We start from the raw sequence: 57671 nt of genomic DNA on the forward strand, positions 1-57671 counted from the left end.
GAGGACCACTGGTTCTCCCACGTGCTGTCCGGCCATGACCGCTCGGCCCCGTTCGACGCGGTCGACTGGACGGCCACGCCGGACTGGGACTGGGAATCCGCGGCGGACGACCCGCCGGAGGCGCTGCACGAACTCTGGGAGGAAGCGGTCGCCCGGTCCCGCGAGCTCCTCGAGCGGGCGCTGGCGGACGGCGACCTGTCCCAGCGCGCCCGGCGCCCGCGGCGGGACGGCAGCAGGCCGAGCCTGCGCTGGATCCTGGTCCACATGGTCGAGGAGTACAGCCGGCACAACGGCCACGCGGACCTGATCCGCGAGTCGATCGACGGCAGCACGGGCGAGTAGGTCAGCCGCCGCGCTGGGCGATCTGGAAGACGTTGCCGAACGGGTCGCGGACCATCGCGCGCCGGTCGCCGTAGGGCATCCTCGCCGGTTCCTCCAGGCTCGCCGCGCCGCAGTCGAGGGCGCGGCGGTACGTCGCGTCCGCGTCGGCCACGTAGACGTGCAGGAACGCCGGGAACAGCGGGCGCTCGCCTTCGGCCGACACCATGACCAGTGAGTCGCCGATGCGGAGCTCGGCCGGCCGTCCGCTCTCGACCTCGCCGGTCGCGCCGAAGACCGTGCGCAGGAACGCGACGGCGGCGACGAGGTCGGTCACCACCATCCGCGGGACCACCGTCGGGAAACCCGGGTTCATACCGGGACACCCAAGCCGGTTCCGGCCCGGCGCACAAGTCAGGACCGCAGGCCCACCAGCTTGACCAGGAACCGGTCGAGCTGCTCGACGGCGGGCGGCCACGGCAGGTCGGGCTCGTTGATGCGCTGGGCCAGCATGCCGTTGACGGCGGTCCGCAGGTCGATGGCGACGGTCACGGCGTCGTCGGCCGGGGCCAGGCCCGCGTCCATGCACCGCTGGACCGCCTCGGTGGTGCGGGCGACCATGACCTCCTTGAACGGCATCCCGTGCCGCCGGTGGACCGTGCTCTCGTGCAGCACCTTGTAGAGCCCGGGGTGCTCGCGCGCCCACGCGGCCTGCGCCAGGATCCGGGCGCGCAGCGCGGCCGCCGGGTCCGGGGCGGCCTCGGCCGCCGCGTCGCCGGTGCTGACGAGTTCTTCGTGGCAGCGCTGCATCGCGGCCAGGACCAGCGCGTCACGGTCCGGGAAGTGCAGGTAGACCGACGTCGCGGCGATCGACACCGCGCGGGCGACGGCCCGCAGGGACAGCGCCTCGTCGTCGGCGAGCTCGTCGAGCATCCGCACGGCGGCCGTGACGATCTCTTCCCGCAGCAGCTCGCCCTGGCCACGGGCGTTCCGCCGGCGTCTGGTCTCTTCCATCGCCGCCCAGTGTAGCTGGACACCCATTGCGCTACAGGTGTAGCGTCAGTTGCACTACAGCTGTAGCGCTACGAATGTTCAGACAACTGAGGGAGCACCCACGTGACCACCACCGAAACCCCCACGAGCCTCGACCGGCTCGCCGCGCTCGACCCGGTGTTCGCCCAGATGGTCGGGGCCACCGCGAGGCACCTCCGGGCGATCCCGGAACTGACCGACCGGGAGAAGACGTTCCTGTGCGTCACGGCCGACGTCTGTCAGGCGAGTCTGGGCCTGGCCTTCGCCGCGCACGTGCGGGCCGGCCTGGCCGCCGGGGTGTCCACCGCGGACGTCCGGGAGCTGCTGCGGTTCGTCTCGTACGACTGCGGCTACCACGCGGCGGCCGCCGGCATCGAGCGGATCGCCGAGCTGGAGGCGGAACTCGGCCTGCCGCGGCCGGCCGCCGAACCGCTGGCCGCCGAACTGCTCTCGACCGGGCCCGGCGCCGCGCCCAGCCCGCTGCCGGAGGAGGTCCGGGCCCGGCTGACCGAACTGGACCCGCACTTCACCGGCTACTTCGACCTGCAGTCGCGGATGCGCACCGGGCACGGGCCGGGCACGCTCAGCGAACGCGAGCGCGGCCTGGTCAGCCTCAGCGTCGACGTCCACTACCAGACGCTGGCCGACACGTTCCGCACGCACGTCGGGCGGGCCTTGCGGGGCGGCGCGTCGCCGGAGGACGTGCGTGCGGCCCTGCGGTTCAACGCCCAGTTCGGCGTCACGCGGGCGTGGCACGCCTGGGAAGCACTGAACGAAATCCTGGACTAGCCGAGGACCTCGTCCGCGAGCCGGCTCAAGTAGCCGGCGAAGCGTTCGCGGTCCTCCGCCGCCCAGTGGCCCACCAGTCCTTCGAACGCCTGGCGCTGGTGGGCCCGCGAAGCGTCGAGGAACGCCTTCGCCGCTTCGGTGAGGGTCAGGACCGCCCGGCGTGCGTCGCGGGCCGACGTCGAGCGCACGACGAAGCCGTCTCGCGTGGCTTCGGCGACCATCCGGCTGGCCACCGAACGGTCGATCCCCAGCTGGCGGGCGACGTCCGCGACCGTCACCTCGTCGCCGGTGGCGCCGTCGATCGCCTGGATGACGAAGAGGTTCGGCACGGTCCACGACGGCGGGGCGCCGGCGGCGAAGCGCTCGACGACGTCCGGTGCCCACTGGCGGGCCCAGTGCCGGACCAGCCGGAAGAGCGCCGGGCCGCCCTCACTTGATGCGTGCATAAGGCACACTATAATGTGTGCTTTATGCACGCATATCGGAACCTCGCCTACGCCGGTCTCCTGCTCGGGATGGCCATGGCGCAGCTCGACGGCCTGGTCCTCACCGCGGCTCTGCCGTCGATCGGCGCCGGGCTGCACGCCCGCACCGGGCTGGTCGCGGTCACCGCCGCCGGCCTGCTGACCCTCACCGTCGCCACGCCCCTGCACGGCAGGCTGGGCGATCTCCACGGCCGCCGCAGGTCCTTCGCCGCCTCGGTCCTCGTGTTCGCCGTCGGCTCCGCCTGGTGCGCCGCCGCCCCCGACATCGGCTCGCTGATCGCCGCCCGTGCCCTGCAGGGGCTCGGCGGCAGCGGCCTGATCGTCACGGCGATGAGCGCGCTCGGCGAGCTGTTCGACCGCGACGAACTGCTGCGCCGCCAGGGCTGGCAGACGGCCGTTTCCGCGGCCGCCACCCTGGGCGGGCCCCCGCTGGGCGGCCTGCTCGCGGCGGGTCCCGGCTGGCGGTGGATCTTCCTGGTCAACCTGCCCCTGTGCGTGCCCGCCCTGGTCCTCGGGCTGCGTGGGCTCCCCGCGAAACCGCGGCCCACGACGGAGAAGTTCGACGCCGGAAGCGGCGTCCTGCTGGTGGTCGCGGGGTCGGCGGTCGTCGCCCTCGGCACGTTCGCGGCTCGGAGTCCACTGTGGACACCGGTGCTGGTCGCCACGGCCGCGCTCACCGCCTTCCTGTTCGTGCGCCGGCAGCGCCGCGTGCCGAGCCCGCTGATCTCGCCGGAGGTCGTCGCCGACGCCGTCTTGGCGCGCGCGGTGCTCGTCAACGGCCTGGCGGGCGCCGCGCTCTACGGCACCTTCACCTACGTCGCGCTGGTCGCGGCCTTGCGCACGAACGCCGCCGGCACCGGCCTGCTGCTCGTCGCCATGACCGCCGGGCAGCTCGGGCTGTCCGCGTCCTTTGCCGCACTCGCCCGGAAACACCCGGAAATGCCGGCGTGGGGCCGGTTCGGCTGCCTGCTCGGCACGGCCGGGCTCGCCGCGGTCGCCGTCGCGGCCTCGCTGGGCGGCACGCCCTGGCTCCTCGCGCCAGGGCTCTTCGCGATCGGTGCGGCTTTCGCGGTCTGTACGTCTGCGTACACCGTTCTGGGCCAGACCCGCGCGAAGCGTGAGCTGCTGGGCGTCACGCTGGGGTCCCTGACCTTCGCCCGGCAGGCCGGCGGCCTCGCCGGGGCCGCCGTGTTCGGCTGGCTCGCCCTGGCCACGACCGGTGCGCTCGCCGCGCCGGGCCTCGCCGTCGTGTTCGCCGCGGCGGCCGTGGCGATGCTGGTGGCCTGGCTCACCGCACCTCGTGTCACGTCCCCGGACGCCGTCTCGTCCCCGCGGTAGGACCGAGACGAAGGAGACCGCAATGCCGCGCATCACCGCGAAGAAGACCAGGGAAGCCGGACCGGTCGTCAAGCTGTTCTACCGGATCGCCGGCCGCCGCTACGGTGCCGTGCCGGAGCCGATGGCCGTCGTCGCGCACCACCCCGGCCTGCTCCGGGCGAACATCGCGCACGAACTGCTGGTGGAACGCGCCTCGAAGAAGCTCCCGGCGAACGTCCGCGAGCTCGCCGTCTACCGGGTCGCGACGCGGATCGGCTGCTCGTGGTGCGTCGACTTCGGCACCATGCTGCAGAAGCACGACGGCCTGGACATCGACCGGCTCGAGCAGATCGACGCCTACGCGACCTCACCCGCGTTCAGCCGCCAGGAGCGGCTCGCGATCGCCTACGCCGACGCGATGTCGGCCGACCACGTGACGGTGACCGACGAGCAGGTCGCCGAACTCGAGCGCGAGTTCGGCCGCGCCGGCGTGATCGAGCTGACCTACCAGATCGCGCTGGAGAACTCCCGCGCCCGGATGAACAGCGCGCTCGGCGTCGTGGACCAGGGGTTCACCTCCGGCGACGCCTGCCGGGTCCCGCTCCCGTAGGACCCCGCGAACCCGACCCCGGTGGGACGCGCCGGCGGGGTCCGCCGCGGGACCGTTCTGCGCATGCACCTCGTCGCCAGTGAACGGATCAAGCTCTTCAGCATCACCACGCCCTGGGTGTGCGGCGTCTTCACGGTGGCCGCGCTGGTCTTCCCGGCCGCCATCACCGCGCTCACCGCGTCCGAATCGCACCTGCCGCCCACCGTCGCGAGCACGCAGTTCGGCTACCAGCTCGCGCTGGTGGCCGTGCTCGTGCTGGCGGCGCTCGCGGTGACCGGCGAGTACCACTCCGGCACGATCCACGGCACCTTCCAGGCCGTGCCCCGCCGGACCCCGGTGCTGCTGGCCAAGGCCGCGCTCGTCGCCGGCTACGCCTTCCTGCTCGGCGAAGCCGGCGCCTTCTCGGCTTGGCTGGTGGCCAGGATCCTCGCCCCGGACGCCGACCTGGCCCTGGACAGCGCCGCCGACTGGCGGATCGTCGCCGGCACCGGGCCGGTGTTCGCCCTGGCCGCGGTCTGCGGAGTCGCCGTGGGGCTGCTCCTGCGGCACACCGCGGGCGCGGTCGCGCTGGTCGTCGGCTACCCGCTGATGGCGGAGAACCTCGTCCAGCTGATCCCGCGGGCCGGGCAGGCGATCCACCGCTGGCTCCCGCTGAACACCGTCACGAAGTTCCTCAGCGGAACCGGCGAAGCGAACGCGGGCCGGGACGGCGGCAACGCCACCGTCCTGTCCGACTCGCCGCTGAGCCCGGGCTGGGCCCTGGCCTACTTCGCGGCCTTCGCCGCCGTCCTGCTGGCCGCGGCGATCACGACGGTGCGTCGCCGGGACGCGTGATCCGGGCCAGCTTGTCGGGGTTCACGACGTCGTAGATCGCCACGATCTTCCCGTCGCGGACGGTCATCGCCTGCACGTGCTCGTCGAGGTCGAAGAAGCCGTCCTGGCCCGGCTGCGGCGCGAGGTGCATGCCCAGGTCGCCGTTGACCAGCACCGGCGTGCCGCTGGCGAGCGTTCCGGGCGCGTACTTCCTCGTGAGGCCCAGGAAGAACCGGGCGATCTTGTCCGCGCCGACGATGAGCTGGCGCGTGGTCCGGCCCTTGCCGTTCGAGTCGCCGATGAGCACGACGTCCGGGGCCAGCAGCTCGGTCATCGCCCGGATGTCGCCCTGCTGCAGGGCGATCACGAACTTCTCGAGGATCTTCGCCTGGTCGTCGAGCGGGACGCGCGGCGCCGGGTCGGCGTCGGCGAGGGCCTTGCGGCCGCGGGAGGCGTACTGGCGCGCAGCGTCGACCGAGACGCCGAGGGCGTCCGCGATCTCCGCGAACGGCACCGAGAAGGCGTCGTGCAGCACGAAGGCGACGCGCTGCTCCGGCGTCAGCTTGTCGAGGACGACGAGCGCGGCCATCCGCAGCCCGTCGTCGCGGACGGCGACGTCCAAGGGGTCTTCGCTGACCGGCCGCCCGAACGGCGTCACCACCGGCTCCGGCAGCCAGTTGCCGACGTACTTCTCGCGCTGGGCGGCGGCCGACTTGAGCCGGTCGAGGCAGATCCGGCCGACCACCGTGGTCAGCCAGCCCCGCAGGTCGCGGATCGCCGCGCGGCCGGCGTCGTCCAGTCCGGCCAGGCGGAACCAGGACTCCTGGACCGCGTCCTCGGCGTCGGCGCGGGTGCCGGTCAGCCGGTACGCCACCCCGATCAGGTGACTGCGGTGTTCGGCGAACTGCGCGGCGAGGGTGTCCTGGGCGGTGGTCGTGGAGGCCATGCCCCGAGTGTGCCGCAAACCGCAGGATAGAGTGGGTGGCGTGGCAGGACGGATTCGGGAGAGCGACATCGCGGAGGTGCGCGAGCGGAACCGGATCGACGAGGTCGTCGGGGAGTACGTGGCGCTGCGCCGCGCCGGTGGGGGCAGCCTGAAGGGCCTCTGCCCGTTCCACAACGAGAAGACCCCGTCGTTCAACGTCCGCCCGACGCACGGCACCTTCCACTGCTTCGGCTGTGGCGAGGGCGGCGACGTGATCAAGTTCATCCAGAAGATCGACCTGATCTCGTTCGTCGAAGCCGTCGAGCGGCTGGCCGACCGCGTCGGCCTCCGGCTCACCTACGAGGGCGGCGGCGCGACGATCCAGCGCGACCGCGGCAGCCGCACCCGGCTGGTCGAAGCCCACCGCCTGGCCCAGGAGTTCTACGCCGAGCAGCTGGTCACCGACGAGGCCCGCCCGGCGCGGGACTTCCTGTCCGAGCGCGGGTTCGACGCCGCCATGGCGAAGACGTTCGGCTGCGGGTACGCACCCGGCGGCTGGGACAAGCTGACGAAGTTCCTGCTCAACCGGGGTTTCGAGGTCAAGGAGCTGCTGACGGCCGGATTGTCCAAGGAGGGCCAGCGCGGCCCGATGGACCGGTTCCACCGGCGGCTGGTCTGGCCGATCCGCGACGTCGGCAACGACGTCGTCGGCTTCGGCGCGCGGCGGCTGTTCGACGACGACCGGATCTCGGCGAAGTACCTCAACACCGCCGAGTCGCCGATCTACAAGAAGTCCCAGGTCATGTTCGGCCTCGACCTGGCCAAGCGCGAGATCGCGAAGCGGCACCAGGTGGTCGTGGTCGAGGGCTACACCGACGTGATGGCGATGCACGCTGCGGGCGTGCCGACGGCGGTGGCGTCGTCGGGCACGGCGTTCGGCGAGGACCACATGAAGGTGCTTCGCCGGCTGATGATGGACGACGACGCCTTCCGCGGCGAAGTCGTCTTCACCTTCGACGGCGACGAAGCGGGCCAGAAGGCCGCGCTGAAGGCGTTCGAAGGCGACCAGACGTTCGCCGGCCAGACGTACATCGCGGTCGCGCCGGACGGCATGGACCCGTGCGAGCTGCGGCTGGCCAAGGGCGACAGCGCGGTGAAGGACCTGGTCGCGCGGCGGACGCCGCTGTTCGAATTCGTCATCCGCAGCACGCTGAAGAACTACGACCTCGACTCGGTCGACGGTCAGGTCGCGGCGCTGCAGAAGACCGTCCCGATGGTGGCGTCGATCAAGGACCGCGCGGCCCGCGACGGCTACGCGTCGAAGCTCGCCTGGTGGGTGGGCTGGCAGGACGTGGCGCAGGTGGTCAACCGGGTCCGCGGCGCGGCCGGAGCGACCGACAAGCGCGGCGGGGCGCCCGTCCGGCAGCCGGGGCGGGCCCAGACGGCCCCGGCCGCGCCCGCGCAGGACGTCGCCCGCCCGGCCCCGAAGGACCCGCGGTTCGCCGTGCAGCGCGAGGCGCTGAAGGCCGCGCTGCAGCAGCCCGCGATCGCCGGGCCGGAGTACGACGCGCTGCCGCTGGAAGCCTTCACGCACCCGGTGTACGTGGCCGTGCACGAGGCCGTGCTGAAGGCCGGTGGCGCGGGTTCGGGCCTGACCGGCCCGGCGCTGCTGGACGCGGCGGCCCCGCACTGTCCGGAAGGGACGGTCCGCCGGGTGCTCTCGGAGCTGGCCGTGGAACCGTTGCAGGCCAAGGACGAGGTCGACTCCCGGTACATCTCGTCGATCCTCGCGCGGCTCCAGGAGGGCCTGGTCGGGCGGCAGATCGCGGAGATCAAGGGGAAGCTGCAGCGGCTGTCGCCGGTGGAGGCGCCGGACGACTACCGCGCGCTGTTCGGCGACCTCGTCGCGCTGGAGCAGTACAAGAAGTCGCTGGGCGAGCAGGCGGCCGCCGGCGCGTGGAGCTGAGATGGGCCTCCTGCGCCGGTTGCTGGGCGACCGCACACCCGAGGGGTTCACCGGATCCCTTTCCCCGGGCGAAGAGGTGGTGGACAGCGCCCCGGTCGAGGGCGGCGGCCACCTGGTCGTGACGGCGCTGGGCCTGTGGATCCCGGCCGAGGACGGGGCCCGGCGGGTCGGCTGGCACCTGATCGGCAAGGCCGCCTGGGCGGACGGCGTCTTCACGCTGACGGAGTCGTCGGAGGTGGGTGCCGCGGGTTCGGCGGTCGTGCTCGCCGACCGGCCGCCGGTGCGGTTCCGGCTGCCGGCCCCGGGCAAGGTCCCGCGCGAGGCGTACCAGCGCGTCGAGGGCTCGATCCGCTCGCGGCACCGGCAGGAGATCGGCGACGGCGGGGCGTGGTTCGTCCAGCGCAAGATCCCCGGCCGCGACGGCACGGTCCTGCAGGTCCGGCCGGACCCGGGCACCGACGTCACGCTGGTCGAGGCCATCGCCGAGCAGGTCGCCGCGAAGCTGGTCAACCCGGCGGAGTAGCAGTACGCTCGTACTCAGTACAGGCGTACTGCCACCTGGGAGGCGGCCGTGTGGGATCCGGGCAAGTATCTCGACTACGCCGACCTGCGGGCCCGGCCGTTCCACGACCTGGTCTCGCGCATCGGAGCTGCGTCCCCGCGGCGCGTCGTCGACCTGGGCTGCGGCCCGGGCAACCTGACGGCGTCCCTGCGCGAGCGCTGGCCTTCGGCGGTCCTCGAATGCAGCGACAGTTCACCCGAAATGGTGGCGGCGGCCCGGGAGCGCGGCCTCGACGCGGCGGTCCTCGACGTCCGAGACTGGACACCGGCGCCGGACACCGACGTGGTGGTGTCGAACGCGGTCCTGCAGTGGGTCCCGGACCACGACGCCCTGCTGCGCCGCTGGGCAGCCGCGTTGCCTGCGGGGGCGTGGCTGGCGGTGCAGGTGCCGGGCAACTTCGACGCGCCCTCGCACGTGCTCACGCGCGAACTGGCGGCGTCCCCGGCGTGGGCGTCCCGCCTGGCCGAGGTGGTGCTGCGCGAGGACGACGCGGTGTCGGCCCCGCTGGAGTACGCCGGCCTCCTGGCCGACGCGGGCTGCACGGTCGACGCCTGGGAGACGACGTACGTGCAGCCCCTGACCGGACCTTCACCGGTGCTGGAGTGGATCAGCGGAACGGCGCTGCGCCCGATCCGCGCCGCCCTGCCGGACGCGGAGTGGGAGCAGTTCCGCGCCGCCCTGGCGCCCATGCTGGACGAGGCCTACCCGGCGCGCGCCGACGGCGTCACCTGGTTCGAGTTCCGCCGGGTGTTCTTCGTCGCCCGCGTCAGCGCTTGAGCTTCTCCCCGATCTTGGCCCGCGCCACCCCGGCGGCCCCCTGAACCATGGGGTGGTCGACGACCCGGCGGTAGGTGCGCACGAGCTGCTCGTACCGCCCCCGGCCTGCCTTGGCGCCCAGTACGTACCCCAGGCCTGCCCCCAGCAGGAACTTCTTCATCCGCGTCCACGCCTTCCGTCGTTAGGTCGTCCGACTGTCCATTGTCCAGGAAAACCGGCAGCCGGGGGGCGGTTGCGCCAAGTGGGGGGTGGTGTGAAGGGGCTTGGAGGCATGGGCTAAAGTTTCTCTTGTCGGTCGGAGAGACCGGCACCGGAAGTGAGCGACATTCCCCTGTAGCTCAACTGGCAGAGCATTCGGCTGTTAACCGGAGGGTTCTTGGTTCGAGTCCAAGCGGGGGAGCTTCGCAACGAGAAAGCCCAGGCCACCGGCCTGGGCTTCTCTGCGTTGTGGGGCAGTGGCGCCAGGAGGGAGGATTTAGTGATTAAAAACTCCCGCAAAGTGTCGCCGCTGCGGGCATCAGCACCTCGGCGTTCCGGGCCGCCTACTCGATGTGGCCAGGCGCTCGTCCTGGCCGCCAGTGCGTGCATGCTCACCGCGAGCCTGGCGTTGATCGCCTTCGACCCCCGCCGGGCGCGGATCAAGGGGCTGATCGGTCCGGGCGCACCCGCCTTGGCGGCCCTCGTTGCCCTCCTGGCTTGAGCCGCATCCCGGCTTCGGCGACCAGTTGCACATCGGCAAGAGAGTGCGTTGCGCTGATCAGCTCGCGGGTGGAAGCGAGTTGTCTGTCTCGCGGTGGCGGCCAAGCCCGACCGCATCGAACTCGTCGAAGTGCTCACCCTTGATCACGCCAAGCCACCGGAGCGCCTGAGAGATAGGGCTGCCGCCGGCCGGTATCGGCTTTCCAAAGGCCAGGTGCAGGGGGCCGAGTGCTACCTGACCGCCGGCCCATCCCTGCGCGGATTGGGTTCCGCTCCCGCCGAAGTAGCCGGCCTCGACGTAGGTGACAGGACCGTCCGCCGAACATTCCATGGACCTGCAAGCTCCGATGCCGCCACTCACCGTATCCATCCCGCCGGACCTCGCCCCGGCGTGTCGAGCCAGATACGATCGCCGCCTACCAGGCAACTTCCGCTCGCCGCTGACGAGCCGCGACGAATGAAACGCCGGCCGAGGGGTATGCCCGCGGTATGACGACTTCGCCGCTCGAGCCGAACCCGGAAACAGGACGCCAGGAGATCGCGGCCGCCGATCCCGGCCAGGGGCACCCGACACCGCCGACGGCTTCGGGCCTGGCGACACTGGGCCGGATGTGATCATTCCGCACGACGACGCCGAGGTAGAGCCCGAGGCCTGAGGCTGACCGAGATCGTGGGAGCGACTGAACTTGCGGCGGGAAGAGGGCCCGACCTCGACCTTGAGCACCTGTGTCCCCCAGAGCCGACACGGGCGTCATCGCCCACACAGGTATCCCCCCCCAGCCGTCGCTGCCGTGGGCTGGTCGGCAAACCCACCGTGACGCCTCCGCCATCCAGGCGCTGCAGCTGGGAATTCAGCTGATGCGATAGAGACGGCCGCCCTGGACCGCGAGGATCGTGAGCGGTCCGTTCGTAGGGCCTGCCGTTGCCTGCCAGGCTGTCGCTCCTGGCGCGGCTTTCGGGGTTTGCCCGAGGGTGAGGGGCAGGCCGGTGACGCCACCGCCGGTGACCGTGCCGGTCTGGTCGGTGATGAGGATGCAGTCCGGCCGGGTGCCGTTGACGACGGCCCAGCCGGTGGTGATGCCGCCCGCGTCGGTGGCAGGGGCGTCGAGGGCGCCGGCCGGTGTCGGTTGTGCGGTTGTCAGGTCGAGGTGGCTGCCGAGATCGGGGCCGTGACAGCCGAGCGTGAAGCTGTCGTTGAACGGGTAGGCGCCCAATGCGCGGGCTGCGGGGCCGGCGGCGCGCTGGATGTGCAGGGCATCCAGCGCTGCGGGGGCGTCAACTCGCAGTGCGATCGCGGACAGACTGAGCGGCGCGTAGCTGCGACGGACTTCGTCGGCCTTCCTGCCACCGACGGCGTGGGTGACCAGGGACAGTGCGACGACTGCCACGACGAGGTACTGTTTCGGCCACTGTGGACGGTGCACTGTGGTCAGGACGAGCGCGGCGGTGGTGGCCAGTGCAGCGACCAGGACGTACCGGCTGATCAGGCCGACGTTGCCGCCGGGGACGTTCGTCGTCGTCCGGCCAAGCGCGAGCATCAATGCCAAGGCGAAGGCGTAGCAGGCTAACCCTGCCCATCCCGCTTCGATCGCTGCCGGCCGGTGGATGAGGGTGCGTCGCAGCAGCAAGGCGAGTAAGGCGATGGTGAGGCCTCCGGCTATGACCGCGGGAACGGCGATGTCCACCGACCACAGTCCACCGACCGCGGCGGCGACGACCGACAGCCGTCCGTCCGGGTCGAAGGCATCCGTCGCCCCGGACTGCGTCCCGGCGGGCTTGGTGAGCCACCAGGCGATGAGGATGGTCAGCCCGACTACAGCGGGGATCACCACGCGGAGCCGGGGTTCCTTGCGTAGCCAGGCGATGAAGGCGATCACGAACCAGATCGGCAACGCGGCACCGAAACTCAGGCAACCCAGCACAGCGGCCGCGTACGCGCCGGCCCGGCGACCGTGGTGAGCGCAGGCGATCGCGATTGTGCAGAACGTGACCGCGGGGACCCAACTGATGCCATTCGTGCCCTGCAGCCACAGTTCGGTCGCGTGGGAACTGAACAGTAGCCATGACATGGCCGCGGTCAGCGTCCCCCGCGTCGTCGGGCTCACGTGTCGGGGCAGCATCGTCCGCAGTGCGAACACCGCGACCGCAAGCAGGGCAATCGTGAGGACCGTCAGGACGCGGTTGTCGCCGCCGAACCACGCTGCGTCGGCGTAGAAGAGCAGCGAGGGCACGACGAACGGCTGGTCGAGGTGGTAGGTGAAGACCTGGCCGAGCAGAAGACTGCCGTTGTCGTCGGTGATCTTGGCGAAGACGTGCCAGTAGTCGAGCAGCACGTGCATCTTCGGCGCACGCAGGGCAGCCAGCAGCGCCAGCGCGAAGGGAACGGCGGCGAAGACCCACAGCGCCGCGACGCCGAGCCGATGCGTGGACGGCCGCCGGACCTCCCCGATCGTGCGCGGGATCGATGCGGTGACGTCCGAGGCGTCGAGCGCGGGCATGGGTCTCCTGCCGAAGGGTTGCGTGAGGTCCGGTGACGGCCGGTCCGGCGGCGATCGTAGCCGGTGAGTCTCCGACGCGGACGGTGGTGCTGGAGCCTCTACTGGATCAGGTATCAGTTGGCAACTGTGTGCTTCATCTCACTCGACGGTGTAACGACGGTGTGAGGTTCCGCCGATGCAGCGTGCGGGCAAGGGATGAGAATTCCCGACCCTGGGGCGAACCGGCATGACGTGCGCGGAGTGCCCCGGTGCCATCCCGCGGCGGCGTGGTGCTCCGCGGGCCGTTGGGGGCGGTTACGGCGGATGCCGGCCGCCGGGGGAGGAACTGGCCGTGCTGCGGTTGTCGCGTCCTGTCCAGCTGGTTCGCTGGGTCCGAGCCGTTGTGCTCGCCCTGGCGATGACTCTGCTCGTCGGTAACGTCGAAGCCATCGCGGCTCCGCCGCGCCTGGTGGAAGCGCCGAAGCCGATCGATCCGCGCGACGTCGGGTTGCTGCCGTCGGCCGCGCCCGCTTCTGTCGCGCCGCAGGCGCCGTCGAAGGCGGATTTTGCTGCTCAGAGCCGGTTGGATGGGGGTGCGGGGACGCACTTCGACCCGCAACGCTCCACGCCGGTGTCGCGGTCGATGTTCGTCACCGAGTACGTCAACCCCGATGGCACGCACTCGGTGCGTCAGTCGAACCAGCCCCTGAACGTCCAGGACGACAACGGCCGGTGGCAGCCGGTGCAGACCACCCTGGCCACCGACCCGGCAACCAAGCGCGCGGGCGCGGACAACCACCCGCTGAGCCCATCGCTGGCCACCAAGGCCAACGACGCCGCGGTCCTGCAGATCGAATCGGGCGGCCACACCGCGGGCCTGGCGCTCGACCAGGCCGCTCCGGCGACCGCCGCAGTGAAGGGCGACTCGGTCACCTACCCGGAGGTCGCCGCGGGTACGGACCTGGACTACGAGGTCACGCCGGGCTCGGTCAAGGAGACCATCAAGGTCAAGCGTCCACCGGCCGACGGCCGCTCGTCGTGGAAGTTCAAGCTCACCACCGGCGACCTGACGCCGAAGCTCGAGAAGAACGGCGCCGTCACCCTGGCCGACAAGAGCGGCACAGCGAAGATCGTGCTGCCGCCGATCGAGACCTGGGACTCCGCGGGCAACGGCGAGACCGCTCCGGCGATGACGGGCGGCACCTACACCCTCGAGAAGGCCGGGTCGGACTGGTGGCTGACCGTCGCGGTCGACCCCAACTGGCTGCGCGACCCGAAACGCGTGTATCCGGTGTTCGTCGACCCGACGTTTACTTACAGCGTCACCGAGTCGCACTCCTACCGCTCCGATGGCACCAACTGCGACGCCTGTGGCCTGCGGATCGGCAACAGCCAGGCGAACGGCGACACCTACAACCGCAGCGTCTTCCACATGGACTACTCGCCGCTGTTCGGCAAGACCGTGGTCGGCGCGCGAATGGACCTGACCCGCAACACCAGCGTCGTCGGCTCGGTCAAGACGTGGAACGCGAACCTTTACCACGCGTCGGCGTTCAACTACAACGGCGTCGGCGGCTACATGACCAGCGCGCTGGTGGGCGACGTCGGCAGCTTCGTCGGCGAAGGCCTCACCGGGTTCATCCGCGACCGCGTCAACGCCCGCGACGGCACGGTCTTCTTCATGATGATCGGCGCCGAGAACCCCGGCACCTGGACTTACAAGAACCTCAACGCCACCCTCACCGTCGACACCGGATCCCCGGCTCCGGCCACCACGTTGGTTGCGCCGGTCGACGGCACCGTGTCGACGTCGCTGACCCCGACGCTGTCGGTCAACCCGGTCACCGACCCCGACGGCGAGCAGGTCAAGTACTGCTTCCGCATCGCCACCGGCGCCGACGCCAAGTCCGGTGTCGTGGTCGAGTCCGGCTGTCTGACCACCCCGACCTGGACGGTTCCGGCGGGGATCCTGCAGGACGGCGTCGCCTACACCTGGCAGGCGATGACCTACAGCGGCACCACCACGATCACGCCGACCTGGATCGGCCATTTCAAGATCGACCAGCGCATCGGGGACCACGGGCCGGCGCCCACCGACACCGAGGGCCCGGCGGAGGTCAATCTCGCCAACGGCAACGTGTCCCTGGAAGAAACGACGAGTGCGCGCGGCGCGGTCGGTGGCAGCGCCGGCCTGACGTTCCGCTACAACGCGCAACAGGCACAGGCCAAGGGTCTGCGGGCCTCGTACTTCAACGACCTGAGCCACAACGGCAACGTCAGCCCCTCACAGCAGCCGGTACTGGTCCGCACGGAACCGCAGGTCAACGTCGACTGGGGCGTCGACTCTCCCTTCGCGCCGGCTCTGCCAGCGGACTACTTCGTGGTTCGCTGGGAAGGCTTCTTCCAGGCCCCGGCGGCCGGTACGTACCAGTTCGCCGGGACCCACGACGACGCCGCCCAAATGTGGATCAACGGCTCGCAGGTCTACACGAGCACGGGCCCCAGTGACGTCAACTGGACCCAGGCCACGAATGTCACTCTCACCGCCGGGCAGCGGGTACCGATCAAGGTCGAGCTGCAGGAGCTGACCGGTGCGGCCGGCATGCGGCTGTTCACCCGCACCACCGATGGCACCACCGTACCCGCGCAGATCGTCCCGTCGGACTGGCTGTACACCAGCGACCTGCCCGCATTGCCGCAGGGCTGGTCCGTGTCGGCCGACCTCGACGGTGACGGCGCGACCTTCACCGGCGTGCAGGTCACCGACCAGACTGTCGTGCTCAGCGACACCAGCGGCGCCAAGCACACATGGACGAAGAAGAGCATGGGTGGCTACGTGCCGCCTGCGGGGGAGGACGGCGTCCTGGCGCTGGCCACGAACGGTGCGGTGACCTTCACCGACGATGGGGGCCAGATCTACACGTTCCGGCCGGACGGCCGTCCGGAGTCGGTGACCAGCGCAGCGGATGTGACCAAACCCGCTGCCCTCCAGTACGTCTACGACGACGCAGCGACGCCGGCGCGGCTGCGTCAGATCAAGGACCCGGTATCCGGCCGCGTCGCCACACTGTCGTACAACCGATCCGGTGACGACTGCTACGGCGGCCGCACCGCGCCGAGCGGAGCGGACGCGTTGCCGCCGGCGCAGATGCTCTGCCGCATCGTGCTTTGGGATGGTACGCAGTCCGTCCTGTGGTACTCCGGCGGCAGACTGAGTCGCATCGAGAACCCCGGCTCGGAAGACACCGACTACGGTTACAACGCAGACGGGCTGGTCAACCAAGTCCGCGATCCGCTGATCAACGACTGGATCGCGGCAGACCCCGTCACGCGCGCGGGCAAGACCGAGGTGCTCACCTCCATCGGCTACGACACCAGCTCGGGCAAGCCCAAAGCGACCGGGGTCACGATGCCCGCCCCGGCGCTCGGGCAGCCGCGGCCGGGCCACACCTACCGGTACGATCCGGCGAACCGCACGTCGTACGTGGATGTCGCGGGGGTGTCGCCTTCGAGCGGCTTTTCCCGCCGGGTCACCTACGACGCCGATCTTCGTTCCCTTTCCACCACTGATGGTTCCGGTGCCACAGTCAGCGCCGAGTGGAACGCGAAAGATCAGGCCGTTGCCTCGGTGGACGCCACCGGGCGACGCTCGACGACGGTGTACGACTACGCCGACCGAGCCGTGGACCACTACGGCCCGGCGCCGGCCTCGTGTTTCGCCGGTCAGCTGCCGACCGCCGCGTGCGCCGGTTCTGTGGCACACACCCACACCGGCTACGACGAGAACATCAACGGCCTGTCGGTCGCGTACTTCGACAACGACGCGCTGTCGGGTCGCCCGAAGGTCGCCGCGACCGGCATCGGCACAGCCGATGGCTCCCTGGTCCGCAACTGGGACAACGCGGCACCGGTGGCGGGCATCCCTGCCGATCACTTCTCGCTGCGCGCCACCGGGGACATCACCTTCCCCCAGGCCGGTGACTACACGCTGCGGGTGCTTGCCGACGACGGCGTTCGCCTGTGGATCGACGACCAGAGCGTCATCGACGACTGGCGGAACACCACCCCGGCGTGGCGTCAAGCGATCGTCCACGCCGACACGGCCGGTCAGACCAAACGCATCCGGCTGGACTATTACGAGTTCGATCTGACCGCACAGCTGGAGCTGCACTGGACCACGCCCAGCGGTACCCAGCAGCCGGTTCCCGGTACACAGCTGCACCCCCGCTACGGCCTGGCAACCAGCTCCACCACCGACGACACCTCGGGCGGCAGCGTGGAACGCTCGCCCTCGACCCGGACCGCGACCAGCTACTCCGACCCGGCCAACGGCATCGACCCCGTTCTGGGTCTGGAGGTCTCGGCGACCGAAGACCCGAACGGCCTTGCCCTGACCGGACGCACCGCCTACGAAAACCCTGGCAGCGGCTACCTGCGCAAGACAGCCAGCGCCCTGCCCGCCGACGACATCACCAACGCCGCGCGGCGCGAGTCGACCACGTACTACGGCGACTCCGAAACCCGCGCCAACCCGTGTGACCCGAACTCCACGGCCGTCAACCAGGGTGGTGCGGCGAAACTGTCGACCGACGTGGACGGCACCGTGACGGAAAGCGTCTATGACGCCGCAGGCCGGGTCGTGGCCACCAGGGTCGGCACCGAACCCTGGTCGTGCACGACCTGGGACGCCCGCGGCCGGGCGACACAACGTACCTACCCGGCATTCGGCGGCCAGCCCGCCCGCACACTGACCTACGACTACGCCGTCGGCGGCGACCCGCTGGTGTCGAAGGTGACCGACGAGAACGGCACCATCAGCACCACCGTGGACCTGCTCGGCCGCACCGTTGCCTACACCGACGTCAACGGAGCCACCACCACGTCGACATTCGACCAGGTTGGTCGCCTGCGGACCGCTTCCACCACGGTCCGCGGCGCCACCAGCCTGCTCGTCTACACCTACGACGATGTATCTCGGCTGATCGATGTCCAGCTCGATGGCCGCAGCGTCGCCACGCCCACCTACACCACAGCCGGTGAACTCAAGGACGTCACCTACGGCAACGGATCGCGCCTGGACGCCGTCGGGCGCAACGACGCCGGACTGACGACCTCGCTGGCGTGGAAATTGGCCGAATCCACCGTGATCGACACGATCACCCGATCGCGCAACGGGCGCGTCACCGACGACGCCGTCACCGACAACGGTGCCACCGCCGCGCAGTACTCCTACACTTACGACACTGTCGGCCGTCTCGTCGCGGCCACCGTGCCGCACCACCAGCTCAGCTACCGATTCGACGCGACCGGCGGCTGCGGCACGGCGACGAACGCCGGTCTCAACAGCAACCGCACCGCGTCACTGGACAGCAAGGATGGTGCCGTCGCCACGGTCACCAACTACTGCTACGACGCCGCGGACCGTCTCCAGGCGACCACGGGGGCTACCGCGCTGTCATTCGGTTACGACGCTCACGGAGACGCCACCACCGTTGGCGGTGACACCCTCGGTTACGACGCCACCGACCGGCACGTGTCCACTCGAACAGCTGCCGGCACGCTGGTCGCCTACACACGCGACGCAGCCAACCGCATCGCCACCCGGACCGTCACCGGCTCCGCCAAGCCCACCGACAACGGCGTCACCCGCTACGCCTACAGCGCCGACGACGACAGCGCCGACTTCGTCCTTGCCTCCGACGGCAGCCTCGCCCAGCGAATCCTTCCGCTGCCCGGGGGCGCGCTGCTGACCAAGACCTACGACCAGAACCAGACCACCAACTGGGCCTACCCCAATCTGCACGGCGATGTTCTTGTCACCGCCGACGGCAGTGCGACCCGCACCGGCGGGATCTACCTCTACGATCCCTCCGGCCAGGACATCAACCCATCCACCGGCGCGATCGGCGACATCCCGGTGCCTGCGACCGCCCAGGGCGGACTCGACTACGGCTGGCTGGGCCAGTACGAGCGTCCCGTCGAGCACCTGGCCGGGCAGCAGGCCATCGAGATGGGCGCTCGCACCTACCTGCCCGCGCTGGGCCGCTTCCTGCAGGTCGACCCCGAACCCGGTGGCTCGGCCAACGACTACGACTACGTACACGGTGACCCGATCAACGGGCTCGACCTGGCCGGAACGTGGAGCTGGGGCGGCTTCTTCAGCGGGGCACTGAAGGTCGTCACCGCGGTTGCCACAGTCACCTCCTTCATCCCCGGCCCGATCGGGACCGTGTCGTCGTTCGTCTTGGCCGGCGCCCACGCGATCCAAGGTGACTGGGGCGCGGCGGCGATGGACCTGCTCGGCGCGATCCCCGGCGGCCGGCTCGCGACGCACCTGGCCGAGGAGACCGCCAGCATCGGATCCAAGTTCCGGAGAGTCGCCGCCTGCGTCGTCGGCAACTCTTTCGCCCCCGACACCGACGTCGTCACCGCCGATGGCACCACCGAAGCCATAGACCGGGTCACCGTCGGCGACCGCGTGCTGTCGGAAGATCCAGCGACCGGGGCGGTCAGCGTCCAGGATGTCACTGCGGTCATCGTCGGGCACGGCACCCGGCACTTGATCGACATCACCGTCAAGGGCAGTGATCACGCGCTCACCGCTACCGACAATCACCCGATCTACGTTGTCGGCCGTGGTTGGGTCCATGCGGCCAGCCTCCGTTCCGGAGACCGGGTCGTCGACCCGAGTGGGACGACGCATGTTGTGCGTGAGGTCCGCGATCGCGGCATGGTGGCCGGTCAAACGGTCTACAACCTCAGCATCGATCAGACCCACACCTACGTCGTGAACTCCGGTGGCGTCGCGCTGCTCGTCCACAACGGATGCAGTTCCACCAGCGGCGAGCACGCCGCGGCGTCCCTCGGGCGCCGCGCCCACAAGGAGTTCAGCAGCTACCTGCCAACTCGCGGCTATCGCAACGCCCGAACCCTGCGGTCCGGTCGCCGGCCCGACGGGATCACCCCCGGCGGCCACCCGGTCGAGCTCAAACCGGCAAACCGCCGAGCGATCGCGCGCGGCAAACGTCAGCTCCGCGGTTACATGCGCGAAATGGGCACCCGGCGTGGTGAACTGTGGACCTATCGGGTCAATCAACACGGCCACTTCACGTTCCGGCGGCACAGTATCCTGCGCATCAGGTAGGAGGAGAGGACACAGCCGACGTGGCCGCGAACCCGAAGAAATGGACGACCCGCAGCATCGCCCGCTGGGTGGCCGATCACCGGTTGGGTGACCTCGGCTATGAAGCCGATGCCAATCGTCTGGTCAGACAGGACACGCTGCATCGGCAGATGACGTTCGAGGTGGACCCCGACGCACGATGGCTGGACGGCGAGAAGGCGTTGGCGGTCCACGTCGCCGTCGACGTCCCCGGCGCGCCGAGCCTGAGCGCTCCGATCTCGTTGTTCTACAGCCTTCCGGAGGTCCGGCGCGGAGCAAGCTGCTATGGGTGGCCCGAGGACGGCCACAACTTGCCCGGCGAACTGCTGGCCGATCTGGAGGAACCGGTTCCCGGTTTCCCGGCCGGACCGGCGGAACTGGCAGATGTGCTGCTGGATCCGGACCTGGAGCCCCTGCGAGAAGGGCTGCGATGGGGGCCGGTTTACGGTGAACCGTCGGTGCGCGCCGCGCAGGCACTCATCGTCGGCCGCATGATCGCCGACCACGCGCTCATCGACAGAGCGGCAGCCCGCCTCCGTGACATTTCGGGCGCGCCTGCCGGTCCACGGAACATGAGGCTGGCCTGGAGCGTGGCCGGCGAAGCGCTCGGCGATACATCTGAGCTGGGCATTGATTGGCACAGGAAAGGCTGACCGTTCAATGACAACGCGAAGGCGTACATCGAGGTCATGAGCTTCGACGGGGCTGGTCAACTCGGCCACGGAGAGGAACAGGGCATTCTTCGACAAGCTGGGGTTGCCCACCTGAACGCACCCCGCGGTCCCCGGTTCTGACCCCCTCACTGCCAGTGAGGGTCGAACATGGCCCTGACCTGCGGCGATAGAGGATCGCCTAGTGGAAAGGTGCGCTTGATCGCTGTCTTTTGCAACTGTGTGTTGTTGAGTGCAGTTGTGACAGGGGGTTTGCCCCAGCTGTGCCCCAGTGGAATTGGTGAGAGGACCGCCCGCGTTCGTTTCGAACAACCATGCGGTCGGCACATGACGGTGGCAGGAGCCAGCCGAGCGAGATCAAATCGAGCAGCACCGTGTAGCCGGAACCCGCACTGACGAGCTATGTCGATGGTGCGGCCAGCCCCACGTTGAGCTGCTGAGCGCTGCTTGCCGAGACACGCGCTCTGCGGCTACTTAACACTGGTGGGCAGGATCGGGTCCGGCCAGACTCTGGTCCAGGTGCTCGGTGAGTTGCTCCCACATTGCGGCTGCCTGCCGGTGGCATTGGTGTGGCTCTCTCATGGCATGCGTCTCGCCGAGCACCGCGCGAGGAGTGGCTGGAAAGGGGTCTGTTCTGCTCGAAGTAGCGGTGCCCTCCTTGCTGACATCGTCGCGTTGAGGCAAGGGAGAACCGGATGCCGGTGATTGTCGGGATGGATCCGCATAAACGGTCGGCCACGATCGAGGTGATCAACGAACTCGGCGACATACTGACGACGGGAAAGTTTGGCACAGACCAGGTCGGATACGCCGAGATGCTGGCAGCCGGGCGCCGGTTCAGTGACCGGGTGTGGCGGTCGAGGGCTGTAACGGCGTCGGCCGGCATATCGCCCACCGGCTGGTTCACGACGGCGAGTCCGTCCTGGATGTGCCGGCGAAGCTGTCGGCGCAGGTGCGGGTGTTCGCGACCGGCAACGGCCGCAAGACCGACCCGGTCGACGCGCACTCGGTGGCTCTGGTCGCGCTGCGGACCCCGAACCTGGTCCGCTTCCAGGCCGATCCTGAGCTGGTCGTGCTGGGCATGCTGGTCGACCGTCGTGACGAGCTCGGCCGCGCGCGAACGCAGACCGTCGACCGGCTCCACCGGCTGCTGCTGGAGCTGTTTCCCGGGGGATCAAAGAAGTTTCTGTCGGCGGCGCAAGCTCGCGCGCTCGTCGCGACGATCAAACCACGCGACATCGTGGGCAAGACCCGGCCTCGACTGGCGGTCGAGCTGATCGCGGAGCTGGAGATCATCGACAAGAAGATCAAGGCCGCGGACAGAGATCTCCGCGAGCTGGTCGTCGCCCGCGGCTTCACGCTGCTGGACCTGCACGGCATCGGGCCGTCCGGCGCCGCACGGCTGCTGGCCGACGTCGGCGACATCCACCGGTTCGCCGGCCGGGACCGGTTCGCGTCCTGGAACGGCACCGCACCGCTGGACGCCTCCTCCGGTGAACAGCAACGGCATCGCCTGTCCCGGGCAGGCAATCGCAGAATCAACCGGACACTGCACATCATGGGAGTGGTTCAGCTCCGCAATCCCACAGCTGGCCGCGTCTATTTCGACGCGAAGAAGGCGGCTGGCAAGACGTCGATGGAAGCGATGCGCGCCCTCAAACGGCGGCTGTCGAACGTCGTCTACGCCCGCATGCTCGCCGATCAGAACCGGCGTGAGGGGGCAGGTTCGGGAGGGCACTCGGGGACGACTCTGCAATCCAGCGTGACCGGCCTGACCCCGGACACCGGCCCTTCGGACAAGCCACAACCCGAACCTGCCACCCGCCAGCCTACCCCCACCAGGACCGCCCCTTGACATAAAGGGGAGCCATGAGCGCGCGTCTTGGCAGCCTTACCCCGCAGCAGACAGCGTTGGTCGTACGCCCGCACGATCTCCGCCAGGCCGGACCTACCTGGCTGGCTGGCAGCCAGCCAGAGCGTGGAGAATCCCGTTTGGTCGAGCAGAGGAACAGGCAGGTGAAAGTGCGGGCGTGGTTACGCAGTCAGGTTGTTGACGGTGAGGGCTGCGATCTTTTTCGCGGCGCCGCAAGGGTCGTGTTGCCAAGGGCCGGCTTCGGGCTCGTCGGCGGTGGCGGCGTTGATGTAGACGAGGGTGGTGTCGTCGGCGGCGAGTGCGAGGGTGCATCCGAGCGGGCCCTCGGCTTGCTTGCTGGGGACGTTCTCCTCGGTGGTGACGATGACTGCGGGGTAGATGGTTTCGACGGTGATCGGCTCCCAGTGGTTGCCGGTGTCGTGGCCCAAGGCATGCTCCTGATACAGGATGCGCAGGCTGTCACCTCGGTTCGAGGTGCTGACGCTGGCGACGGCACCGAACGTGGTGACGCATCGGTTCCCGTCGCGGCGGCGTTCACCGCCGGAGAAGCCGATAGCGGTGAGCTGTTCGACGGTTACGGCGGCGCACGGATCGGCGCGGAACCGCCCGGCCCCGCTCATTCCGATCCCGGGGATCGGCGGGACTGACACCGACGGCTCTGCCGGAGCCGGCGGCCGACCGGGCGAGCAGCCGGCACCCAGCCCTAGACCCAGCGCGGCGACGACAACGCAGAGAGTTCGGCGATCGATCATGAGTGAGTAGCTCCAGGCTTGACCCGCCAGCGACCCGGGTCGTCGATCACCTCGTTGCTGTCCCCGACGTCGGGGAGCCTGGTGAAGGTGGCTTCGATCGTGGTCAGCTGGATGCGGTTGCCGAGCAGTTTGCCGATGTCGGTCATCAGCCCGCCGAGCAAGGCCAGGCAGTCGTTCCAGAATGTCGCGAACGCCGAGTTGATCGCGTCGGCCACGTCTTGGAATCCGATGATGGCCAGTGGGGGCAGCGCGGCCGATTCCACGACGGCGATGCCGATCTTCCCGCCGAGCTGGGCGAGGTTGATCGCGCATTTGCCGATGGTCATGAGCAGGTTCTTGTAGGTGTCGATGATCGTCTCGGCAACCGAGGACATGGTGCTGGTCAGGGTGATCATTGAGCTCTGGTTCTGGCCCAGGGCAGTCACGGCCTTGCCGGCGTAGGCGTTGAACTGGTCGGCGGCGTCGCCGTGCCAGGCCTTCGCCAGGGTCAGTTGGGCGGCGTTGAGTTGTTCGGCTGCTTTGGTCAGGGCTGTCTCGGTGGCGAACGTGTCGGCGAGGTTCAGGACCTTGCCGATGTCGCCGGCGATGAAGACACGAAGCTTGTCCAGCAAGGTGATGATGCCGTGCGCACCGATGAAGTCTGCCCAGTAGCGGATCTTGGCGTCGGCTTCGGTGGGGTACGGCATTTGCGCCTGCGGCGGTGTGACGGGTGTCGGAGGGTGGCCGACCATGACGGGGGAAAGGCGTTCACGGGAGGCCTCCTTCGAGTTTCTTGAGCCGTTCGTACTCGGCGGCGTCCTGCTGTTCGTAGTAAGGGGTCAGTTCAGAATGAGTCGGCGTGTCGTCTTGCCTGGCATGCGGGGCTTTCCAGAATGTTGGTATGCGTGAGGAGGTTCTGACCGACCAGCTGTGGGAGCGGCTCGAGCCGCTGCTTCCGGTGCATCCACGGCGTTTCCGTTATCCCGGCCGCAAGCGTGCCGATGACCGCGCCGCATTGGAAGGCATCCTGTACGTCATCCGCACCGGCATCGGCTGGAATCGCTTGCCGACAGAGTTGTTCGGTGCCTCCGGTGCGACCTGCTGGCGTCGGCTGACCGAGTGGCACGAGGCCGGTGTCTGGCAGCAGTTGCACGAACGCCTGCTGGCCGAGCTGCGTGCTGCTGGGCTGCTGGATCTCTCCGCCGCGCTGGTCGACTCCACCCACCTGCGGGCCCTCAAAGGGGGGAGCACACCGGACCCAGCCCAGTCGACCGCCGCAAGCTTGGCTCCAAGCACCACCTGATCACCGACGCCCACGGCACCCCGCTCGCGATCACGCTCACCGGCGGCCACCGCAACGACGTCACCCAGCTGATCCCCCTGCTCGACGCCATCCCGCCGATCCGCGGCCTGGTCGGCAAGCCATTGCAGCGGCCGCGCCGGCTCTACGCTGACCGCGGCTACGACCACGACAAGTACCGCCGCTTGGTCCGCGCTCGTGGCATCACCCCGCTCATCGCCCGCCGCGGCGTCGAGCACGGCTCAGGACTGGGTACCATCCGCTGGCCCGTGGAGCGCACCTTCGCCTGGCTCAAAAACTTCCGCCGGCTACGCATCCGCACCGAACGACGAGCCGACGTCCACCACGCCATCCTCAGCCTGGCATGCTCGGTCATCTGCCTCCGCAAACTCATTCTGAACTGACCTCTAAGAGGCAGCGGTCTGCAGAGCGTGGGCCAGCTGGTGCAGTGTCTCGGCGTTCTTGCTCGAGATCCCGCGGATGGTCTCGATGGCCCGGTTGTACTGCTCGACCGTTCCCGCGCCGTTTCTGTTGGGCATGATCGTCGTCAGCGTCCCGGGCAGCCCCAGGTCGAACTCGCCGAGCAGCGTCCCCGCCAGGTCCTGCTACGCGAATGTGGTGACGAGCTCGGCGGCCGTGGTGACGTCGTCGGCGGCTTTGCGCAGGGATTCGGGGTAGACGCGGTAGCCGCGGCCGGTGATGTCGCCTGCGTCAAAGGTCATGCCAGCCCCGTCTCGGCCACCGCGGCGGCGATGGTGTCGGCGCGGCGGCGTTCGGCCTGGGTCTCGGCGTCCTGGATGGCGCGGAGCAGGGTGCGGGAGAGGGCGTCGGCGGTGTATTGGTGCAGCTCGGTGCCGTCGAGGGTGACGGCGGTGAGTTCGCCGGCGCCGGAGACGGTGATCGACCCCAGATCACCCGGTAGCGGTACCTGCAGCGGCTGGTGCTCGGTCTGCTGGGCGGTCTGAGCGACCGCCGCCGTGGCGGCGTCGATCTCGCGCGCCAGGTTGTACAGCTCGTCCTGGTAGTTCACCAGCGCCCCCGGTCGTCGCTGTCGTCGTCGGTCAGGAAGTCCAGCTCGTCGAAGTTCTCCTCGACGACCTCTTCCCGCGGCCGCTGTTGGGCAGCCGGGGGCGCCGCCGGTGGCGGGTAGTCGGCGGCGGGCGCGGGCTGGTCCGGACGGGCCCCGGCGGGTTGGGGCTGCCATACCTGCTCTTTGTCCAGGACGGCGCGCATCTTCGTCAGAGCGGGGCCGGCGGCGGCGCGGCGGGCGGCTGATACCGCCTCCACCACGTCGGGACCCATAGCCTGCGGATGTGCTCCGCGCATCACCGCCGCGCTGATTCTCAGGTCGATCAGGCGGCCGTGCCCACTGACTAGCGCGGTCACCGCACCGTCGCGGGACCGGCCGGTGAACCGGGCCTGCTCGAGCTCGGCGTCCAGCTCGCCGGCCTGGCGCCGCATCACGTCCGCGTTGAACACCACGTCGGCATCGCCTCCCCACGCTCCCGACAGAGCACCGCTACTTGCAGCAACTACGTCTCGTCGCACTGTAGCCAGGGCTCGAGGGCAGCGTAGCTGATCGACAGCCGTTCCGAGAGCGGTTCGCGAGTGAGGTAAATCGCGGTCAGGCGTGAACGATGGTTGCGTCATGACGTGGGGAGCCGGTGGCGACACCGACTGGATCGCCCCGGGGAATGCGACACTGATGGCGTGTTCACCCTCCGATGGTTGGTGCTCGCGGCCCTGCTCGGCCTCGCGGCGTGTGCCGTGCTGCTGATTCCCCTCAGCACCGCTGGGGCGCACCCGGGCGCCACGCCCACATGCGGGAACGCTCTCGTGCGGTCGGATGAGCTCAGCACGTTGAGGAACCCGGCGGCGAGGCTTCGACCGCGTCGGCTGCCTGGATGAGCTCGGACTCTTTCAACGCTCTGCGGCGCTGCGAACGGCTGCGCGGCTATGCCGGGGTCGGTGCCGCTGCACTCGCCGTGCTGGCCGTCGGGTCCGGCTGGCTCGCCTATCGCCGACGCACATGGGTGCGCGGGCAGTAGTCACCGCGTCGGATGGGGACCGGCTTGGCCGGCGAGCGCGCTGCAGGCTACGGCTGCAGTGAGCCTGTGTGGTTCTCGGTGGGCGTACAGAAGGTACTTGGTGAACCCATGCGATTCGTCGTGATTGGCTGTCGGTCTCGTTGAGCAGCGGAGGGACACCGTGAGTCTCGTGGTTCCTGGCGCGGGTGTGGTTCTCGTTCGAGTGGCCGCTCTGTTGCTTCTGGGTATTCGACCTCGGCACGACGGCCAGCCGACGGCGATCGGCGACATCGCGCGCACGACATGGGCGAGAAGATGCTGGGTGCTAGGGTGCGCGGGTGCGAGGGCGGGCATGGGGCGTTGTACTGGGGTGCGCGTTGGCAACGGTCAGTTGCTCGGCGGAGCCGCCGCAGGTTGCCGGGCCGCGGGTCGCGGTGTGTTCACTCTTCGATGCAGCGCACCTGCGGGCGGCTCTCACCGACAGGTCGGCAGCCGGGTGGTACGTGACGGAGGAACGGGCGCCGACCGCTGATGGGGACGGTTCGGTCTACCAGTGCGTGTACCGCCGCAAAACCGATCAAGCGGAGGCCGGCACTCTGACGGTCACCCGGTTCCGCGAACAGCAAACGCCGGCAGGCGCGGTGCAGCGGACAGTGACCCGCTGCGCGGCGACCGAGGTCCACCCCTTGCCGGAAGCCGGTGACACTGCCGTGTACTGCGATGACTCGAACACTGTTCGCATAGCCACCGCGAAAAGCACCGAGAATGGAACGCTGCTGGCCGAGCTCATGTTGACGAACGCTGCGGCGGGGCACAACATGCGGATGTACCCGGCCGTGGCCAAGCTGCTCACCGGAAGGCTCTGAAGCCGCTGCCCGTTCGCTCGGTGGTTGATCACTCGGATGGCGGCTTTGCCAAGCCCTGGTGATCGTGAATGGTTCTCCTTACGTTGTGGTTGCGTGGCGTCGGGGGACGCGCGTCGACCGGATCGAGGGGGCCTTCCACCATGGTGCGTCAGGTATTGGCGCGCGCCTTGACGCTGCGCGCAATTTTCCTGATCGTCGTCGTACTGGCCGGTGTGCTGGCGGTGGTGACCGGCAGCGAGCCCGCCGGTCCGGCCCCGGTGCCGGTCGCTTCGGCGCCTGATGAAGCCGCGGCGTTCGCGGCCGCACGGCGGCAAGGGACGCCCGTCGAGGTCGCGAATCTGACCACCGAGACCAAGCGGGTGCTGGCCGAGCCGAACGGGCTCCTCGGCGCCGAGCTGTCCGCCGTCCCGACGCGGGTGCGGCGTGGCGACAAGTGGGTTCCCGTCGATCCCACGCTCACCCCGTCGAGGGACGGGGGCATCCGTCCGAAGGCGACGGTTGCTGATCTCGCCTTTTCTGGTGGCGGCAACGCGCCGCTGGTCCAGTTCGCGCGGGACGGTAAAAGGCTCAGCCTGTCCTGGCCGGGCCGGCTGCCGAAGCCGTCGCTCAAGGACGGTACTGCCACCTACCACGACGTGCTGCCCGGTGTGGACCTGGTGATGCGGGCACAGGTCGACGGCTACGAACAGCACCTGGTGGTGCGGAACTCGACGGCGGCGAGGAACCCCGCGCTGCGGGCGATCGCCTTCACGCTCAAGACGGAAGGTGTGCGTGTCGAGACGGATCCCGCGGGACGGCTCCGCGTGGACGACGGCGCGGGCAAGCCGGTGTTCGTTTCGCCTTCGGCGACGATGTGGGATGCCCGGGGCCCGCAGGTGGCTTCGGCCGCTGTCGGGGTCGCGGTGGACGGTGCGACGCTGCAACTGAAGCCCGACACGGCGATGCTCACCGATCCGGCTACCCGATTCCCCGTCGTGGTGGACCCGGACATGAACGGGTGGCACCAGACGATGTGGGCAAAGGTGTTCTCGGGTCACTCCGGGGATTCCTATGTGAACGGCACGAATGACGCCGATGCCTGGGCGAAGTCCGGTAAGTGCTATGGCTCGGATTGCAACGGCATCGGTGTGGCCCGGACGTATTTTCAGTTCGACACGAGCTTCCTGGCCGGCCGAGCGATCACGGGGTTGGCCTTCGACACCACGGTGGTGCACGGCCCAGCCTGTACCACCTACACCCACCAGATCTATTACGCGGACTGGGGCCTTGGCTGGGACACCAGCTGGAGCAACATGCCGACGGGGCACTGGGTATCGGACGCCGGCGTCGGCGGTGGCGACAGCTGTGGGGGCTACCAGAGCGTCCGGTTCTCGATCGGCACCGAGAACATCAACCCGGGCGGCGTGTCAACGTACTTCATGCGGGCACAGAGCGAAACCGACGTGAATGCGTGGCGTCGCTTCGACGTTCCTAGCACTGTGCTGCGAGTCTGGTACAACACGCGCCCGAACCCGCCGTACGAGATGAAGACGGACCCGCCGCTGCCGGCACCGTGCCACTGGTGTGGTGGCGTTCCGTACGTAGGGGACAATTCGATCCGGCTGCTGTCCCGGCTGTCGGACCCGGACGCCAACGACCAGGTCCGCCCGATCTGGGACATCTACGGCGGACCCAGCGATCACCGCGACGCGGGACCGTACCAGGCATCGGGAGCGTACTTCAGCACCGACGTGGATTTGCGCAGCCGCAACGATCAGCGGATCACCTGGACGGTGTGGGGCAGCGACGGCCAAGACGGCGGCGATTGGCGTAATGGGCCGGGCCCGTTCATCGTCGACCAGGTCGGTGTCGACAAGCCACCTGAGGTGTCGGCCCCGCTGTACCGCGAAGACAACCTGTGGCACGGCGGCGTGGGCGTACCGGACACATTCACCTTCGGCGCCAACGGCGTCACCGACGTCGATCACTTCCTCTACGGCTGGAACGACCCGCCGTCGACCTCGGTCGACGCCGACGCCCTCGGGGGTAAGGCTGCGGTGAAACTGACGCCGCCCGGCGACGGCCCCCGCGACCTGTTCGTGCAGAGCGTCGACCGCGCCGGGCACCGCAGCCCGAGCCGGGTGTACCACTTCTACGTGCGAGCGGGAAACGGTCCGCTCGCCCAGTGGTCGCTCGACGGGAACACCAAGGACACCGCGACGCTGGGGTTCCGCGACGCGACACTGCACGGTGACCCCACGTATTTGCCGGGGGCTATCGGTTCCGCGATCCGGCTCGACGGCGTCGACGACTACGTCACCGCCCCAGCCTCGGCCGGTACCGTGCCGAGTTTCAGCTTCGCGGGCTGGGTCAATCTCGCCCAGAAGACCAGCGGATGGGCGCCCTTGCTGAGCCAGAACGGCACGGTCGCAGCGATGGCCACCCTCGGCTACTCGGGCAGCGGCAACGACAAATGGGCCTTCACGCTCCGTTCCGCCGATAGCGCCTCAGCTTCGACGGCCACAGTGTTCTCGGCCGAACGGCCACAGATCGGGGCTTGGACGCACTTGGCCGGCGTGTACGACTCCGCCGCCGGGCAGATCCGGTTGTACGTCAACGGGGCCCTTGCCGGTACTCAGCCGTGGACGACGCCATGGGCGGCAGCCCGCGAGTTCGCCATCGGCCGGGCCCTCGGCAGCGGTTACCTGCCAGGTGCGGCGGACGAGGTCCGCGCCTACGACCGCGCGCTGACGGACGCGGAGGTCAAGTCAATCGTCACTCGCGACAACGTCACCAGCGGGTACTGGAACCTCGACGAAACCGACGGCACGACTGCTCGCAACGCCACCGCCAGCGGAGAGATGGCCGTCCTGCAGCCGGGCGCAACGTTCACCCGGGCCGGCGCGGTCAACGGCGCGGTCACCTTCGACGGTACGCGCGGATACGCGGCCACCACCGGTCCCGTCTCGCGCACGGATCAGAGCTTCACCGTCGCCGCCTGGGTCAAGCCGACGAAAGTCGCGGACATGGCCGCCGTCACCCAGGACGGAACGGCCGTCAGCGCATTCCACCTGAAACAGGCCAACGGCTCCTGGGTCTTCGGCATGAACCCGGCCGACGCCACGGGCGGAACACCGGCCGAGGCCCGGTCGGCGGTCAACACCGTCCAGGTCGGCGTGTGGACGCACCTCACCGGCGTCTACGACGGCACAGCCAAAGCCCTCACTCTGTACGTGAACGGCACCCAAGCCGGTACCGCAGCCGCTCCCCAGACCCCGTGGGCAGCCAACGGCCCCTTCGTGCTCGGCCGTGGCCAGTACGGCGCGGCGACCGGCTTCTGGGCCGGCAACCTCGACGAGGTCCGCGTGTACACCCGTCCTCTCGCCGCCAACGAGATCCAAGGCATCGTCGCCCAGAGCAACGTCACCGCCGCGAACTGGAAGCTCGACGGCAACGCCCAGGACAGCTCCGGCAACGGCAAACACGGCAGCCTGACCGGACGGCTCGACTGGGCGCCGGGCCAGACCAACAACCCCGATCCCGGCGACCTCGCGGCGAGCTTCAACGGCTCCATCGGCTCGGTCGGCGCCGCCCCGGCCGTCGACACCGGGAAGAGCTTCTCCGTGGCCGCGTGGGTCAAGCTGGGCAGCAAGACCGCGGACTGGGGCGCGGTGGCCAGCCAGAACGGCAGTCGCACGTCCGCGTTCACCCTCGGCTACAGCGGATCCACCGACGACCGGTGGGCGTTCGGCATGAACGGCAGTGACGCCGACTCGCCGGTCTCCACGCCGCGGGTACGTTCGGCGCAACCGGTCCAGACCGGCGTCTGGACCCACCTCGCTGCCACCTACAACGCGGCCACGGGGGAGATGCAGCTGTTCGTCAATGGCACGCTTTCGGCGACCGGGACGATGAGCACGCCGTGGAACGCCACCGGCGAGTTCGATATCGGCCACGCGAAGTGGGCCGGTACCTGGGCCAACCAGCTCGTCGGCGCGGTGGACGACGTCAAGGTCTACAGCCGTCCCCTGTTCACCGACGAGATCCGCGCCATGGCCGGCCGCGACCTCGCCCTGGTGCACGACTGGCAGCTCGACGAATCCAGCGGCACCAATACTGCGGACTCGATCGGCGCTCGCGCCGGCACCCTCAGCGCCGGCGCACAGCTGGTGCCGGGCCGGGTCGGGAACGCCGTGAAGTTCGACGGCACCACGGGCGCCGTCAGCACGACCGGCGTAGACCTGCGAACCGACGACAGTTTCACCGTGTCCGCGTGGGTCTACCTCGACCGCAAGAGCGATGTGGTGTCGAAGTTCACCGCGGTCAGCGTCGACGGGAACCGCACGAGCAAGTTCCGTCTCGGACACGTCGCGGACGAAATGAACGCCTACTGCTTCGACGGGGTCGGTGACGAGAACGCCTGCGGCAAGTGGGTGTTCGAGATGGCCGAATCGGACAGCGACAGCGCGGTCGTGACCAAGGCGGCCGTGTCCACCCTGCCCGCCGAGATCAACACCTGGACGTTCCTGACCGGGGTGTACGACAAGCAGTCGCACAAGACCTGGCTGTACGTGGACGGCAAGCGGGTCGGCGACGGCACGCTCCTGTCGACCTGGCAGTCCACGGGAGGCGCTGTGCTCGGGCGCGGCCGGGTTGCCGGCCAAAGCGCCCAGTACTGGCCCGGCAGCATCGACGATGTCCGCCTCTACACCGGCGCGCTGGACAGGGACCACATCCAATCCTTGTACGGCTCCTACCCGGTGCTGGACACGAGCCCGGCGACGCTGCCCACCGCGGACGTCGCCAAGTGGGACTTCGACCAGAACGTCGGTGCAGCACAGGTTCAGGACTTGAGCGGACAAGGACACGATGCCACCCTGCGCGGGGGCTACCAATGGGCCGGGGGCCGCAGCGGTGGCGGCGCTTGGCTGAACGGCAGCACGGGCAACGCCGTCACCGCCACGCCGGTCGTGAACACCGCCGGCAGCTTCTCCGTCTCCGCGTGGGCAGTGCTGACCAAGGCCGACGGCGCCAACTACACGGTCTTCGGGCAGAACGGCACGGCAGTCAGCGGATTCCAAGTCCAGTACAACGGCACCCTGCACAAATGGGCGGTGGTGATCCCCCAGGCCGATCAGAACGACCCGGCCGTCACCGCGGTCGTGTCCAACGTCGCCCTGGTCACGAACGAATGGACGCACCTTGCGATGAGCTACGACGCGGTGCAGCACGTCGTTAAGCTCTACGTCAACGGCGCACTCACCACGGTTCAGGTCGGGGTCACCATTCCCGGCGTCACCGGGCCGTTCACCCTCGGACGCGGCAAGTGGAACGGGTTCGACACCGGTTTCTTCCCCGGTGCGATCGACGACGTTCGCGTGTTCGGCAAGGCACTCAGCGACGGCGAAGTCCGCCGGGTCACCGCTGATGTCGTGGAGGCGCCGGCAGGGGACTGGCACTTCGACTCCGGCACCGGAAGCGACTCGTCGTGGCGGCACAACGACGCCGTCCTCAGCGGCGGCGTCACCGCCACACAGGGCATCAGCGGGAAGGGCCTGCAGTTCGACGGCAGCACCGGGCAGGCGAAGACCGCTGGAGTCGGGGTGCCGATGACCGCGAGTTTCACCGTGTCGGCCTGGGCGAAGCTGTCCCGCACCGACAAGGTCGCCACCGTTCTCGCCCAGGACGGCGCCCGGATGAGCGGGTTCGTCCTGCAGTACCGGCCCGAGCTCAACCGCTGGGCGTTCGGCGCGCCGGCGGCGGATCAGGACGCGTCGCCCTTCAGCTACGCCACGTCGTTCCAAGTCCCGATGGTCGACCGCTGGACACACCTGACCGGAGTCTACGACGAGAGCGCCGGTCAGCTGCGGCTGTACGTCGACGGCCAGTTCGGCGGCTCCCGTACCAATATGTCCCCACGGCCTGCGACCGGTGGCCTCAGCATCGGCCGGGACCTGATCAACGGGGTGGCAGCCGACTTCTTCCCCGGCACCATTGACGAGGTGTCCACCAGCTATGGCGCTCTCGCCGAGGCCGTGATCGCGAGAAACGCGACCTGGCCGGCGGCGGCCGCGGGACAGCTCGGCCGGTACGTCAACGGAGCGGGCGAGCACTACACGGGTTCCACCACCTCCCCGGCCGTGTCCGGTTACCACTTCGAGGACACCCTCGGCATGCTCGTCACCGGAGACGCCGCCAGCACCACGACGCTGTACTCGTGCCAGGACAGATCCGACGGATTCACCTCCACCGACAACGCCTGCGGGGGCAAGGCCGTCAACGGCGCCATCGGCAAGGTCTTCACCCAGCAACCCACCAACCTGCCGACTGTCGCGGTCTACCGCTGTAAGACCGGAACTGAGCACTTCGACAGCCTCCAGGCCGACTGCAGTGGCGGGACTCGCGAGGCACTGCTGGGCTACACCATCGCGTACGCACCGCTGATCGAGTCGGACAACAACCGTGCTTTGGACCGGATGACCACGATGTCCGGCGGACTTCCCGGGTACACGGCGGTCGTGGCCCAGGGCTACCTGCCCCTGACCACGCAACCCGGCACCCAGCCGCTGCTGAATTGCGCCAGCAACTTCGACAAGTACCCGTCCCTCGACGCCACCTGCGCCGGCAAAACGGTTCTGGGCACCATCGGCCAGATCTGGAGCGCGCCGCCTGCGGGGATGACCAGCCAGCCGCTCTACCGGTGCGTCTTCCCCGGCGTCGACACCGCCACCGCCACCTCGACCGGCTGCTACGGCGGCACGGTCGACACGCTCCTCGGCTACACCCTCACCACGTTGCCCGATGTCACGCCGTCGTTCCCGGCACCTCCGGGCTGATCGGTCGCACGACCACGACCCCAGGAGCCCGGTACCGGACTCCCCACTTCCCGACCCCGGAGGAACCATGCGACCGGTCGCCCCCCGACGTCCGAGATCCCGGCTCGCCACCATCGCGATCATCTGCACCCTGGTGACCACGATGGTCAGCACGACCGGCATCGCAAACGCCGCCACCGGCCCCAGCGTGCCGTTGCCGACGACCGAGTCCACCCCGGTCGCCAAGCAGACCATGACGCCCCGGGCACCCGACGAAGCCAGCGCTCATGCGCTGGCCGGCAACCAGACAGGCGGATCGACCACCCCGGACGGCGGCGGGACCAGCAAGGCGACCTCGTTGTCGCCGTCGGCGACCTGGGACGTCTCGGAGCAGACCGGTGACTTCACCTGGTCGTATCCACTGCGTGTGCCGCCGGCTCCCGGCGACCTCGTGCCCGACCTCGCGCTCGGGTACAACTCCGCGGAGATCGACGGGCGAACCAGCGCGACCAACAACCAAGCCTCCTGGATCGGTGACGGCTGGGAACTCAACCCCGGCTTCATCGAACGCACCTACGGCGCTTGCACCGACGACAAGGAAGGCGGCACCACCCCGCCCCGGGTGGGCGACCTGTGCTGGAAGAGCGACAACGCCACCGCCTCCTACAACGGCACCGGCGGCATGCTGATCCACGACACGGCCAAGGGTGTGTGGCGCCAGAAGACGGACAACGGCGCACGCATCGAACACCTCACCGGCGCGGGAAACGGTGCACGGGACGGTGAATACTGGAAGATCACCACCCTCGAGGGCACGCAGTACTTCTTCGGCTCGGCGTCAGCTGCCGGCTCCGCCTGGACGGTACCGGTCTACGGCGACGACGCCGGGGAGCCGTGCCACGCCGCGGACGGCAAGTTCGAGAACTCCGCGTGCGTCCAGGGCTACCGGTGGAACCTCGACAAGGTCGTCGACCGGCACGGCAACGTCATCCGCTACACCTACGACGTCGAGACCGGCACCTATGGCCAGGATGTCAAAGACACGCCGGTCGCCTACACCCGAGGTGGCTCGCTCAAGGAGATCCAGTACGGCCTGCGGGACAACGACCCCGCACCGGCCACCGGCAAGGTCGTGTTCACCACGGCCGACCGGTGCGTGCCCGGCAGCCAGTGCACCTTCGACAACCCGCAGAACTGGCCCGACGTGCCCCTCGGTGACCGCTGCGACGCCACGAGTTGCAAGGGCCACTACAGCCCGTCGTTCTGGACGACCAAGCGGCTGGCGAAGATCACCACACAGGTCCGCGCCGGGACCGGCTACAGCGACGTGGACAGCTGGACCCTCGACCAGTCCTTTCCCGATCCGGGTGATGGTGAAAAAGCCGCCCTGTGGCTGAAGAGCATCACCCACACCGGCCTCGTAGGAACTCCCATCACGTTGCCCGCCGTGACCTTCGAGGGGAAGAAGCTGGCCAACCGGGCCGACAAGGGCGACCAGTCGGACGGGATCGGCCCGCTCAACCGCTACCGGCTCTCGGCCATCGTCTCCGAATCCGGTGGCGTCACCACGATCAATTACGCCGCGGCCGACTGCGGACCAGGGGCTCTTCCGGACAAGCCGGAAACCAACAGCAAGCGTTGTTACCCCGCGACCTGGTCCAAGCGCGACTTCCTCGAGCGCACCGACTACTTCAACAAGTACGTCGTCGCGTCGGTCGTCCAATCCGACCGGATCAGCTCCAGCACCGAGCAGGTCACGAACTACGAATACCCCGACGGCGCAGCGTGGCACTTCAGCACATCCGAGTTCACGCCTGAGGACAAGAAGACGTGGGACGAATTCCGCGGCTTCGGCCGCGTCATCGTCCGCACCGGCAAACCCGACGATCCGGCCGGCCCCACCAGCTATGCCGAAAGCCGCTACTACCGCGGCATGAACGGCGACAAGCTTCCTGGCAACGGCACGCGTGCCGTCACCTTGCCCGACAGCGAAGGCGGCAGTCACGCTGACGAGGACTGGCTGCGAGGCTTCCCGTTCGAAAGCTTGACGAAGAACGGTGAGAACGGGCCCGTCGTCGGCAAGACCATCACCGACCCCAGCTGGACCGGGCCCACGGCCACCCGTGGGGCGTTCAACGCCTACATGGTCCACGCCGGTACCGAACGCGACTTCACCGCGCTCGCCGCCGGCGGATGGCGCACGACGAAGGTGACCACCCAGTACGACGAGTACGGGTTGCCGGCCAAGGTCGACGACCTCGGAGACGTCAACGTCGCCGACGACGACCGGTGCACGACCACGACCTACACGAGGAACACCGCGCTGTGGCTGATGCAGTACCCCTCACGAGTCGAAACCACGTCAGTCGGTTGTGGCCAGACGCCGCAGTACCCGCGCGATGCCATTTCCGACGTCAAGACCTCGTACGACACGAAGCCAGACGGCACGCCGCAGGACAACGGTGCGCCGCCGACCACCGGTGACGTCACGTCGGCGCAGGAGCTCGACCGTTACGACGGCTCGACTCCGGTCTACCGCGCCACCGTCAAGACCAAACGCGACAAGTACGGGCGCGCCCTCGAAATCACCGACGCTCTCGGCCACACCGCGACCTCCACCTACACCCCGGCCTCCGGCGGCCCGGTCACCCAGCTCGAGACGGCGAACACCCTCAAGCAGAAGACCACCACGGTCTACGAACCCGCGTGGGGTGCCGCGAAGATTGCCACCGATCCCAACGGCCGGATTACCGAGACAGCCTACGACGCACTCGGACGCAAGGTCGAAGTGTGGCTCCCCAACCGTCTGCACTCCGACAACCCGCAGGGTAACGCCCGCTTCTCCTACCAGGTCCGCAACGACGCATCGAGCGCGGTGAGCACCACGGCCGTCCAGCCGAACGGCAACTTCACGACCTCCACCACGATCCTCGACAGCCTCTACCGTCCGCGTCAGGTCCAGCGTCCGGCACCCGGCGGCGGGCGTCTCCTCCTCGACACCCGGTATGACTCGCACGGCCGCACCTACAAGACCACCCAGCCCTACTACAACGATCAAGCCGTCGACACCTCCCTGTGGGTCGCCAGCGACACGGAGGTGCCCGGCCTGACGCTCACCAGTTTCGACGGCGCCGAACGCCCGACCACGTCCGCCTACCAAGCTGAAGGCATCGACTGGCGCACCACGACCACCTACGGCGGCGACCGGGTTGACGTCACCCCGCCCGCCGGCGGCACTCCGACGACCACGATCACCGACGCCCGCGGACACACTCGCAGTGTTCGCCAGTACCACGGCAGCGCCCCCATCGGGGACTACGACGAAACCGTCTACACCTACACCTCGACGGACAAGCTCGCCGGCCTCACCGACTCCAGCGGCAACCACTGGTCCTACACCTACGACCTGCACGGGCAGCTCGCCCACACCGACGATCCCGACCGCGGCGCATCGACCTACACCTACGACGACCTGGGCCGGCTGGCCACCAGCACCGACGCCCGCAACGTCACTCTCGCCTACAGCTACGACGACCTCAATCGCAAGACGGGGCTCTTCCAGGGCAGCACCAGCGGGCCGAAGCTCGCAGGATGGACTTACGACACCGCTGTCAAGGGCATCGGCCAACCGGCCACCTCGACGCGCTGGGTCGACGGCAACGCCTATACCAGCAAGATCGTCGCCTACTCGCCTCTTTACCAGCCCGCCATCCAAGCGACCACGATCCCTGCGATCGAGGGAAAGCTCGCCGGCACCTACACCACATACAACCAGTACAACCCGGACGGAAGTCTCGGCGGAGCCAGCTTTCCCAAAGCAGGCGACCTCGACGTCGAAAGCATGCAGTACACCTACGACGACCTGGGCAACCCGCTGGCCACCACCGGTGACATCGAGTACGCCACCACCAGCGACTACACCAAGTACGGCGAACTCCAGCGCGTCCAGCTTGGCAAGGAGGGCCAACGGGCCTGGCTGTCGTACTACTACGACGACCACACCCGCCGGCTCAACCGCAGCATCGTCGACGCCGAACTCGCCCACCCGATGCAGGCCGACACCCACTACACCTACACTCCTAGCGGCTCCATCACGTCGATCGCCGACACCACGCAAGACCGCACCGCGGACGTCCAGTGCTTCCGCTACGACTACCTGCAGCGGCTGACCGACGCGTGGACACCGGCCAGCGCTGACTGCGGTCCCAACCCGACCAACTCCACGCTTGGCGGACCGGCCGCGTACTGGCAGTCGTTCGCCTACGACAAATCCGGCAACCGCACGAGCGACACCCAGCACAGCGCAACAGGCGACCGGACCCGTACCTACCACTACGCCGACCCCGGCACGCCGAAGCCGCATCAACTGAACTCGGTCACCTCGGCGAACCCGCCGACCACCGCCGACTACGGCTACGACCAGGTCGGCAACACGATCAACCGGCCCGGGGCAACTGCTGCGCAGGGCCTCGCGTGGAATCTCGAGAGTCAACTCGACACCGTCACCGAAGGAACGGCGAAAACGAAGTTCCTCTACGACGCCGACGGCCAGCGGCTCATCCGCCGCGACTCGACCGGGACGACCCTCTACTTGGGCATGCAAGAAGTCCGGCTGGACAACGCCACGGCCAAAACCGTCACCACCCGGTACTACACCCATGGCGGCCTGACCGTCGCGATGCGATCCGGCGGCACGGTCCAGTGGCTGTCGTGTGACCACCAAGGCACGGCACAGATCTCGATCAACTCAACCGACCTCACGGTCAGGCAGCAACGCCAAACCCCATTCGGCGCCCCCCGCGGCGGCGACGCAGGTCTGCCGGGCGAACGCGGCTTCGTCGGCGGCACCCGTGATGCGTCAACCGGCCTGACCCACCTCGGCGCCCGCGACTACGACACGGCCCTGGGTCGCTTTATCTCGCTTGACCCCCTCCTCAACCCCGCCGACCCGCAGCAGATCAACGGCTACAGCTACGCCAACAACACCCCCATCACCGGCAGCGACCCCAGCGGCCTGATCATCCAGATGGACGGCCGCCCGGCATGGATCGGCTTGGACGCGATCAACTCCATGAGCCCCGCCGCGGCCGACCGAGCAAAAAGCTACAACGAAGGTGTCAGACGCAACCACAAGAACGCCGATGACAGCCGCCGGGTGGTTCATGCATCAAGGCCGCGCGCGAATTGGGTCGCTAAGAACTCGCCGGCTACTCATGATCGAGCTGATCTGGACTTCTGGTTCTCGTCCGTGATCGACGGCTATGGACCGAGCTGGTGGTTCAACCGTCCTGAAGGAGAAAACGGAAATAATCTGTGCTTCGGCAAGACTGGTTGTGAGAAAGCGAGACTCTATCTTCGGCAACATCGCGACGACGTTGAAGGCGCGCGCGTCATCGCGGCCACGTACTGTCTGGACAACTACGATGAATGTGTAATGAATTCGAGGCTCGCGCGTCTCGGTGAAGACTTACTCCAAGTTGCTGGTGCTGTGGCTGCGGCCGGTCTTGGACCGGGAGCGGGACTTCGAGATGAAGGGGCGCGAGTCGGCCCCGCAGGTAATTCGGGGCGAGTTTTTGCGTCGGCCGACCCGCACGTGGCAGATGTTGCTAATGTGATCGAGTCTGCTCTGCCGAATCGAGTTGTTGACGTCAATGTCGAACGAGTGATGACGAATGGCCTGAGTCGTGAAATCGATATTGATCTTGGGAATATTTATGTTCAGGTTAAAAGTGGTGATGCCAAGGGGTTGGCTGGTCAGGTTACTCGGACGCGGCAAAGCACGGGGACTCTGACGATCGGCTATGCTCCTGGTATGAGTAACGCAGCGTGGCGAAGTGCTGCCCTGGAAGGTATTCCGATCATGCGCACGCCGAAGGAATTGCTCGATTATGTTAGGGAGTTCGGATGAGGGGTGGTTTTTTGATCGCTCTGGACGGTGGCCTCTACGCGCGTGTCGCTGCTGTGCTCGTAAAGCTCGGCGGAATAGCTGCAGAGGACGGTGCAGGTGGTGGAGTTGTTCAATTGACAGATCATGAGGGGCGACTGTTCACGCTGTATGAGCGTGTTCCGGTTGGGACGGAATGGGAGGTTCGTAGCGGACCATTCGGCACGGCCCCTGGCGTGGAACTTCCAGATATGCAGAATGTGACTGCGTGCCCATTTGAATGTCGATGGTCCGACATGGTCGCTGGTCTTGCGGAGGCTGTCGCGAAAAGTGCTGAGAAGCCGACTTGGTTGCTTGACGGCGACGGGGTCATATGGAACGCGCAAAGCGTAGACCCATCTGAGGTGCGACTATGATGTCGACGACAACGTCGCAGGTGCGGACTTGCCATCCGGTGTCGCGAGAGCGTGTTCGAGAAGTTTCTGATTGATGTCGACGTGCTGCGAGTTCAGCGTTAACTTCTTGCTGTGGTGTTGATCAGTAGACATGAAGCAGCGGTAGGGCCGCTGCTTGCCCCGGTCCGACGGCCCCAGCGTCGAATAGCGAGCGAGGGTCGCAACGGGTGGGGTGCTCGCTGGGACAGCTCCGACTCGTGGAGCGCCCGTCGCGGACGGCGAGCGATCGCAACTAGTTGCCGTAGTGCGAACTGTGACTCGGAGGTCGGTGCAGCGCTGGCCGCGCGTGGTCAGCGAGGATCGCAACGTTCAAGGCAACATCAACGAGATCGGGCTGCTCGGCGGGTTGGCCGTCCATGGTCACCTCGGAGGATCGGCCGATCGGCATCCCGATCACAGTGGCGAGGCCACTCCAGCTTCCGGCCGGCTTCCTGATCACCACAACCGGTTCGCCCTAACCCAGCCGCCTTCGCCGCTTGATGATCACGAACGAGGGAGCATTTATGCTCCATAAACAGCGTCGATTAACGTCGATTGACGTCGAATCAGAGTATGAGCGAATGCAAATATGCCAGCTAGATCGACTGACGTCGACCCACGGCTAGAACTTCCAATTAACCGGAGAGTTGTTGGTTCGAGTCCAAGCGGGGGAGCAAAGCCCAGGTCAACGGCCTGGGCTTTTTTGCTGCCCTGAGTAGGGCGATCTCCCCGCCGACGCATCGCCACACGATCCCGCCAACCACACGGCCGGTCGTCGGCCGGTGACCGTGTCGCGTCGGCGTGATCAGCCGCTGATCACGCCGATGGCGATGCCGAGCATCGCGGTGTTGTAGATGAACGAGAGCACGCCGTGCGCGAGGATCCGCAGCCGGATCCCGGAGGTGCGCGACTCGACGTCGGAGACGGCGAACGAGGTGCCGACGGTGAAAGCGAAGTACGTGAAGTCGATGAACGTCGGGTGCTCGGAGGCGGGGAACACCAACAGCTTCTCGGGCAGGGCACTGTAGTAGGCCTGCGCGTAGCGGTCGGCGTAACCGAAGTGCAGGATCGCCCACGCCAGCAGCACGGCGGGCACACCCGCTGTCTTGCCGTGCAGCGCCGCTTGGGTGCCTTCCCCGGCGAACACCATGGTCAGGCCGGACATGATCCCGATGAAGCTGGTGCACAGGGTGAACAGCGTGCCGCTGCGGCGGCCCAGCGCGCTCTTGACCCACGCGCCCCGGTCGTCGGCCGCCCGCTTGCCGCGGCTGAGGCGGATGACGCGGATCGCGAGGTAGACGACGGCGACAAGGTCCCACGACGCGATCCACCTGATGTCTTCCGACAAGAAGATGGGGACGCCCAGCAGGACGAGCGTGCTCTCGATGATCCGGGACAGCACGATGGACGGGCTGAAGCGCATGACTTTCCTCGATCGGAGCGGTAGGGGACGGCCCCCGCGGACCGCAACCCGCGGGGGCCGGGGGGTCAGCTCGCGGCGCGCACGATCAGCCTGACGACCGTGTCCGGGTGGGAAACCGCCACGGAGTGCGAGGCCCCCTCGACGGTCACGGTGGCGCGTGCGCCGGCCCGGTCGGCCATGAACTTCTGCGCCCGTACCGGGATGTTCTTGTCGGCGCCGGCGAGCACGAACCACGAGGGAACGCTCGCCCAGGCGGGTGCACCGGACGCCTCCGCTAAGGCGGCGTCGGAGATGGGGCGCTGGGTGCTGGCCATGATGGCGGCCTGGCGCGCCGGCACGTCGGCGGCGAACTGCTGCCGGAAGAGCGAGGGCTTGATGTAGAGGTCCTGCGAGCCGTCGGGCAGGGGGACCGGTGCCAGCGTGTCGCCCAGGGTGCTGCCGGGGTACTTCCCGGCGAGATCGGCCGCGGATTCACCCTTGGCGGGGGCGAAGGCGGCGACGTACACCAGCGCCTTCACCTTCGGGGACCGTGCCTGCACGTTGGTGATGACGGCACCGCCGTAGGAGTGGCCGACGAGCACCACGGGCCCGTCGATGCCGGCGAGACGCGCGTCGAGGGCTTCGGCGTCGGAGCGGACTCCGCGCAGGGGGTTGGCCACGGCGATCGCGGTGTAGCCGCGCTGCTGCAGCTGCTCGATGACCGGGGTCCAGCTGGCGCCGTCAGCGAAAGCGCCGTGGACGAGGACGATCGTGGGCTTCGGGCCGCCTGCGGGGTGGGCGGCCACCGCGTTCGCCGTGCCGAACCCACCGACCGTGGCGAGCACGGCCAGCAGAGCGGTGATGCGCACGGTGACGCGGCGGGTGAACTTGTGCATTTCCGGCTCTCAGTCTGCGATGAAGGCGATCAGGGCGGCGTTGACCTCGGCCGCATGGGTGAGCAGCAGGCCGTGCGGCGCACCGTCGATCTCGACGTAACGCGCGCCGGGCAGGCGGCGGCGGAACTCCCGCGCGGTGGCGTCGATCGGCAGGATGCGGTCGGCGGTGCCGTGCAGGATCAGCGACGGCACGTCGATCCGCTCCAGGTCGGCCCGGAAGTCCGTCAGCCACGTCGGAACACACGCGTACGCCGCCACCGGCGCCGAGCCGATGGCGGTGACCCAGTTCGCCCGGAGCGCGGCCTCGCTGAGCCGGGATCCGAGCGTCTCGTCGGTGTTGAAGAAGTCGACGAAGAAGCTCTCGTACCAGGCGTAGCGGTCGGCCTTCGCCTGCTCGGCGATGCCGTCGAACACCGACTGCGGCACGCCCGTGGGGTTGTCGTCGGTCTGCAGCAGGAACGGCGGGAGCCCGCTGAGGAACGCCGCCTTCGCGACCCGCTCCGAACCGTGGGTGCCGAGGTAGCGGGCGACCTCACCCGAGCCCATCGAGAAGCCGACGAGGACGACGTCACGCAGGTCGAGCTCGGTCAGGACCCGGTCCAGGTCGCCGGCGAACGTGTCGTAGTCGTAGCCCGTCATGGTCTGGCTCGACCGGCCGAACCCCCGGCGGTCGTAGGTGATGACGCGGTGGCCGGCCTCGACCAGCGCTTCGGTCTGCTTCTCCCACGACCGCCCGTCCAGCGGGTAGCCGTGGATCAGGACGACCGGCCGGCCGGAGCCGTGGTCCTCGTAGGAGAGCTCGACGTCGGTCGAGCCCTCGGTGCCGACGGTGATGGTTCCCATGGTTCGCCTTCCCTCCCGGCCGCCGTGTGCGGACCGGGCATGGCACGAACCTAGGGAGGGAACCGCGTCGACCGCGTCCGTCAGACGACGTCTTCGGCGTACGTAACCGTGCTGCCCAGCACCGCCGCGAGCTCGCCGCGGGAGGTCACCCCCAGTTTGGGGAACATCCGCTGGAGGTGGGTGCTCACCGTCCTGGGCGAGACGTACAGCCGCTCGCCGATCTCGCGGTTCGTCAGCCCCTGCGCGGCGAGCTGGGCGACGTGGAGCTCGGTCGAGGTGAGGCGGTCGACGGCGGCCAGGTCCCGGCGAGGCGAGGACGCGCCCGCGGCGCGCAGCTCTTGGCGCGCCCGCTCCGCCCAGGCTGACGCGCCGAGCGCGTCGAAGACCTCGCGCGCGGCCTGCAGGACGACACGGGACTCCGCGGGGCGCCGGTGCCGCCGCAGCCACCCGCCCAGGGCGAGGTGCACCCGCGCCCGCTCGAACGGCCAGTCGACGGGAACGGCGTCGAGGGCCTCCCGGTAGCGCCGCTCAGCGTCGGCCGGCGGGCTGAGCAGGGCGTGGCCGAGGCGCAGCCCGCAGAGCAGGGCGGGGGAGGGGGTCAGCTCGCCGAGCGGGGTCAGCTCGTCCAGGATGGCCCGCGCCGCCTCGGCGGAGTCGCTGCGCACGGCCGCCTCGACCAGCTCGGCGAGCCCGTAGAAGCGCAGCCACGGGTGGAACGCCGGGTCGGCCGGGTCGAAGACGCGGCGCAGGTGCCCGAAGGCGTCGCCGTAGCGCCCCTGGCAGAGGGCCGCCTGCCCGCGGGCCGTCTGGAGGATGGCCAGCGCCGGGCGCGCGCCGCCGGGGAGGGCGGTGCGCTCCGCCTCCGCGGCCCAGGTCTCCGCCTGCGGGTCGCCGCAGACGGCGGCGAGCTGGGCGCGGATCGCGTGCACCATCGCGTGCACGAGGGGCTGACCGGTCTCGCGGGCCAGCTCGGCGGCCTCCTCGGCGGCGAGGTGACCGGCGCGCACGTCACCGAGCCGTGCGGCGCTCCCCGCCTGGACGCAGAGGGCGCGGGCCAGCATCGACAGCCGGCCCTGGGCGCGCAGGGCGTCCAGCGATCTCGCGGTCAGCCTGCTCGCCAGTGCGGGAGCACCCACCGTCACCGCGGCACCGCCCAGGAGCTGATCTCCTTCGGGGTCCTCGGACGAACGGTCCAGCTGACCGGCCAAAGACTCGAGGACGGCTCGCCCGCGCTCGACCGGCGCGCAGTACGCCCGCAGGGCCACCAGATCGGCGTTGTCCGCGTCCACGGGCATCCGGTCGACGGCGGCGGCGACCCGACGGCGGGCGTCCGGCCCCGGCTCGCCCCAGAAGCAGTGCAGCACCGCGCCCCACAGCATGCGCAGCCCCAGCACGGGCTCGTCGGCGGCGAGCCCGACGGCCAGCTCGGCCAGCTCGGCGGTCGCGGTGCCCTCGCCCCGCGCCGACCCTTCGGCCAGGGCGATGCCGACCCAGGCCGCCCGGCCCTGGTCCCGGACCGAGAGGTCCAGCGACCGCGCCTGGCCCAGCAGGTGCGCCGCGACGTCCGGCCGGCCCGACTCCAGGGCGAGTTCGGCCGCGCGCAGCAGCCGGTCCGCGCGAGCGGACGGGTCCGCGGTCAGCTCCGCCGCTCGCCGCAGCGCGGCCAGGGCCGCGGCGACCCCGCCCCGCCGCAGGGCGCGCCCGGCGGTGGAGTCCAGGTCCCGGGCGGCGTGCTCGTCGGGACCGGAGGTGGCGGCGGCGCGGTGCCACGCCTGCCGGTCGGGCTGCCCTTGGAGCACGGCGGCGAGAGCGGCGTGCGCGGCCTGTCGTTCCGCGGCGGTCGCGGCGTGGTGCAGCGCCGAGCGGACGAGGGGGTGCCGGAAGACCATGCCCCACCCCTCCACCAGGCCCGCACCGACCGCCGGTCCGAGGGCCGTGACGTCGATCGCCGTCCCGAGCATTCGGCCCGCGGCTGCGAGGCACTCGTCCAGCGTCCCGTCACCGTTGAGGGCCGCGAGGAGCAGCACCGCCCGGGTGCCGGCCGGAAGCCGGGAGACCCGGGCCGTGAAGGTCCGCTCCAGCCGCTCGGTCAACGGCAGCGGACCCGGCGTGAGCGCGTACGCCCCACCGACCGACCGCAGCGCGACCGGCAGCTCGGTCAACGCCAGCGGGTTCCCGGCCGCCTCCTCCAGCAGCCGCCGTCTGACCTGCTGCCCCAGGCCGGGGGCCACCGCGTCCAGCAGCTCACCCGACACCTCGTCGGTCAGCGGGTCCAGGGCCAGCACGGGCAGCCCGGCCCCGCCGAGCCGGTCGTCCAGGCCGCGGGTGACGACGACCAGGGCGAGGGGGTCGGACTCGATCCGCCGCGCGACGAACCCGAGCACGTCGAGGCTGGCCCGGTCCATCCAGTGGGCATCCTCGACGACCACCAGCAGCGGGGCTTTCACGGCCGCGTCCGACAGCAGGGTCAGCGCGGCCAGGCCGACGAGGTAGAGGTCGGGCACGGCCTCGTCGGCGAGCCCGACGGCGGCGCGCAGGGCAGCTCGCTGCGGTCCGGGCAGGTCGTCGATCCCGTCTCGCAGCTGGTGGACCAGCTGGTGGAGGCCGGCGCAGGCGACGTCCTCCTCCGACTCCACCCCCACCGCCGTGAGCACCCGGACCCCGTGACCCGCGGCCCGCGCCGCTGCCTCGGCGACGAGCGCCGACTTGCCGATCCCCGGTGCGCCGAGGACGACCACCGCACCGCCCGAGCCGGAGGCGGCCCGCTCGACCAGGGCAGCCAGTGCGCGGCGCTCCGTCTCGCGACCCAGCAGCACCGGTGGTTGCATGCCCGCTCCATCTCCTCCGTGCGGCTCCCGCTGCCCGCCAGGCGCCGCGTGCTCGCCCGACGATCACCCGCGAGCCGCCTCCCGTGATAGGAGGGCTCCAAGGCCTGCGAGCGTATTCGAGGACCAGCTCGGACAGTCCACGGGCGTCACCGTCTATATGACTCCAGCATCGATGTCGAGGTGGACGAGATCCGGGTTGTAGCGCGCCAACAGGTAGAAGGCGCGAGCCGCCATGGTCAAGCTGTCCAGGGATTCGAGGCCGCGGTCCATCGCTGCCAGCTCGAGGTCGGCGCGAGCGACGGCCCATCGCTCGGCGATCAGATCGAGGATCTTCTCGGCGGACAGGTCGTTGACGTGGCGCTCCTGATGCTCGGTGAACACCCGGTCGTTGACCTCCCAGGCAAGCTGGACGAGGTGTCGCGCGTCCTTCCAGCAAGGCCGGTCCCGCAGCCGCTGTATCGGCAGTTCCTCCCAGGTCAACCCGGGATTCACCCGAAAACTGCGGACCAGGAACGTGACCAGTTGCTCGGCCGGGGCCAGGGTGGCCCGTTCGGTGCCGGTCAACCATTGCGCGAGGAACCCGAGCCGGGCCGGATCGGCCGGGAGCCGGTAGAGACCACGGTGCTCGCCGTGCCGGAGCGCGATGTGCGCCGGCGTCGGGTCGTCGGTGGGGGGAATCGGCCCGCATTCCTCGGCGCAAGCCGCCGCCAGGGCACGGAGAACGACCTCCCGGTGGAACCGGGGGTACTCATCCGCGAACAGCTGGCAGGCACGCAGCGCTCCGAGGTGACCGTGGTGCGGGGAGTCGCCGATGTCGAGGCCCGACGCGGCCGTTTGCCAGAGATACAGAAAAGATGTCCGGTTGACGGTGGGAACCCGGGGTGGGGTGGAGTCCCCGTCCTCGCTTGCCCGGTGCAGGGCGTCGAGCAGCAGAATTGCGTCATCGCGTTTGGGGTCGAGCCGGTGGGTCACGCAGTACTCACGCAAGTGGCGAACAACCTCGGCGTCGATTCCCGCTTCCCGGCCGGCCGCGACGAGGCCGCCGTAGGAGCGGCGTCCGAACGGCCAGCCGGCGAGGGTGGCGACCAGCCGTGCCGCGGTCGCGCTGTCACAAGCACCGTCTTCCACCGCCCGGGAAAGGGTGGCCCGCAGGCACACCAGTGGTTCCGAGAGCGGCCGGTAGCCCTCTTCCGGAGTGCTGTGCAGCAGGGTGACTTCGTCGTCCGCCTCCAACCGTCCGTCGCGGTAGTCCGCGTAGATCCGGCCGATGCCTTCCATGCCGAAGGAGTCCAGTTCGGCGGCGCGAAGCGCGCCCATGCTGGCGGCGCCGAGAACCCGGACACCCTCGCTCAGCAACGCCAGGATTTCCTTGTGCCGGACGGCGCCGACCTGATGGAAGTAGCCGTCGACGATGCCGACCACGTCACCGGCGGTCAAGGCCAGCCGTGGGAGGTCGCCCGCGGACACAGGTGGCAGCACCTCGACGGCCGAGTTCCGCACGAGATCGGCGGCGTCCGGCAGGCTCGGGCCGGCGAAGAGGAGGCATCGGGGCATGATCGTCCGCTCTGCTGGAGGAACCCAGGTCGGTGTGGTGGTCAATGGTCCTGCAAAGAAGTTCCCGGACACACGACGTGCACCACCGGTATCGCGATGTCGGGCTGCGTCAGGTCGACATACAAGGGGGCGTGGCCGGTCACTTCCCTGATTCTCTTCGCGACATGCTTCACTTCCTCGTCCAAGGTGGGCAGCGGCGAGGACTCGATGGCGTCGAAAGGAAGATCCGGATCGCCTTGGCCGGCGAAGGGCGGGGACTCCGAGGAGCGCCGGACTCCGAAGACCCGGGCTTCCCGGTACGGCGCCTTGCCGATGTCGTCCCGTGCCCCCGCGATGGCCGTGGCGCGGGACTGCGCCGCTTCGGTGAGCGCGCGCGACAGGGCGACCGCTGCGTCCAGGTGCGCACCGGCACCGGCGAACGTCGCCGGAAACGCGTCGCTCCAGATCCGTGCGTCGAACACCGGGATGCGGAACGGATTGTCCAGGAAGCGCATCCGGACGTGCACTCGTGCCGCACGATACCGTTCCAGCAGCGCCGCCAGGCCGGCGTTGCCGACGGTTTCCGGATTCACGGCGCGCGGCCGGCCGCCCGACGCCGCGCGGGCCATGGAATCGCGCTCGACGGTCTCGTACATGCCGTGCAGCAGCGCCTCGGCCGGCGTGTTCCCACTGGCCAACCCGTTACTGCTGGCTCGGAAGAGCGGCGGGAGCCATCGCCGGTCGAACCGGTAGTCCAACCGAAGCAGATCCGCGGGCACCAGGGACGTATCGCTGCCGTCGACCAGGTGTGCCGTCCGCCAGGACAAACTCGCGTCCGGATTGAGATAGTGCCGTCCGGTCAGGGGGAGGTCCTGAACGCGATAGCCGACCACGCGCTCCACTTCCTCGACCGTGCCCACCTGCACCGGGGCGGCCGGCGGATTCTCCGCGTGCCACAGCTCCACCCCCTCCATGGCGGCGGAAACCCGGGCGAGCATCTTGCTCATCCCCTTGCCCTGCGAAACCGACAGGGTGAGGGCGTTGGGCCGGACGGCCTGGAAAACCGGGATGCCGATCTCGTCGAGCCAGGTCACTTCCGCGACGCGGGTGATTCCGAGCCGGGGCAGCTTCGGCTTGATCCACTGCCACGTCTGGTCGGGGAGGCGGCTCCGGTGCGTTCCGTCGAACACCACTTTGACCGAGTCCGGGGCTTGTCCACCGGTCGTCGTTCCTTCGGCGCGAGCCATCTGCCGCGTCATCTTCCTCCCCTTCTGTCGTGCGGGAAAGCGATCGGATTCCGGCTTCGCCCGACCCTGCGGACCAGGCTGGTGGCCCCGCTCGGGTACGGGGGACCACCAGCCTGCGCGACTCAGCAGCCGCAGAGTTCGCTGTTCTCGTACGCCGCCTCGGTGAAGACGGAAATGTAAGCCGAGAACTGTTCGGGACGCGTGTCCTCGATGTCGGCTTCCAGTTCGACGGCAGTGGGCAGCACCAGGGAGTTCATGGGCATGTTTCCTTTCCGTTTACGGCATTTTCACGGTTTTCCCTGAAGCTCAGGGAAACTTGGGAGCCGTGCGCCGGCTCTCCGCGGGGCGGTCAGGGGGAGGGAGCTCGCTCGATCAGGGCGCCGTGGACCGCGCCACCCAGCCACTCCTTGCGCTCGACGATCCGCAATCCGACGGATGAGCAGACCTGCCCGAGAGTCTCGGCGTCGACAAGCAACCAGGGAAACCACGCGCCGACTTCGTCGTCGAGGCGGAACCTCATCCGCACGTCTCCGGGATATCCGCGGGACGGCGAGCCGTGACCGTTCAGTTTTTCCGGTGGCAACCTGGTCCAGTCCGAACAGGTGAGGACAAGGCGACCTCTTTCGTTCAGCCAGGACGACAGCCGGAGCAGAAAGCCGGGCAGCGCCTCGAGCGTGCCCGCCATTCCGCCGTTGCCGCCGATGGCGATCACGGCGTCCACCGGGTGCGGCGGGTGGTACGAGAACACGTCCGCTCGGACGCACGAAACGCCGGCCGCCCTCGCCAGTGACACCGCGGCCGGACTCACCTCGACTCCGTGCCCCCGCACACCTCGCCGAGCCAGCATCTCCAGATGACGGCCCGTTCCGCAACCCACATCGATCACGTACCCGTCTCGCACCCAGTCGAGAGCCTCGGTGTCGATGGGATCGTTCACGCCCGGCGCTCGTCTCCACCACTCCAGCGGCTGTGGCATGGCCGGCAGCGAGCTGTGTTCGATTTCAACGGAGAGCGCACCAGGCCGATTCGCGCAGCACAACGCCCGATCGAGGAGATCGTCATCCAAAATCGACACTCCAAAGCATCAGTTGCTGCGCTCCCGGCGGATGGTGAGTTTCCACCCGGAACGCTACGGCCGGCCGGTGAGTTCAACCACGTACTGTCGATACGTGGATATCAGCGTTGCCTGACGAGTTCGATGAGCCTGCTCACCCGCTGGCGGGTGGGTGTGCCCGAGGCGGCGTGCAGCGAGTACAGACGCTGACGTGACCGTGGACCGACCAACAGCGCGTGGTCGAAGTCCAGCTGACCGACCCGCTCGTCCACCACGGTCACGATCGGCGAGGACGCGGGCTTCGACACCCGATGTTCTTCCCACATGCGCGCGAACTCGGCGCTGGCCGCCCGGAGCCGGCCCACCAGTGTGGTCGCGGCTGGGTCGTGGCCACGCTCCGCCACGACAACACGCAGGGCCGCGACGTAGGCGCGGCCGATGGCCTCCTGCTGATCCGGCGGGTTGACCATGATCCGCCGCCAGCGATGGGAGACGAACCAGCACCAGAACAGGTTGCCCTCCCAGCCGGGCAGACCGGCGACCGGCCCGAACAGCGTGGTGTGCAACTCGTTCTGCGCCAGGACGGTGGCCAGATCGTCGGCGGCGAACGCCGGCGAGGTCGCTTCGATCGCCTGCATGACCGACAGCAGCCGGCTGTCGACGACACGGTCCGACGCCACCACGGGGGGTTCGGCGTGCCCGGCCAGCAGGTGCAGGTAGGCGCGTTCGTCCGGGTCCAGCCGCAACGCGCGCGCGAGGCCGGCGAGGATGCCCGTGGAGGGCTGCGGGCCACGGCCCTGCTCCAGCCGCTCGTAGTAGGTCGCGGACATGCTCGCCAGGCGCGCCACCTCATCTCGGCGTAGTCCCGGTGTGCGGCGCCGCGGACCGGCCTGCAGCCCCACCGCCCGCGGTGACAACGCGTCGCGCCGCCGGCGCAGGAAATCGGCCAACGTCTCCCGCATGGCCGACTCGCTGTTCTCCCGCATCGTCTCCACCACCCCCACACGCCGGCCGTAGGAAACCGGCTCCTGGCAAGGACACGACCGCAGCGATGGGTGCCTTCCGATGCCGATCATCGAACGGTAGTGATCCGACGACCCGGAAACGTCACCACTGAGTGGGCACCTGGTTGTGGCTCGCATGGGGGACAAATCCGGACAGATACCGGCATCCGCCGGGCTCCGGCCTCGTCCGCCACGTGATCTGTCAGGACAAGTGCGCCGACAGCAGCCAGGCGGGTGTCGACTTGCGGCCGTTGCCCTCGTTCCGGACGTCGCTGCCGGCGAAGTCCGCGAAGTCGGGGAAGTTTTCGGGGACGTTGGCGTGGATGCGGGCCGGCCGGATCTCGTCGATCGTCCAGTACGCGCCCACCACCTCCCGCAGTTCCTCCGCGGAGACCGAGTTGACCCGGCCCGAAGGCACGGTGGCGCTGTCGAAGACCAGCACGAAATAGGACGCGCCGGGCGCGGCGGCGCGCACGATCGATTCCTGGTAGGGCCGGCGCAGCTCGACCGGCATCGAGTGGAACAACGTGCTGTCGACGATGGTGCCGAACCGGCCGTCGTAGCCGGTGAACGTGCTGATGTCGGCGATCGCGAAGCCGGCGTCGGCCAAGCCGCGCCGGGCGGCTTCCGCGCGCGCCATGGCGATCGCGGTCGGCGACAGGTCCAGGCCCACGGTCGTGAAACCCCGCTCGGCGAGGTAGAGCGACGTCGCGCCCTCGCCGCAGCCGGCGTCGAGGACCTCGCCGTGGAATGCGCCCGCGTCGATGAGCGCGGCGATCTCGGGCTGTGGTTCGCCGATGCTCCACGGCGGGCGGGAGCCCCTCCCCATCTCGGGGGCCTGGCCACGGTAGGCGGATTCGAACAGCGCGTCGCTGGGTGAGCTCGTCATGCCCCCAGAGTGTCAACCCGGTTGATATATGTCAACATGGTTGACATGGAAGGTTTTCGGGAGGAGCCGCTCGGCTACCTGCTGCACCGGGTCACCGCGGCCCTGCGCGCCGAGGTGGCCGCCACCGTGCTCGACCCGGCGGAGCTGGCGCCGCCCGAGTACCTCTGCCTGCGGATGCTGGCGCAGTCGCCGAAGTCCAACGCCCAGCTGGCCCGCGAGGCCCAGGTGTCGCCCCAGGCGATGAACAAGGTGGTGCGCCAGCTGCAGGATCGCGGCTTGGTGACGCGACCCGCCACGGTGTCGTCCGGGAGGTCGTTGCCCGCCACGTTGACGCGTGAGGGCGCGACCATGCTCGCGCGCCTCGACCCCCAGGTGGCCGAGGCCGAGGATCGGGTCCTGGCCGAGCTCGACGAAAACGACCGGCGCGAGCTCCGGAGGCTCCTCGTCGCCGCCGGCCGGGTCGTGTCCCGGCGGTGAAAGGCCCGCAACGGGCGTGTCCTTGCTTTGTCCAGTGGGGAGCGGCCATTCGAGTGAGAACAGCCCAGTGGATCGTGAACCACGTTCATCATTGTCCGGACGGGGACCGGCGGGGGCATGGTGATGACGAAGTCGACGGCAGCGGTTCACCGGACGATCGTCGTGGTCGACGTCGAGGGGTTCGGTGCGTGGCAACGGACGAACCACCACCAGCTCGCGGTGCGGCGCGGGCTCTACAGCTGCCTGCGGACCTCCTTCGACAGCGCCGGCATCCCTTGGGAATCCTGTGAAACGGAAGACCGCGGTGACGGCGTCCTGATCCTGGCGCCGCCGGAAGTGCCGAAAAGCCGTTTCGTGGAGTCACTTCCCGCCCTGGTGGTGGACGCGCTCGCGGAGCACAACGACCTGCACGGGCCCGAAGCCCGCATCAGGTTGCGGCTCGCGGTGCACGCAGGAGAAATCAACTACGACGACCACGGTGTCACAGCTGCGTCGGTGAACCTGACGTTTCGCCTCGCGAACTCTTCCGAGTCGAGGGCCGCTCTGGCCGGGTCGCGGGGCATCCTCGCGCTCATCACGTCGAACTGGTTCTTCGACGAGGTGGTGCGGCACAGCATCAGCGCCAAGCCGGACACCTACCGGAATGTGACCGTCTCGGCCAAGGAGACCGTCACTTCGGCGTGGATCGCCCTGCCCGACAATCCCTACAGCGAGATCGCCGACCCGGCGAGACAACCAAGTCCCGCAGCAGGCGCCGAACGCCGCGTGCTGCCGGTACCCCGGCACCTCCCGGCGAGCACCGCCCATTACACCGGCCGCCTCGCCGACATCGCGAAGCTCGACTCGTTGCTTGCCGAGCCCGGGGCGAGCGGGCCCGGGGAAACCACGATATTCCTGATCGTCGGCGCTGCCGGGATGGGGAAGACCGCGCTGGCCGTGCACTGGGCCCACGCCGTGAGAAGCCAGTTCACCGACGGCGACATCTACATCGATCTGCACGGCTACGACCCCGTCGTGCCCACACCGCTCGAACAGATCCTGGAACGGGTGCTCAGAGCGCTGGGCGTCACCACCCGGAACATGCCGGCGGACCTCGAGGGACAGACGGCGCTCTACCGCTCGCTGCTGGCCGACCGGCGTGTCCTGATCGTTCTCGACAACGCCGCCACACCGGAGCAGGTCCGCCCGTTGCTCCCCGGCTCGGCCACGTGCCGAGTGCTGATCACCAGCCGCCACCGGATGTCCGGCCTGGTCGCCCGGGAGGGCGCCGCCCGGTTGACCCTCGATCCGCTTCACCCGACCGAGGCGTACTCCCTCCTCGAGCAGATCGTCGGTGCAGACCGGGTCGCCGTCGAGGGTGGCGCGGCCACCGAGATCACGCGGGCCTGCGCATGCCATCCGCTCGCGCTGCGCATCGCCGCCGAACGCGTTGCCGCGCACCCCAGGCTCACCCTGGCCGAACTCGCTCGCCAGCTGTCCGGCGAACGCGACCGGCTCGACCTGCTGGCCGCGGACGACGACGAGAGCACGGCGGTGCGCGTCGTGTTCTCCTGGTCCTATCGGGCGCTGCCGCCGGCCGTTTCCCACGTGTTCCGCTTGCTCGGCCTGCACTCCGGCCCGGACATCTCGGTCCCGGCTGCCGCGGCGCTGACCAACCTCACCACCGAGCAGACTCGGCGCAACCTCGACGCTCTCGCCAGCGTGCACCTCGTGGAGGAGGTCGACCACAACCGCTACCGCCTCCACGACCTGCTTCGGTTGTACGCCGCGGAACGCGCCAGCGAGGACGAAACCGAAGCCGACCGCCGTGACGCCAAACTGCGTCTGCTCACGTGGTACCTGCATTCCGCCGACTCCGCCGACCGTCAGCTCGCACCACGCCGACGACACGCCCCGCTCGGCGAACCACCCGCCGGCTGCCGTCCGCTGACCTTCGACACCCAGGGGCGGGCCTGGCAGTGGTGCGAGGCGGAACGCCTCAACCTCGTCGCCGCGACCCGGCAGGCCTCGGCCGAGTCGCACCTGGACATCGCCTGGCAGCTCCCGACCGCGTTGTGGGGCTACTTCACCCTGCGGACTCCCTGGGTCGACTGGATCAGCGCCTACCGCATCGGGCTCGCCGCGGCTGAGCAGCAGGGCGCCCGGAGCGGATACGCCTGGCTGCTCGCGGGCCTGGGAATCGCCTACCGCAACCTCCGCCGGTACGACGATGCAATCGACAGCTTCGAGCGCGCCCTCGACGTCTGGCGCGAACTGGGCGACCGTTACGCCGAGGCGTGGACCCTGGGAAGCCTGAGCATCGCCCTGTGGGAGCTGGAAAGGTTCACCGATGCCTTGGCCTGTTCCCAGGAGGCGCTCACCCTGTTCCGCGCCGTGGACAGCCCCTACGGCGAGAGCCAGGCCCTGCACTGCTTCGGCGACGCCTGCCGCGGTCTCGGACGGTACGTCGAGGCGATCGACTACCTCCGGCAGGCACTGCACCTGCGACGTCGGAGCAGCGACCCGGGCGGGGAAGCCCAGATCCTCAAAAGCCTCGGGGACACCCACCGGGACCTCGACGAACTCGACAAGGCCGAAGAGCACTACCGGCAGGCGCTCGGGATGTGGCGTGAGGTCGGCGACCGCTGGAGCGAAGCGAGGAGCCTCACCTCCATCGGCGACATCGCGAAGATCCTCGGCAACATCGACACGGCGGTCGAATGCTGGCGTCAGGCACTCGCGATCTGCGAGGAACTCGGCGCCCCGCAGACCGCGGAGATCCACGCCCGGCTGGAACACGCGGCAACCGCATCTTCAGGCAAGAGTTGAGCGTGGTTTCGCGGGTGCCGGGAACGTGGCCAGTCCTGCTTCGGCAAGGTGGGCGGCCCGGCGGACTTCCCGGCTCACGGCCTCGATCGCGTCCGGCAGGGGATGGCCGGGGCGCACGTGGGTCCGGAGGGCGCGGAACTGGACCCGCCACAGGCCGAGGAGCGTGGCCGCGGCGATCTGGGGTTCGGGGTCGTCGGGGCGCAGGCCGGTCCGGGTGGCGAGCGCTTCGGCGGCGATGTCGACGAACCGGTCGGCGATGTCGCTCTGATAGGCACGCAGTGACGGGGTGTTCCGGATCAGGTCGCCGAACTTCCGGTACTGCGCCAGCGCGCTGTCGGCGTTGAGACTCTTGGCGAGGCCGTCCCGTTCGCCGTCGAGGATGGCCAGCATCGCCTCGACCGGGGTCAGCGCCGGGTCCGGCAGGTGGGTGCGCAACGCGTCGGCCGTGGCCTCGAGCCGGTCGAGGAGCAGCGCTTCCTTGTTCGGGAAGTAGTTGAAGACGGTCTTTTCGGACACGCCACAAGCTTCGCCGACGTCGGCCACCCGGACGGCGTCGAAGCCGCGTTCGAGGAACATCCGCGCGGCGGTGTCCGACAGCTGCCGCCGCATTGCCCGCTTCTTGCGCTCCCGCAACCCTTCGACGGCCGGCCGGCTGGTCCCCGTTGTCGTCACGCGGCCATCCTACTTCAGCCACCAGAAAACTTCTGCTACAGTAATTTTATAGCCACTGAAGTTAAGGAGCCTGCCGTGTCCGAGATCCACATCGTCCGCGACTACCCGCACTCGCCCGTGAAGGTCTGGCGGGCCATGACCGACCCCGAGCTGATCCCGTACTGGACTTCGACCGGGCAAGGCGCCCGCGCCGAGGGGTTCGAGCCGGTGGCCGGGAACAAGTTCCGGTTCGTCGCCAAGCCGATGCCCGGCTGGCGGGGCATCGTCGACTGCGAGGTGCTGGAGGTCCGCGAGCGGGAACTGCTGCACTACACCTGGGTCGGCGCGGAAGGGGAGACGCCCAGCCACGTCCGCTACCGGCTCGAACCCACCGCCGAAGGAACCCGTTTCACCTACCACCACACCGGGTTCACCGGCATCGGCGGCTTCGCCATGGCCAAGCTGCTCGGCGCGGTCCGGACCAAGATGCTCACCGTCGGCGTCCCCGCCCTGCTGGCCGAACTCGACGAGACCGGCGCGCTGCTCCCCGGCGCGCCCCTGCGGCTGACCCGCTCCCGATGAACATCCCCGCGCAGCTGCTCGCGCTGGCCGCGGCGCTGATGCACCTGTGGATCTTCACGATGGAAAGCGTCCGTTTCGGCCGCCCCGAAGTGCACGCCATGTTCGAGGTGCGCGCGGCGGATCTCGACGTCGTCCGCCCCTGGGCGTTCCACCAGGGCTGCTACAACGCACTCCTTGCCCTGCAAGTGCTCGCCGGGCTGACCGCGGCCCACGCGGGTGCGGTCGCGGCAGGCCAAGCCCTCGTCCTGGCCGCCAGCGGGTCCATGCTCGCGGCGAGCGTGGCGCTGATCGCCTTCGACCCCCGCCGGGGGCGGATCAGGGGCTTGCTCGGCCAGGGCGCACCCGCCCTGGCCACCCTCATCGCCCTGATGGCCTGAGCCGGCCCTCAGGTACGCCGACCGCGGACACCCGCCGCCTCATTCGTGCCGCTGGTGGCCACAGTCGCCCATCGGCATGATCGGAGGTCGAGGCTGCGCGGTGTTCCTCCCGTCGCCGGGCCGGTTCCGGATCCGTGTCGCGGGATGCAGGTGATGTCACCGGTTCGCGATCGTGGTGCTGTGGCGGAAAAGCGCCCGGTACTCCTGGGGTGAGGTGCCGATGTGCCGGTGGAACGCCGCTCGCACCGAGGAGGGTGCGCCGAGTCCGGTGAGGCGGCCGATCCGTTCCACGGGCAGGGTGGTCGTCTCCAGCAGTTCGCGTGCGCGGTCGATGCGGGCGTCGGCCAGCCAGGCCATCGGTGAGGTGCCGGCCTCCTCCCGGAACCGGCGGAGGAGGGTCCGCCGGGACATGTGGGCGCGTTTCGCGAGGGCGTCGACGGTCAGTTCGTCGGCGAGGTGGTCGAGCATCCAGTCCCGCAGCGCGGCGAGCCGGTCGCCGGTCGCGTCGGGGCGGAGCCGTTCGACGTACCGTGCCTGGCCGCCGGTGCGCCGCGGCGGGGCGACGAGG

The 57671-nt window shown here is 69.2% G+C and carries 44 protein-coding genes and 1 tRNA gene (2 of these 45 cut by a window edge); 22 read left to right on the top strand and 23 right to left on the bottom strand.

What is annotated here, in order from left to right:
* A protein-coding gene (locus AB0J55_RS43320; RefSeq protein ID WP_364263298.1) for a DinB family protein crosses the window boundary here: on the top strand, positions 1-342 show its 3' portion. It extends 198 nt beyond the left edge of the window; only the last 342 of its 540 coding nucleotides appear in the window; its start codon lies beyond the left edge, outside the window; its stop codon occupies positions 340-342.
* Position 343: 1 nt separating this feature from the next.
* Here AB0J55_RS43320 and AB0J55_RS43325 read toward each other — a convergent pair whose 3' ends face one another.
* Together AB0J55_RS43325 and AB0J55_RS43330 are read right to left on the bottom strand one after the other, a co-directional pair.
* Positions 344-694: a VOC family protein gene (locus AB0J55_RS43325; RefSeq protein WP_364263162.1), complete on the bottom strand. Its 351-nt coding sequence runs from the start codon at positions 692-694 to the stop codon at positions 344-346.
* A gap of 38 nt (positions 695-732) precedes the next feature.
* Positions 733-1332 (bottom strand): TetR/AcrR family transcriptional regulator, encoded by a 600-nt coding sequence (locus tag AB0J55_RS43330; protein ID WP_364263165.1) that lies wholly within the window; start codon positions 1330-1332, stop codon positions 733-735.
* Positions 1333-1434: 102 nt separating this feature from the next.
* Here AB0J55_RS43330 and AB0J55_RS43335 point away from each other — a divergent pair, with 102 nt between their 5' ends.
* Positions 1435-2139: a carboxymuconolactone decarboxylase family protein gene (locus AB0J55_RS43335; protein WP_364263168.1), complete on the top strand. Its 705-nt coding sequence runs from the start codon at positions 1435-1437 to the stop codon at positions 2137-2139.
* On the opposite strand, the gene AB0J55_RS43340 is transcribed toward AB0J55_RS43335, so the two are convergent.
* On the bottom strand, positions 2136-2585 hold the full coding sequence (locus AB0J55_RS43340) for a MarR family winged helix-turn-helix transcriptional regulator (RefSeq protein WP_364263171.1): 450 nt from the start codon (positions 2583-2585) through the stop codon (positions 2136-2138). The genes AB0J55_RS43335 and AB0J55_RS43340 overlap by 4 nt on opposite strands.
* 24 nt (positions 2586-2609) lie before the next feature.
* On the opposite strand from AB0J55_RS43340, the gene AB0J55_RS43345 reads away from it, so the two are divergent.
* From AB0J55_RS43345 to AB0J55_RS43355, 3 genes are all read left to right on the top strand, one after another.
* Entirely contained in the window at positions 2610-3962 is a 1353-nt protein-coding gene (locus tag AB0J55_RS43345; RefSeq protein WP_364263174.1) for an MFS transporter, read from the top strand.
* 22 nt (positions 3963-3984) lie between these two features.
* Positions 3985-4551, top strand: a complete 567-nt coding sequence (locus tag AB0J55_RS43350; RefSeq protein WP_364263177.1) for a carboxymuconolactone decarboxylase family protein — start codon at positions 3985-3987, stop codon at positions 4549-4551.
* A gap of 63 nt (positions 4552-4614) precedes the next feature.
* Positions 4615-5385: a hypothetical protein gene (locus AB0J55_RS43355; protein WP_364263180.1), complete on the top strand. Its 771-nt coding sequence runs from the start codon at positions 4615-4617 to the stop codon at positions 5383-5385.
* On the opposite strand, the gene AB0J55_RS43360 is transcribed toward AB0J55_RS43355, so the two are convergent.
* Positions 5357-6310, bottom strand: coding sequence for a sigma-70 family RNA polymerase sigma factor (locus tag AB0J55_RS43360; protein ID WP_364263183.1), 954 nt, complete (start codon positions 6308-6310; stop codon positions 5357-5359). The two genes, AB0J55_RS43355 and AB0J55_RS43360, sit on opposite strands and share 29 nt — an antisense overlap.
* A 31-nt stretch (positions 6311-6341) precedes the next feature.
* On the opposite strand from AB0J55_RS43360, the gene dnaG reads away from it, so the two are divergent.
* Genes dnaG through AB0J55_RS43375 form a run of 3 tightly spaced genes read left to right on the top strand, consistent with a single transcriptional unit; the run spans position 6342 to position 9594 of the window.
* Positions 6342-8255: a DNA primase gene (gene dnaG, locus AB0J55_RS43365; protein ID WP_364263186.1), complete on the top strand. Its 1914-nt coding sequence runs from the start codon at positions 6342-6344 to the stop codon at positions 8253-8255.
* 1 nt (position 8256) lies between these two features.
* On the top strand, positions 8257-8778 hold the full coding sequence (locus tag AB0J55_RS43370) for a hypothetical protein (protein WP_364263189.1): 522 nt from the start codon (positions 8257-8259) through the stop codon (positions 8776-8778).
* A gap of 48 nt (positions 8779-8826) precedes the next feature.
* Complete coding sequence (locus tag AB0J55_RS43375) at positions 8827-9594, top strand: trans-aconitate 2-methyltransferase (protein ID WP_364263192.1); 768 nt, start codon at positions 8827-8829, stop codon at positions 9592-9594.
* On the opposite strand, the gene AB0J55_RS43380 is transcribed toward AB0J55_RS43375, so the two are convergent.
* Entirely contained in the window at positions 9584-9754 is a 171-nt protein-coding gene (locus AB0J55_RS43380) for a hypothetical protein (RefSeq protein ID WP_003097798.1), read from the bottom strand. The two genes, AB0J55_RS43375 and AB0J55_RS43380, sit on opposite strands and share 11 nt — an antisense overlap.
* Before the next feature lie 167 nt (positions 9755-9921).
* Here AB0J55_RS43380 and AB0J55_RS43385 point away from each other — a divergent pair.
* Both AB0J55_RS43385 and AB0J55_RS43390 read left to right on the top strand, forming a co-directional pair.
* A tRNA-Asn gene (locus AB0J55_RS43385) sits at positions 9922-9994 on the top strand.
* A 788-nt stretch (positions 9995-10782) separates the two neighbouring features.
* On the top strand, positions 10783-10908 hold the full coding sequence (locus AB0J55_RS43390) for a hypothetical protein (RefSeq protein ID WP_364263194.1): 126 nt from the start codon (positions 10783-10785) through the stop codon (positions 10906-10908).
* Between the two features lie 236 nt (positions 10909-11144).
* Here the strand turns inward: AB0J55_RS43390 and AB0J55_RS43395 are convergent, their stop codons facing one another.
* Positions 11145-12791 (bottom strand): DUF2079 domain-containing protein, encoded by a 1647-nt coding sequence (locus AB0J55_RS43395; protein WP_364263197.1) that lies wholly within the window; start codon positions 12789-12791, stop codon positions 11145-11147.
* A gap of 382 nt (positions 12792-13173) precedes the next feature.
* On the opposite strand from AB0J55_RS43395, the gene AB0J55_RS43400 reads away from it, so the two are divergent.
* The 3 genes from AB0J55_RS43400 to AB0J55_RS43410 all read left to right on the top strand — a co-directional run bounded on the left by AB0J55_RS43400 (position 13174) and on the right by AB0J55_RS43410 (position 22458).
* Complete coding sequence (locus AB0J55_RS43400) at positions 13174-19914, top strand: PA14 domain-containing protein (protein ID WP_364263200.1); 6741 nt, start codon at positions 13174-13176, stop codon at positions 19912-19914.
* A gap of 20 nt (positions 19915-19934) precedes the next feature.
* Positions 19935-20585, top strand: a complete 651-nt coding sequence (locus tag AB0J55_RS43405; RefSeq protein WP_364263203.1) for a hypothetical protein — start codon at positions 19935-19937, stop codon at positions 20583-20585.
* A gap of 868 nt (positions 20586-21453) precedes the next feature.
* Positions 21454-22458, top strand: a complete 1005-nt coding sequence (locus AB0J55_RS43410; protein WP_364263206.1) for a transposase — start codon at positions 21454-21456, stop codon at positions 22456-22458.
* A 179-nt stretch (positions 22459-22637) separates the two neighbouring features.
* Here the strand turns inward: AB0J55_RS43410 and AB0J55_RS43415 are convergent, their stop codons facing one another.
* Positions 22638-23228, bottom strand: coding sequence for a DUF3558 family protein (locus AB0J55_RS43415; RefSeq protein ID WP_364263209.1), 591 nt, complete (start codon positions 23226-23228; stop codon positions 22638-22640).
* Positions 23225-23914, bottom strand: a complete 690-nt coding sequence (locus tag AB0J55_RS43420) for a hypothetical protein (RefSeq protein ID WP_364263212.1) — start codon at positions 23912-23914, stop codon at positions 23225-23227. The genes AB0J55_RS43415 and AB0J55_RS43420 overlap by 4 nt, the downstream gene beginning before the upstream one ends.
* 194 nt (positions 23915-24108) lie before the next feature.
* On the opposite strand from AB0J55_RS43420, the gene AB0J55_RS43425 reads away from it, so the two are divergent.
* A protein-coding gene (locus AB0J55_RS43425) for an IS5 family transposase (protein ID WP_364263215.1) occupies positions 24109-24911 on the top strand; the annotation gives its coding sequence in 2 pieces (ribosomal slippage) (positions 24109-24445 and positions 24445-24911; 804 coding nt in all).
* 3 nt (positions 24912-24914) lie between these two features.
* Here the strand turns inward: AB0J55_RS43425 and AB0J55_RS43430 are convergent.
* From AB0J55_RS43430 to AB0J55_RS43440, 3 genes are all read right to left on the bottom strand, one after another.
* On the bottom strand, positions 24915-25046 hold the full coding sequence (locus AB0J55_RS43430) for a hypothetical protein (protein WP_364263218.1): 132 nt from the start codon (positions 25044-25046) through the stop codon (positions 24915-24917).
* A gap of 179 nt (positions 25047-25225) precedes the next feature.
* Complete coding sequence (locus tag AB0J55_RS43435; RefSeq protein ID WP_364263221.1) at positions 25226-25537, bottom strand: hypothetical protein; 312 nt, start codon at positions 25535-25537, stop codon at positions 25226-25228.
* Positions 25534-25989: a YbaB/EbfC family nucleoid-associated protein gene (locus tag AB0J55_RS43440; protein WP_364263224.1), complete on the bottom strand. Its 456-nt coding sequence runs from the start codon at positions 25987-25989 to the stop codon at positions 25534-25536. Before AB0J55_RS43440 ends, AB0J55_RS43435 begins: the two co-directional genes overlap by 4 nt.
* Positions 25990-26411: 422 nt before the next feature.
* Here AB0J55_RS43440 and AB0J55_RS43445 point away from each other — a divergent pair, with 422 nt between their 5' ends.
* The 4 genes from AB0J55_RS43445 (at position 26412) to AB0J55_RS43460 (ending at position 40102) form a co-directional block, all read left to right on the top strand.
* Positions 26412-26555: a hypothetical protein gene (locus AB0J55_RS43445; protein ID WP_364263227.1), complete on the top strand. Its 144-nt coding sequence runs from the start codon at positions 26412-26414 to the stop codon at positions 26553-26555.
* 482 nt (positions 26556-27037) lie between these two features.
* A complete protein-coding gene (locus AB0J55_RS43450) occupies positions 27038-27400 on the top strand; it encodes a hypothetical protein (protein ID WP_364263230.1) in 363 nt (120 codons plus the stop codon).
* Between the two features lie 140 nt (positions 27401-27540).
* Positions 27541-34215, top strand: a complete 6675-nt coding sequence (locus AB0J55_RS43455) for a LamG domain-containing protein (RefSeq protein WP_364263233.1) — start codon at positions 27541-27543, stop codon at positions 34213-34215.
* A gap of 142 nt (positions 34216-34357) precedes the next feature.
* A complete protein-coding gene (locus AB0J55_RS43460) occupies positions 34358-40102 on the top strand; it encodes an RHS repeat-associated core domain-containing protein (RefSeq protein WP_364263301.1) in 5745 nt (1914 codons plus the stop codon).
* 1215 nt (positions 40103-41317) lie between these two features.
* Here the strand turns inward: AB0J55_RS43460 and AB0J55_RS43465 are convergent.
* The 10 genes from AB0J55_RS43465 to AB0J55_RS43510 all read right to left on the bottom strand — a co-directional run bounded on the left by AB0J55_RS43465 (position 41318) and on the right by AB0J55_RS43510 (position 52208).
* Entirely contained in the window at positions 41318-41935 is a 618-nt protein-coding gene (locus tag AB0J55_RS43465) for a DUF1345 domain-containing protein (protein WP_364263236.1), read from the bottom strand.
* A gap of 65 nt (positions 41936-42000) precedes the next feature.
* A complete protein-coding gene (locus AB0J55_RS43470; RefSeq protein ID WP_364263239.1) occupies positions 42001-42810 on the bottom strand; it encodes an alpha/beta hydrolase in 810 nt (269 codons plus the stop codon).
* A gap of 9 nt (positions 42811-42819) precedes the next feature.
* On the bottom strand, positions 42820-43653 hold the full coding sequence (locus tag AB0J55_RS43475; RefSeq protein ID WP_364263242.1) for an alpha/beta hydrolase: 834 nt from the start codon (positions 43651-43653) through the stop codon (positions 42820-42822).
* An 80-nt stretch (positions 43654-43733) separates the two neighbouring features.
* Positions 43734-46481 (bottom strand): AAA family ATPase, encoded by a 2748-nt coding sequence (locus AB0J55_RS43480; RefSeq protein WP_364263245.1) that lies wholly within the window; start codon positions 46479-46481, stop codon positions 43734-43736.
* A 153-nt stretch (positions 46482-46634) separates the two neighbouring features.
* Positions 46635-48080, bottom strand: a complete 1446-nt coding sequence (locus AB0J55_RS43485) for a TfuA-like protein (protein ID WP_364263248.1) — start codon at positions 48078-48080, stop codon at positions 46635-46637.
* Entirely contained in the window at positions 48077-49273 is a 1197-nt protein-coding gene (locus AB0J55_RS43490) for a YcaO-like family protein (protein WP_364263251.1), read from the bottom strand. The genes AB0J55_RS43485 and AB0J55_RS43490 overlap by 4 nt, the downstream gene beginning before the upstream one ends.
* Before the next feature lie 110 nt (positions 49274-49383).
* Positions 49384-49524, bottom strand: coding sequence for a hypothetical protein (locus AB0J55_RS43495; protein WP_364263254.1), 141 nt, complete (start codon positions 49522-49524; stop codon positions 49384-49386).
* An 86-nt stretch (positions 49525-49610) separates the two neighbouring features.
* The gene (locus AB0J55_RS43500) at positions 49611-50198 is read right to left on the bottom strand and encodes a class I SAM-dependent methyltransferase (RefSeq protein WP_364263257.1); all 588 of its coding nucleotides are present in this window, start codon (positions 50196-50198) and stop codon (positions 49611-49613) included.
* A 239-nt stretch (positions 50199-50437) separates the two neighbouring features.
* Entirely contained in the window at positions 50438-51313 is an 876-nt protein-coding gene (locus AB0J55_RS43505; protein WP_364263260.1) for a helix-turn-helix transcriptional regulator, read from the bottom strand.
* Between the two features lie 208 nt (positions 51314-51521).
* Complete coding sequence (locus AB0J55_RS43510; protein ID WP_364263263.1) at positions 51522-52208, bottom strand: class I SAM-dependent methyltransferase; 687 nt, start codon at positions 52206-52208, stop codon at positions 51522-51524.
* Positions 52209-52253: 45 nt separating this feature from the next.
* Between AB0J55_RS43510 and AB0J55_RS43515 the strand changes: the two genes are divergently transcribed.
* Together AB0J55_RS43515 and AB0J55_RS43520 are read left to right on the top strand one after the other, a co-directional pair.
* Positions 52254-52685: a MarR family transcriptional regulator gene (locus tag AB0J55_RS43515; RefSeq protein ID WP_364263266.1), complete on the top strand. Its 432-nt coding sequence runs from the start codon at positions 52254-52256 to the stop codon at positions 52683-52685.
* A 117-nt stretch (positions 52686-52802) separates the two neighbouring features.
* On the top strand, positions 52803-55493 hold the full coding sequence (locus tag AB0J55_RS43520) for a tetratricopeptide repeat protein (RefSeq protein ID WP_364263269.1): 2691 nt from the start codon (positions 52803-52805) through the stop codon (positions 55491-55493).
* On the opposite strand, the gene AB0J55_RS43525 is transcribed toward AB0J55_RS43520, so the two are convergent.
* Positions 55479-56165: a TetR family transcriptional regulator gene (locus AB0J55_RS43525; protein WP_364263272.1), complete on the bottom strand. Its 687-nt coding sequence runs from the start codon at positions 56163-56165 to the stop codon at positions 55479-55481. The genes AB0J55_RS43520 and AB0J55_RS43525 overlap by 15 nt on opposite strands.
* A 75-nt stretch (positions 56166-56240) precedes the next feature.
* On the opposite strand from AB0J55_RS43525, the gene AB0J55_RS43530 reads away from it, so the two are divergent.
* Both AB0J55_RS43530 and AB0J55_RS43535 read left to right on the top strand, forming a co-directional pair.
* Positions 56241-56726: an SRPBCC domain-containing protein gene (locus AB0J55_RS43530; protein ID WP_364263275.1), complete on the top strand. Its 486-nt coding sequence runs from the start codon at positions 56241-56243 to the stop codon at positions 56724-56726.
* Positions 56723-57103: a DUF1304 family protein gene (locus tag AB0J55_RS43535; RefSeq protein ID WP_364263278.1), complete on the top strand. Its 381-nt coding sequence runs from the start codon at positions 56723-56725 to the stop codon at positions 57101-57103. Before AB0J55_RS43530 ends, AB0J55_RS43535 begins: the two co-directional genes overlap by 4 nt.
* 156 nt (positions 57104-57259) lie before the next feature.
* Here AB0J55_RS43535 and AB0J55_RS43540 read toward each other — a convergent pair whose 3' ends face one another.
* Positions 57260-57671, bottom strand: partial view of a helix-turn-helix domain-containing protein gene (locus tag AB0J55_RS43540; RefSeq protein ID WP_364263281.1) — the 3' portion only. It continues 539 nt past the right edge of the window; 412 of the gene's 951 nt are visible here — the last part of the coding sequence; its start codon lies off the right edge, out of view; the stop codon is at positions 57260-57262.

This window comes from Amycolatopsis sp. NPDC049688, from assembly GCF_040674975.1.
Lineage (GTDB): Bacteria > Actinomycetota > Actinomycetes > Mycobacteriales > Pseudonocardiaceae > Amycolatopsis.

Coding starts and splice junctions, on each gene's coding strand:
- AB0J55_RS43330 (WP_364263165.1), bottom strand. CDS start 1,332: ATGGAAGAGACCAGACGCCGGCGGAACGCCCGTGGCCAGGGCGAGCTG.
- AB0J55_RS43515 (WP_364263266.1), top strand. CDS start 52,254: ATGGAAGGTTTTCGGGAGGAGCCGCTCGGCTACCTGCTGCACCGGGTC.
- AB0J55_RS43395 (WP_364263197.1), bottom strand. CDS start 12,791: ATGCCCGCGCTCGACGCCTCGGACGTCACCGCATCGATCCCGCGCACG.
- AB0J55_RS43355 (WP_364263180.1), top strand. CDS start 4,615: ATGCACCTCGTCGCCAGTGAACGGATCAAGCTCTTCAGCATCACCACG.
- AB0J55_RS43460 (WP_364263301.1), top strand. CDS start 34,358: ATGGTCAGCACGACCGGCATCGCAAACGCCGCCACCGGCCCCAGCGTG.
- AB0J55_RS43490 (WP_364263251.1), bottom strand. CDS start 49,273: ATGACGCGGCAGATGGCTCGCGCCGAAGGAACGACGACCGGTGGACAA.
- AB0J55_RS43455 (WP_364263233.1), top strand. CDS start 27,541: ATGGTGCGTCAGGTATTGGCGCGCGCCTTGACGCTGCGCGCAATTTTC.
- AB0J55_RS43345 (WP_364263174.1), top strand. CDS start 2,610: ATGCACGCATATCGGAACCTCGCCTACGCCGGTCTCCTGCTCGGGATG.
- AB0J55_RS43520 (WP_364263269.1), top strand. CDS start 52,803: ATGGTGATGACGAAGTCGACGGCAGCGGTTCACCGGACGATCGTCGTG.
- AB0J55_RS43470 (WP_364263239.1), bottom strand. CDS start 42,810: ATGCACAAGTTCACCCGCCGCGTCACCGTGCGCATCACCGCTCTGCTG.
- AB0J55_RS43350 (WP_364263177.1), top strand. CDS start 3,985: ATGCCGCGCATCACCGCGAAGAAGACCAGGGAAGCCGGACCGGTCGTC.
- AB0J55_RS43360 (WP_364263183.1), bottom strand. CDS start 6,310: ATGGCCTCCACGACCACCGCCCAGGACACCCTCGCCGCGCAGTTCGCC.
- AB0J55_RS43480 (WP_364263245.1), bottom strand. CDS start 46,481: ATGCAACCACCGGTGCTGCTGGGTCGCGAGACGGAGCGCCGCGCACTG.
- AB0J55_RS43495 (WP_364263254.1), bottom strand. CDS start 49,524: ATGCCCATGAACTCCCTGGTGCTGCCCACTGCCGTCGAACTGGAAGCC.
- AB0J55_RS43415 (WP_364263209.1), bottom strand. CDS start 23,228: ATGATCGATCGCCGAACTCTCTGCGTTGTCGTCGCCGCGCTGGGTCTA.
- AB0J55_RS43510 (WP_364263263.1), bottom strand. CDS start 52,208: ATGACGAGCTCACCCAGCGACGCGCTGTTCGAATCCGCCTACCGTGGC.
- AB0J55_RS43475 (WP_364263242.1), bottom strand. CDS start 43,653: ATGGGAACCATCACCGTCGGCACCGAGGGCTCGACCGACGTCGAGCTC.
- AB0J55_RS43325 (WP_364263162.1), bottom strand. CDS start 694: ATGAACCCGGGTTTCCCGACGGTGGTCCCGCGGATGGTGGTGACCGAC.
- AB0J55_RS43420 (WP_364263212.1), bottom strand. CDS start 23,914: ATGCCGTACCCCACCGAAGCCGACGCCAAGATCCGCTACTGGGCAGAC.
- AB0J55_RS43430 (WP_364263218.1), bottom strand. CDS start 25,046: ATGCCCAACAGAAACGGCGCGGGAACGGTCGAGCAGTACAACCGGGCC.
- AB0J55_RS43445 (WP_364263227.1), top strand. CDS start 26,412: ATGAGCTCGGACTCTTTCAACGCTCTGCGGCGCTGCGAACGGCTGCGC.
- AB0J55_RS43340 (WP_364263171.1), bottom strand. CDS start 2,585: ATGCACGCATCAAGTGAGGGCGGCCCGGCGCTCTTCCGGCTGGTCCGG.
- AB0J55_RS43390 (WP_364263194.1), top strand. CDS start 10,783: ATGACGACTTCGCCGCTCGAGCCGAACCCGGAAACAGGACGCCAGGAG.
- AB0J55_RS43465 (WP_364263236.1), bottom strand. CDS start 41,935: ATGCGCTTCAGCCCGTCCATCGTGCTGTCCCGGATCATCGAGAGCACG.
- AB0J55_RS43535 (WP_364263278.1), top strand. CDS start 56,723: ATGAACATCCCCGCGCAGCTGCTCGCGCTGGCCGCGGCGCTGATGCAC.
- AB0J55_RS43380 (WP_003097798.1), bottom strand. CDS start 9,754: ATGAAGAAGTTCCTGCTGGGGGCAGGCCTGGGGTACGTACTGGGCGCC.
- AB0J55_RS43370 (WP_364263189.1), top strand. CDS start 8,257: ATGGGCCTCCTGCGCCGGTTGCTGGGCGACCGCACACCCGAGGGGTTC.